The sequence below is a fragment of the Comamonas sp. w2-DMI genome (assembly GCF_040187735.1).
Classification (GTDB): Bacteria; Pseudomonadota; Gammaproteobacteria; order Burkholderiales; family Burkholderiaceae_C; genus Comamonas; species Comamonas terrae.
Window position 1 is genome coordinate 1 of sequence record NZ_JBANEL010000006.1, and the last position, 55,574, is coordinate 55,574.

General features: G+C 64.6%; 53 protein-coding genes and 1 tRNA gene (1 of these 54 running past the window's edge). 24 read left to right on the forward strand and 30 right to left on the reverse strand.

Annotated elements, in window-relative coordinates:
- The first annotated feature begins 68 nt into the window (after positions 1-68).
- Positions 69-659 (forward strand): hypothetical protein, encoded by a 591-nt coding sequence (locus tag V8Z74_RS08065; RefSeq protein WP_349708820.1) that lies wholly within the window; start codon positions 69-71, stop codon positions 657-659.
- A gap of 1,049 nt (positions 660-1,708) precedes the next feature.
- Here the strand turns inward: V8Z74_RS08065 and V8Z74_RS08070 are convergent.
- From V8Z74_RS08070 to V8Z74_RS08095, 6 genes are all read right to left on the reverse strand, one after another.
- A tRNA-Arg gene (locus V8Z74_RS08070) sits at positions 1,709-1,783 on the reverse strand.
- Between the two features lie 101 nt (positions 1,784-1,884).
- The gene (locus V8Z74_RS08075) at positions 1,885-6,243 is read right to left on the reverse strand and encodes a translocation/assembly module TamB domain-containing protein (RefSeq protein WP_349708821.1); all 4,359 of its coding nucleotides are present in this window, start codon (positions 6,241-6,243) and stop codon (positions 1,885-1,887) included.
- A 2-nt stretch (positions 6,244-6,245) separates the two neighbouring features.
- Positions 6,246-8,159 (reverse strand): autotransporter assembly complex protein TamA, encoded by a 1,914-nt coding sequence (locus tag V8Z74_RS08080; protein WP_502879484.1) that lies wholly within the window; start codon positions 8,157-8,159, stop codon positions 6,246-6,248.
- A 4-nt stretch (positions 8,160-8,163) separates the two neighbouring features.
- Entirely contained in the window at positions 8,164-9,348 is a 1,185-nt protein-coding gene (locus tag V8Z74_RS08085) for a vWA domain-containing protein (protein ID WP_349708823.1), read from the reverse strand.
- Between the two features lie 18 nt (positions 9,349-9,366).
- On the reverse strand, positions 9,367-9,969 hold the full coding sequence (locus V8Z74_RS08090) for a GNAT family N-acetyltransferase (protein WP_349708824.1): 603 nt from the start codon (positions 9,967-9,969) through the stop codon (positions 9,367-9,369).
- A gap of 148 nt (positions 9,970-10,117) precedes the next feature.
- On the reverse strand, positions 10,118-10,960 hold the full coding sequence (locus V8Z74_RS08095; RefSeq protein WP_066477657.1) for an AAA family ATPase: 843 nt from the start codon (positions 10,958-10,960) through the stop codon (positions 10,118-10,120).
- Between the two features lie 117 nt (positions 10,961-11,077).
- Here V8Z74_RS08095 and V8Z74_RS08100 point away from each other — a divergent pair, with 117 nt between their 5' ends.
- Positions 11,078-11,746 carry a c-type cytochrome gene (locus V8Z74_RS08100; protein WP_066477659.1) on the forward strand — a complete coding sequence of 223 codons (669 nt, stop codon included), beginning with the start codon at positions 11,078-11,080 and terminating at the stop codon, positions 11,744-11,746.
- A gap of 80 nt (positions 11,747-11,826) precedes the next feature.
- Here the strand turns inward: V8Z74_RS08100 and V8Z74_RS08105 are convergent, their stop codons facing one another.
- Positions 11,827-12,291 carry a DUF1841 family protein gene (locus V8Z74_RS08105; protein WP_349708825.1) on the reverse strand — a complete coding sequence of 155 codons (465 nt, stop codon included), beginning with the start codon at positions 12,289-12,291 and terminating at the stop codon, positions 11,827-11,829.
- A gap of 16 nt (positions 12,292-12,307) precedes the next feature.
- Positions 12,308-14,167, reverse strand: a complete 1,860-nt coding sequence (kefC, locus tag V8Z74_RS08110) for a glutathione-regulated potassium-efflux system protein KefC (protein WP_349708826.1) — start codon at positions 14,165-14,167, stop codon at positions 12,308-12,310.
- A gap of 187 nt (positions 14,168-14,354) precedes the next feature.
- Between kefC and V8Z74_RS08115 the strand changes: the two genes are divergently transcribed.
- Both V8Z74_RS08115 and V8Z74_RS08120 read left to right on the forward strand, forming a co-directional pair.
- Positions 14,355-14,987, forward strand: a complete 633-nt coding sequence (locus tag V8Z74_RS08115; protein WP_066477671.1) for a LysE family transporter — start codon at positions 14,355-14,357, stop codon at positions 14,985-14,987.
- A gap of 191 nt (positions 14,988-15,178) precedes the next feature.
- Complete coding sequence (locus tag V8Z74_RS08120; RefSeq protein ID WP_349708827.1) at positions 15,179-15,643, forward strand: MaoC family dehydratase; 465 nt, start codon at positions 15,179-15,181, stop codon at positions 15,641-15,643.
- An 80-nt stretch (positions 15,644-15,723) separates the two neighbouring features.
- Here the strand turns inward: V8Z74_RS08120 and V8Z74_RS08125 are convergent, their stop codons facing one another.
- The 3 genes from V8Z74_RS08125 to V8Z74_RS08135 form a co-directional block, all read right to left on the reverse strand.
- A complete protein-coding gene (locus tag V8Z74_RS08125) occupies positions 15,724-16,032 on the reverse strand; it encodes a DUF4148 domain-containing protein (protein ID WP_066477679.1) in 309 nt (102 codons plus the stop codon).
- Between the two features lie 164 nt (positions 16,033-16,196).
- The gene (gene trmL, locus V8Z74_RS08130) at positions 16,197-16,691 is read right to left on the reverse strand and encodes a tRNA (uridine(34)/cytosine(34)/5-carboxymethylaminomethyluridine(34)-2'-O)-methyltransferase TrmL (RefSeq protein ID WP_066477682.1); all 495 of its coding nucleotides are present in this window, start codon (positions 16,689-16,691) and stop codon (positions 16,197-16,199) included.
- 83 nt (positions 16,692-16,774) lie between these two features.
- The gene (locus tag V8Z74_RS08135; protein ID WP_349708828.1) at positions 16,775-17,257 is read right to left on the reverse strand and encodes a ComF family protein; all 483 of its coding nucleotides are present in this window, start codon (positions 17,255-17,257) and stop codon (positions 16,775-16,777) included.
- A gap of 343 nt (positions 17,258-17,600) precedes the next feature.
- Here V8Z74_RS08135 and V8Z74_RS08140 point away from each other — a divergent pair, with 343 nt between their 5' ends.
- The 7 genes from V8Z74_RS08140 (at position 17,601) to V8Z74_RS08170 (ending at position 24,107) form a co-directional block, all read left to right on the forward strand.
- A complete protein-coding gene (locus V8Z74_RS08140) occupies positions 17,601-18,509 on the forward strand; it encodes a class I SAM-dependent methyltransferase (protein ID WP_349708972.1) in 909 nt (302 codons plus the stop codon).
- 644 nt (positions 18,510-19,153) lie between these two features.
- Positions 19,154-20,353, forward strand: a complete 1,200-nt coding sequence (coxB, locus tag V8Z74_RS08145; RefSeq protein ID WP_349708829.1) for a cytochrome c oxidase subunit II — start codon at positions 19,154-19,156, stop codon at positions 20,351-20,353.
- A gap of 35 nt (positions 20,354-20,388) precedes the next feature.
- Positions 20,389-22,032, forward strand: a complete 1,644-nt coding sequence (ctaD, locus tag V8Z74_RS08150) for a cytochrome c oxidase subunit I (RefSeq protein WP_066477693.1) — start codon at positions 20,389-20,391, stop codon at positions 22,030-22,032.
- Between the two features lie 21 nt (positions 22,033-22,053).
- Positions 22,054-22,161: a cytochrome oxidase small assembly protein gene (locus tag V8Z74_RS08155; RefSeq protein WP_217997578.1), complete on the forward strand. Its 108-nt coding sequence runs from the start codon at positions 22,054-22,056 to the stop codon at positions 22,159-22,161.
- Positions 22,162-22,265: 104 nt separating this feature from the next.
- The gene (locus V8Z74_RS08160; protein ID WP_349708974.1) at positions 22,266-22,880 is read left to right on the forward strand and encodes a cytochrome c oxidase assembly protein; all 615 of its coding nucleotides are present in this window, start codon (positions 22,266-22,268) and stop codon (positions 22,878-22,880) included.
- Positions 22,877-23,116 (forward strand): DUF2970 domain-containing protein, encoded by a 240-nt coding sequence (locus V8Z74_RS08165; RefSeq protein WP_349708830.1) that lies wholly within the window; start codon positions 22,877-22,879, stop codon positions 23,114-23,116. Before V8Z74_RS08160 ends, V8Z74_RS08165 begins: the two co-directional genes overlap by 4 nt.
- Before the next feature lie 109 nt (positions 23,117-23,225).
- The gene (locus tag V8Z74_RS08170) at positions 23,226-24,107 is read left to right on the forward strand and encodes a cytochrome c oxidase subunit 3 (protein ID WP_066477698.1); all 882 of its coding nucleotides are present in this window, start codon (positions 23,226-23,228) and stop codon (positions 24,105-24,107) included.
- Between the two features lie 148 nt (positions 24,108-24,255).
- Here the strand turns inward: V8Z74_RS08170 and V8Z74_RS08175 are convergent, their stop codons facing one another.
- Positions 24,256-24,486: a twin transmembrane helix small protein gene (locus V8Z74_RS08175; RefSeq protein WP_349708831.1), complete on the reverse strand. Its 231-nt coding sequence runs from the start codon at positions 24,484-24,486 to the stop codon at positions 24,256-24,258.
- A 44-nt stretch (positions 24,487-24,530) separates the two neighbouring features.
- On the opposite strand from V8Z74_RS08175, the gene V8Z74_RS08180 reads away from it, so the two are divergent.
- The 5 genes from V8Z74_RS08180 (at position 24,531) to V8Z74_RS08200 (ending at position 29,648) form a co-directional block, all read left to right on the forward strand.
- Positions 24,531-25,343 carry an SURF1 family protein gene (locus tag V8Z74_RS08180; protein WP_349708976.1) on the forward strand — a complete coding sequence of 271 codons (813 nt, stop codon included), beginning with the start codon at positions 24,531-24,533 and terminating at the stop codon, positions 25,341-25,343.
- Entirely contained in the window at positions 25,282-26,043 is a 762-nt protein-coding gene (locus V8Z74_RS08185; protein ID WP_349708832.1) for an SCO family protein, read from the forward strand. Before V8Z74_RS08180 ends, V8Z74_RS08185 begins: the two co-directional genes overlap by 62 nt.
- 40 nt (positions 26,044-26,083) lie before the next feature.
- Entirely contained in the window at positions 26,084-27,043 is a 960-nt protein-coding gene (cyoE, locus tag V8Z74_RS08190) for a heme o synthase (RefSeq protein WP_502879486.1), read from the forward strand.
- A gap of 6 nt (positions 27,044-27,049) precedes the next feature.
- Positions 27,050-27,655 carry an SCO family protein gene (locus V8Z74_RS08195; protein WP_349708833.1) on the forward strand — a complete coding sequence of 202 codons (606 nt, stop codon included), beginning with the start codon at positions 27,050-27,052 and terminating at the stop codon, positions 27,653-27,655.
- A 340-nt stretch (positions 27,656-27,995) separates the two neighbouring features.
- Positions 27,996-29,648 carry a putative bifunctional diguanylate cyclase/phosphodiesterase gene (locus tag V8Z74_RS08200; RefSeq protein WP_349708834.1) on the forward strand — a complete coding sequence of 551 codons (1,653 nt, stop codon included), beginning with the start codon at positions 27,996-27,998 and terminating at the stop codon, positions 29,646-29,648.
- A gap of 1 nt (position 29,649) precedes the next feature.
- On the opposite strand, the gene V8Z74_RS08205 is transcribed toward V8Z74_RS08200, so the two are convergent.
- The 8 genes from V8Z74_RS08205 to V8Z74_RS08240 form a co-directional block, all read right to left on the reverse strand.
- A complete protein-coding gene (locus tag V8Z74_RS08205) occupies positions 29,650-30,594 on the reverse strand; it encodes a DUF6999 family protein (protein ID WP_066477706.1) in 945 nt (314 codons plus the stop codon).
- 15 nt (positions 30,595-30,609) lie between these two features.
- Entirely contained in the window at positions 30,610-32,550 is a 1,941-nt protein-coding gene (locus tag V8Z74_RS08210; RefSeq protein ID WP_349708835.1) for a beta-ketoacyl-ACP synthase III, read from the reverse strand.
- A gap of 17 nt (positions 32,551-32,567) precedes the next feature.
- The gene (locus V8Z74_RS08215; RefSeq protein ID WP_349708836.1) at positions 32,568-33,512 is read right to left on the reverse strand and encodes a fatty acid desaturase; all 945 of its coding nucleotides are present in this window, start codon (positions 33,510-33,512) and stop codon (positions 32,568-32,570) included.
- The gene (locus tag V8Z74_RS08220; protein WP_349708837.1) at positions 33,513-34,262 is read right to left on the reverse strand and encodes a sterol desaturase family protein; all 750 of its coding nucleotides are present in this window, start codon (positions 34,260-34,262) and stop codon (positions 33,513-33,515) included.
- 129 nt (positions 34,263-34,391) lie between these two features.
- Positions 34,392-35,384: a Bug family tripartite tricarboxylate transporter substrate binding protein gene (locus V8Z74_RS08225; RefSeq protein ID WP_066477720.1), complete on the reverse strand. Its 993-nt coding sequence runs from the start codon at positions 35,382-35,384 to the stop codon at positions 34,392-34,394.
- A gap of 138 nt (positions 35,385-35,522) precedes the next feature.
- Positions 35,523-36,467, reverse strand: coding sequence for an RNA polymerase sigma factor RpoH (gene rpoH, locus V8Z74_RS08230; protein WP_349708838.1), 945 nt, complete (start codon positions 36,465-36,467; stop codon positions 35,523-35,525).
- Between the two features lie 475 nt (positions 36,468-36,942).
- Positions 36,943-38,175 carry an anion transporter gene (locus V8Z74_RS08235; RefSeq protein ID WP_066477723.1) on the reverse strand — a complete coding sequence of 411 codons (1,233 nt, stop codon included), beginning with the start codon at positions 38,173-38,175 and terminating at the stop codon, positions 36,943-36,945.
- 517 nt (positions 38,176-38,692) lie between these two features.
- Positions 38,693-39,307 carry a TetR/AcrR family transcriptional regulator gene (locus V8Z74_RS08240; protein ID WP_066477726.1) on the reverse strand — a complete coding sequence of 205 codons (615 nt, stop codon included), beginning with the start codon at positions 39,305-39,307 and terminating at the stop codon, positions 38,693-38,695.
- A gap of 106 nt (positions 39,308-39,413) precedes the next feature.
- On the opposite strand from V8Z74_RS08240, the gene V8Z74_RS08245 reads away from it, so the two are divergent.
- Together V8Z74_RS08245 and cutA are read left to right on the forward strand one after the other, a co-directional pair.
- Positions 39,414-40,685 (forward strand): beta-ketoacyl-ACP synthase, encoded by a 1,272-nt coding sequence (locus V8Z74_RS08245; RefSeq protein ID WP_349708839.1) that lies wholly within the window; start codon positions 39,414-39,416, stop codon positions 40,683-40,685.
- Between the two features lie 176 nt (positions 40,686-40,861).
- Entirely contained in the window at positions 40,862-41,236 is a 375-nt protein-coding gene (gene cutA / locus V8Z74_RS08250; protein WP_349708840.1) for a divalent-cation tolerance protein CutA, read from the forward strand.
- A gap of 123 nt (positions 41,237-41,359) precedes the next feature.
- Here the strand turns inward: cutA and ftsY are convergent, their stop codons facing one another.
- Positions 41,360-42,514 (reverse strand): signal recognition particle-docking protein FtsY, encoded by a 1,155-nt coding sequence (gene ftsY / locus V8Z74_RS08255; protein WP_066477736.1) that lies wholly within the window; start codon positions 42,512-42,514, stop codon positions 41,360-41,362.
- Between the two features lie 64 nt (positions 42,515-42,578).
- Here ftsY and V8Z74_RS08260 point away from each other — a divergent pair, with 64 nt between their 5' ends.
- The 4 genes from V8Z74_RS08260 (at position 42,579) to coaD (ending at position 46,689) form a co-directional block, all read left to right on the forward strand.
- Positions 42,579-44,015, forward strand: coding sequence for a M16 family metallopeptidase (locus tag V8Z74_RS08260; RefSeq protein ID WP_349708841.1), 1,437 nt, complete (start codon positions 42,579-42,581; stop codon positions 44,013-44,015).
- Positions 44,016-44,033: 18 nt separating this feature from the next.
- The gene (locus tag V8Z74_RS08265) at positions 44,034-45,389 is read left to right on the forward strand and encodes a M16 family metallopeptidase (RefSeq protein ID WP_349708842.1); all 1,356 of its coding nucleotides are present in this window, start codon (positions 44,034-44,036) and stop codon (positions 45,387-45,389) included.
- Positions 45,386-46,105, forward strand: coding sequence for a 16S rRNA (guanine(966)-N(2))-methyltransferase RsmD (gene rsmD / locus V8Z74_RS08270; RefSeq protein ID WP_349708843.1), 720 nt, complete (start codon positions 45,386-45,388; stop codon positions 46,103-46,105). Before V8Z74_RS08265 ends, rsmD begins: the two co-directional genes overlap by 4 nt.
- Positions 46,106-46,179: 74 nt before the next feature.
- Positions 46,180-46,689 (forward strand): pantetheine-phosphate adenylyltransferase, encoded by a 510-nt coding sequence (gene coaD, locus V8Z74_RS08275; RefSeq protein ID WP_066477751.1) that lies wholly within the window; start codon positions 46,180-46,182, stop codon positions 46,687-46,689.
- 101 nt (positions 46,690-46,790) lie between these two features.
- On the opposite strand, the gene V8Z74_RS08280 is transcribed toward coaD, so the two are convergent.
- The 5 genes from V8Z74_RS08280 to V8Z74_RS08300 form a co-directional block, all read right to left on the reverse strand.
- Positions 46,791-47,912, reverse strand: coding sequence for a zinc-binding metallopeptidase family protein (locus V8Z74_RS08280; protein WP_349708844.1), 1,122 nt, complete (start codon positions 47,910-47,912; stop codon positions 46,791-46,793).
- An 85-nt stretch (positions 47,913-47,997) separates the two neighbouring features.
- A complete protein-coding gene (locus V8Z74_RS08285) occupies positions 47,998-48,318 on the reverse strand; it encodes a BON domain-containing protein (protein WP_066478110.1) in 321 nt (106 codons plus the stop codon).
- 71 nt (positions 48,319-48,389) lie between these two features.
- Positions 48,390-48,884: a hypothetical protein gene (locus V8Z74_RS08290; RefSeq protein ID WP_349708845.1), complete on the reverse strand. Its 495-nt coding sequence runs from the start codon at positions 48,882-48,884 to the stop codon at positions 48,390-48,392.
- 153 nt (positions 48,885-49,037) lie between these two features.
- Positions 49,038-49,199, reverse strand: a complete 162-nt coding sequence (locus tag V8Z74_RS08295) for a DUF1328 domain-containing protein (protein WP_083526647.1) — start codon at positions 49,197-49,199, stop codon at positions 49,038-49,040.
- A gap of 185 nt (positions 49,200-49,384) precedes the next feature.
- Positions 49,385-50,737: a CHASE3 domain-containing protein gene (locus tag V8Z74_RS08300; RefSeq protein WP_066477757.1), complete on the reverse strand. Its 1,353-nt coding sequence runs from the start codon at positions 50,735-50,737 to the stop codon at positions 49,385-49,387.
- Positions 50,738-50,873: 136 nt separating this feature from the next.
- Between V8Z74_RS08300 and V8Z74_RS08305 the strand changes: the two genes are divergently transcribed.
- The gene (locus V8Z74_RS08305; protein WP_066478135.1) at positions 50,874-51,506 is read left to right on the forward strand and encodes a response regulator; all 633 of its coding nucleotides are present in this window, start codon (positions 50,874-50,876) and stop codon (positions 51,504-51,506) included.
- 43 nt (positions 51,507-51,549) lie between these two features.
- On the opposite strand, the gene V8Z74_RS08310 is transcribed toward V8Z74_RS08305, so the two are convergent.
- The 4 genes from V8Z74_RS08310 to gpmA all read right to left on the reverse strand — a co-directional run bounded on the left by V8Z74_RS08310 (position 51,550) and on the right by gpmA (position 55,279).
- Positions 51,550-51,930 (reverse strand): response regulator, encoded by a 381-nt coding sequence (locus V8Z74_RS08310; protein ID WP_349708846.1) that lies wholly within the window; start codon positions 51,928-51,930, stop codon positions 51,550-51,552.
- A gap of 122 nt (positions 51,931-52,052) precedes the next feature.
- Positions 52,053-52,805, reverse strand: coding sequence for a HesA/MoeB/ThiF family protein (locus V8Z74_RS08315; RefSeq protein ID WP_349708847.1), 753 nt, complete (start codon positions 52,803-52,805; stop codon positions 52,053-52,055).
- 84 nt (positions 52,806-52,889) lie between these two features.
- A complete protein-coding gene (locus tag V8Z74_RS08320) occupies positions 52,890-54,386 on the reverse strand; it encodes a S41 family peptidase (RefSeq protein ID WP_349708848.1) in 1,497 nt (498 codons plus the stop codon).
- A gap of 149 nt (positions 54,387-54,535) precedes the next feature.
- Complete coding sequence (gene gpmA / locus V8Z74_RS08325; RefSeq protein ID WP_349708849.1) at positions 54,536-55,279, reverse strand: 2,3-diphosphoglycerate-dependent phosphoglycerate mutase; 744 nt, start codon at positions 55,277-55,279, stop codon at positions 54,536-54,538.
- A 274-nt stretch (positions 55,280-55,553) separates the two neighbouring features.
- Here gpmA and V8Z74_RS08330 point away from each other — a divergent pair, with 274 nt between their 5' ends.
- Positions 55,554-55,574, forward strand: the 5' end (the start) of a protein-coding gene (locus tag V8Z74_RS08330; RefSeq protein WP_066477771.1) for a rhodanese-like domain-containing protein. The gene runs 387 nt beyond the window's last position; the window shows 21 of its 408 coding nt (coding positions 1-21); the start codon lies at positions 55,554-55,556; its stop codon lies off the right edge, out of view.

A 55,574-nucleotide genomic window follows, 5' to 3' on the forward strand; every position in this document is an offset into this window, starting at 1 on the left:
AACCCTGAACTCTTCGGGGTAACGTTGACTGCTCATAAGGACTCCTATTGGAACGGAAATAGGAGGCTTTGAACTATCTACAAAACCCTGGTCGATTCACCTGGATGCAGCACGCTGCTCAAAATCGTCGAACCAGGTTGATGGAGCTTGAGAGCAATATCTACCTGTCACAAGCCACAATGTTGCTGCTACGTGATGCTCAGATTCTGAACGAGCGGGCGCGGCAACTAGCGGATTTGCCTAAGCAGGAAATCAACGACCCGGTACTAGTGACTGACCTCCTGGAGCGCTTGCGTACCTTGGATGCGAAGGACAGCAGTATTCCTCGTCAGGCATCGCAATACATTGCCCGAGCAGCTGTGCTTCGGGTCAATCACTACCTGGATTCTGGGCAGGCGCAGTCTAGAGAGTTGAGTCCTCCGGTTCTTAAGCTCTTGGAGGATGATTGCTTGCACATGGAGAACGAGTTCAAAAAGCTGAACTTCTTATTTCAAGATTTTCTGTACCAGCAAACCAAGCTACAGGTCGCAATGTGGAAGCGTCCATTGGTCTGGTACGGATTCAAGACCAAAGCTGGCCTTAAATGGCTTGAAGCCTCCAGTGCACAGCAGCGGCAGAAGCTGAAAGAGCAACAAGGTATTCAGCGGCCTCGCAGCTAATTGCAGTCTGGGGCTATGCCTGAGCAGCCGAGGTGAATCTGTTCCCACGTTCCCACTGCGAATTTGGCTGTTCCCACTGCGAGTGGGAACACTTTTATTCAATGAATTCATAGGCTTGCAAGATTTTTTCCAGTTTGTTCCCGCGTTCCCACAAAAAAAGAGTCATACCCCGAAGGAAGTACGGTTGCATGTGTGCCCTGAGCTGCAATCTGTTCCCACGTTCCCACTACGAATTTGGCCGTTCCCACTGCGAGTGGGAACACTTTTATTGAATAAATTCAAAGGCTTACAAGAGTTTTTCGCGTTTGTTCCCACGTTCCCACTAAAAAAGAGTCATACCCCGAAGAAAGTTGCGTGAGTGCATGCAGTTGCCGCACCTGTTCCACGAGTTTTGGCCGAGCGAATGCCGTTTGAGCGGTGGCCCCGGAGGGGGCTGGGCAAGGCCTTCTGTGCGCCGCAACGGTCGGCGGTGAGGCAGGCATGGCACCAGAGAAGACAGTGTTCGGGCTGCCTTCTGGAGCCGATACAGGCGTGCATGGCTGTGATCACGGCCTTTCAGACCATGCCCGAAAACATTTCTCTATGACGCGGATGCCCCGAGCCGCATGTGCCCGCTGTTCTGCGGCCTTCTATAGGGGGTTGTGTTGTACTACCGGCCACGGGTCCTTCCCACATGGCTCGGATGCGGGTAATTCGAGCCGCGTTGTCGGACTGTTCAGCGGGTTGCCTAAGGGGGTTAACTGAAGATCTGAACTCTACGAATCAGCAGAGTTGTGCGGTCGCAAGCGTAGAGGTGGCAACCGGAGGGGGTTAAGTGAACCTGGCCTGTGGGGAGTATCTGGCCCGGGCCCTTGGGGGTACATCCTGCAGAGCGCCTTGGGGGTACAAATGAAATGTACCCCCAGATTTCGTTGTCGTACCCCCAAATGTACCCCCGCATATGCATGGATGCTATTGGACTCTGATGGACTTCCGTGGAAAGAAAAAGGCCGTTTTCAGAGGGGAAATAAAAAAGTCCGGAAGCCTTTGGAAGCTAACGGACTAGAAGATGGTCCCCTCGACAGGAATCGAACCTGTATCTAGCGCTTAGGAGGCGCTCGTTCTATCCATTGAACTACGAGGAGCAGCCCCCGATTCTAACTGCGTTGGCGGGGCATGAACGGCTCGCGCTGCGCCGGCCCGGCAGCGCCCGGGGGTATCGGGCGGCCGGTGCCGGTGCAAGGCCTCAATCCTTGCGCATGGTGTAGACCAGGTCCAGCGCGCTGGTCACGCCCGTCTGGGCACGCAGCGTGAGCCGGCGCGAGAGGTCGTAGAAGATGTAGATGGTGCCCATGGCGCCCGAAAGGCTTTGCTCGTAGGTCACGTAGAGCTTGTTGGACAGCCGCTTGCCCAGCGTCAGCGCGGCGCCCGAGGCGTCCTCGCCCGCACCCGGGCCCTTGAAGCCGACCTCGTCCAGGCCCAGGCTGCCCGCGATCTTGCCGCTGCCGCTGTGGCCGCCGGCCAGCAGCGCCAGGGCCGCCTGCTGCAGCATGGCGCTTTCGGCGCCGCCGGCTGCCGGATCGCGGCCCATGACCACCCAGGAGAGCTTTTCCGCGTCGGGCAGGTCGGGGTCCGAATACAGCAGCACGCGGGGCGCGCTGGCCGTGCCCAGCACCTGCACGCCCGCGCGCACGGCGATGTTGGGGCGTATGGCCAGGATGTCCAGCGAGGGATTGTCGTAGGGGCCGTTGAAGCGGATCAGGCCCGACTCCACATCCAGCGATTGTCCCCAGGCGCGGTAGCGGCCCTGCTCGGTGCGGATCTCGCCGGTCACGCGCGGCGGTCCGCCGGCATAGCTGGCGCCCTGGACTTCGAGCTGGCCGCGCAGCCGTGTCGTGATGCCGTAGCCCTGCAGCGCGAAGTCGCGGCCCAGGTCGAGCCTGACCTGGATATCGGGCAGCTTGCGCGGCGTGGCGCGGGCCTGGTCCTTGCGGGCCTCGCGCTCCTGCTTCTTGCGCGCGGCCTCCTCGGCCTTGCGCGAGGCGGCCGTGTGCACGACCACGTCCTTGTCCAGCGAAGGGGCGGATTCCTCGGGCAGGATGATGGCGGCCCGGTCCACGCCCAGGTCGCCGCGCAGCACGAACTGGCCCTGCTCCAGCCGCGCCTGCAGGCTGCCCGAGACGCTGACCTGGCGGTCGGCGCGCACCAGCACCTGCAGCTTTTTCGCCTGTGCCTGCAGGTTCATGCTCAGGCCCGATTCGCCGCTCTCGCCGGGCGGCGTCCACTGTGCGTAGCCGGAGCCGGTGAATTCGCCGCCATCCGCGGGCGCATTGGTGAGATTGCCGCTGTAGCCCAGGATGCGTGCGCTGCTGCCCTTGCCGCCCCTGAGGCGCAGCTCGGTGATGTCCAGGCGCGTGCCCTGCAGCCTGGCGCGCAGCATGCCGTCCCGCAGGTCCACACCGTCGAGCACCGAGGTGATGCTCAGGTCGTCGGCCTGCAGATTGCCCTGCCAGTGCGGCGTCTGCCGGTCGCCGCTGATGGTGGCGTCGGCGGCCAGCGTGCCCTTGACGCGCCAGCCCGGCGGTGCGAACAGCGCCCAGAGGCCGATATCGGGCATCCTGGCCGTCACGCGGCCCTGCAGCGGCGCCTTTTCGGGCCAGGCCCAGCTGCCATTCTGCTGCGCCAGGCGCGTGCGCAGCTCGCCGGTCATGGAGCCCGCGCGCTCGCTTTCCCACAGCATGCGGGCGGTGACATCGCTGCCGCTGGCCTGCACGGTCAGGCGCGCCTGCTGGATGCGCGCGCGCATGCCGGTGCCGCTGATGGTGCGGGTGCGCGTACGCCCGGGCTTGTCGGCGGTGGGGCCGGTGGTCTGTACCACCGTCGTGCCGGAGCCGTCGTCCACGGCCAGCCGCAGGTCGCCGGCGGCGCGTTCAACCACGAGCTGGGCCTTGAGCGCCGGGCCCATGGTATCCAGGTCCCACTGGCCGTTGAAGCTCAGATCCCCGCTCAGGCCGGCAGCGGCCAGCGGCGGCTCGTCGTCGCCCAGGCTGAAGGCATCCACCCAGGCCAGTGCAATGCCCTGGGCGCGGCCCGTGCTGCGCAGCGACCACTGGCCGTTGCCGGCCTGGACGGCGCTGCTTTCGTCCCAGGCGATCTGTGCCGGGGCCAGCGGCTCGGCCTGGGGGCGGCGCATGCCCGGATCGGGCGGCGTGATCTGCAGCCGGCCGGCCGAGAGCTGGTAGCGCGTGCTCAGCACGGGCTGGCCCTTGGCATAGGACGTGCGCTGCGCCACCTGTACCGGAGCGCCGGGCTGCAGCTGCACCAGCCAGGGGCCGGGCCTTGCCTGGCCGGACCGGTCCTTGCCAGGCTGGATGCGGGCCTGCAGCCTTTCAAGGCTGGCCTGCCAGTCCAGCGGCGCGCCGGCACGGGCCAGGCCGCCTTGCAGGGCGGTTTCCAGCTGCGCGCTGAAGTCCGCCTGCCGGGCCTGCGCGTTCAGGCTGAGCTTTGCGTTTTCGGGGCTGCCGGCCAGATCGAGCTGCAGGCTGGGAATGACCAGCGCCTGATCGGCGCTCTGGCCTGCACCCTGGTAACGCAGTTTCTGCGCCTGCAGGCCGGCGTTGAGCTGCAGGCCGCTGGCCGGAAGGGGCGTGCCGGGTGGGGCGTCGAGGCGCTGCAGCAGCGCCCCCCAGCCGCCGCGCCAGTCCAGCTGCAGCTGGGCGCTGCCGTCGGCCCGGGCTCCGGCCAGCGGGCGCTCCATGCCGGGCAGCTGGCCCAGCCATTGCACCAGCGACGAAAGCGCCGTGAGATGGACCCTGGCCTGGCCCTGGCCGGACTGGGGACCGATCTGGCCGTCCAGCTGCAGATGGGCGCCCGGCAGTTCGGCCTTGATGTTGGCTCGGGCATGGCGGCTTTCGGTGTCGAACTCGAGCCGGCTGGCGTTCACGCTGACCTGCAGCGCCTGCAGCTGCAGCTGGCTCAGCTGCAGCAGGGGCTGCTGCCACTGGCCCTTGGCGGCCAGGGTCTGGATGCGCAGGCCGGGTTTGGAGCCGCGGTCGCCCGCCATGGCATGCAGGTCGGCGGCAAAGACGACCCTGGGCGATGGTGCAGGGGCATCCTCGGCCTCTTGTGCGGGGTGCTGCGCCTGTTCGGTCCTGGCGCTGATCTCGCCCTGCAGCGGTGCGGCATCCAGCGTGCTGTAGAGGTCGGCGGGGTTGAGCTGCGCGACCTGCGCCCGGCCCTCGAACAGCTGCGAAGCCGGCGTGTAGTCACCCTGCAGGCGGATGCTGCCCTTGCCGATCAGCAGCAGGGCTTCGGGCACTCGCCACTGCCGGCCGTCATAGTGCACCTGGGCGGAAAGCGCCTGCAGCGGCAGGCCCTGCCTGTCCCAGGGCGCGGGGCGGCTGTTGTCGAACCGGGCGGCAAGCTTCCATGCGCCTGGCGCCGCCTGATTCTGCGCTGTCCCGTCGGGGCCGGCCAGCAGTTCGCCGTTCAGCAGCGTGCGCGGCCCCTGGGGCCAGAAGGCGGCCACGTCCAGGTTCTGCAGCACGGCTTTGGCCGAGAGCAGGGGCTGCTCGGCCCAGGGCATCACGCTGGCCTGCACATCGGCCTGCATGGGGGCGAGGTCGGCGGCATCCTGCTTCTTTTTTTCTAGCTGCTTGCGCTTTGTCTGATCGGTTTTTGAATTGATTTTGCTGGAATCTTTAGAGCTGGCAGGCGCTGCCTGCTCCTCTTTTGGATGCGTGGCGGTGGCGCTGGCATGGGCCGCGACCTCGAGCCGCGCGGCTGCGGTGGCCAGCGTGCCCCGGGCCCGGGCGCTGGCCTGCACGGCGATCATGGGCGCGGCAGGCGCACCGCCATCCGCAGCCTCGCCGGCCCTGGCTTCGGGCGTTGGCATGGGGCTGGGCACGCGCAGGTCGCCCTGCACCTGGGCGTCGAGCTGCATGGGCGCGGCGCCCTGCAGCTTGAGCTGGGCCTGATAGCTGCCGTCGGCAAAGCGCAGGCTGGATACCTGCAGCGCGTGCTCGCTGCCGTCGTACCGGTAGTGGCCCTTGAGGTCTTCGGCCACGGCCTCGGGCGAGCCCTGCCAGACGATGCGGTCCACGGCGAACGGCAGGTCGATCTTGACGGGCAGCGTCAGGCCCTGCAGCGGCTCGGCGGGCGTTTTCTCGGGGTCGGGCGTACTGGCGATCCGCACCTCCGCCACATGCACCTCGCCGAGCTGGAGCGCGCGCGACAGCAGCGGGCGCAGCTGCCAGCCGATCTGCGCGTCCCGGACCTCGACCTTGGTGGTCTGGTTCTGCCATTGCAGCCAGCCTATGCGCCCGCCCGTGCGCAGCGAACCCGTCACTTCCCGGGCCACCAGGCTCTGCCCCTCGGGCAGCCAGCGTGCGACACGCTGCAGCGTCTGGTTGAGCGAATCGTCGCGCCCGGACCACCACCACAGGCTGCCCAGCAGCAGCACGAGCAGGGCGACCAGTGCCGTGATCAGCCAGGCAGCGGTGCGCAGCCAGCGGCGCCGGCGCCCGGGCGGTGGCGCCTTGGCACCGCTGGAAGAGGGAGCCGCGTCAGGCAGGGGGGCCGCGCGGCTGGAGTCGGAATCCGCCATGTTCAAAATGTGAAGCCGAGGCGCAGGTGCAAGCGCAGCTGATGCTCTTGCGCACCCCAGGCGATATCTGCCTGTATCGGGCCGACGGGGCTTTTCCAGCGGATGCCGGTACCCACGCCGACGCGCATGTACATATGGTTGATGTCATCACCCACGGTGCCCGCGTCGACGAACACGGCGTGCTCGAAATCCTGCGTGTTGCCCTTGATGGTGATGGGGCGCTGCCACTCGGCACTGCCCGTGGCCAAGTATCGGCCACCGATGACGCGGCCGTTGTCGGTGCGCGCGCCGATCGTCTGGTAACCGTAGCCGCGCACGGTGTTGTCGCCGCCGGTGAGGAACATCAGCGTCATCGGCAGGTCGATGCCGCTCTTGGCCAGGATGGCGCCGCCCGAGGCGCGCAGCGCCAGGCGGCTGCGGCGGCGGGTGATCTCGTCGCGTTCACCCATGGGAATGATGCCCAGCCAGCGCGCCGTCAGCCGCCCGAACGGCGAGCGCTGGGGCGTGAGCGTGGTGCCGGCGCCGGCCTCGAAGGCAAAGCCGAAGCCCGAGGTGGGCGAGAGATTGTTGTCGAAGTAGCGGGCCGTCCAGCCATAGTTGGCCAGCAGCGAGGAGGCGCCGGGCGGGGCGCCGTCGCCCTGGGTCTTGGCGTAGTCGTACTGCAGGTAGTAGTTGCGCTCGATGCGGTCCTCGGCCTTGGCGCGGCCGGCGCGCATCTGCACGCTGTTGGTGTAGAAGTCACCCGTGGGCGCGCGCTCGATCTTGGCGCCGGCAAACCAGCGCCACAGGTCCTCGCCGGGCAGGCCCGTGAGCTGGGTGGACAGCAGCGGGTTCTTGCGGTCCAGCTGCAGCTTGCTGACCGCGCGCCAGCCCAGGCCCGGCACCTTGTTGTAGACATGGTCCACCGACAGGCGCGGACCGGTGTCGGTGCTGGCGCCGATGCCGAACACCCATTTCTGCAGCTTGGCTTCGCGCACCTTGGCGATCACGGGCGAGGTGACGGCCGTGCCCTGGGCATCGCGCCGGGCCTCGTTGCCGGCTTCGCTTTCGGCCTGCTGCGGCGCATCGGCCAGCGTCAGGAACACCGAGTCGTAATAGCCGCTGCTGACCAGCCGCTGCTGGGCATCCAGCATGGCCTGCAAGTCGTATTCCCGGCCCTCGGGCAGCCGCGCGATGCGCGCCGTGCCCACGGGGTCATAGCGCTCGGCGCCCTCGATCTTCAGCGGGCCGAAGGTATAGGCGGGGCCGGGTTCGTAGCTCACGCTGACCCGGGCCTGGTGGGTATCCGCGTCCACATCGGCCAGGCTGGTGTCTATGCGCGCCAGCGGATAGCGCCGCTTTTGCAGCACCTTGAGGCCGCCGCTCTTGGCGCCGCTCCAGGCGGCCTGCGAGAACTTCTCGCCGGGCTTGAGCGGCCAGTTGTCCTGTATCTGCAGGCGCTGCGAAGTGCCCAGCTCGTCCTCGGCATTGGTGCCGGCAAAGCGCACTTCGGACTGGGCGATGACCGTGGCCGGGCCGGGGTCCACCTTGACCACCACCTTGCGCGGCGCATCTTCGTCGGGCGTCTCGCTCAGCTCCACGGTCACGGTGGGGCTGAAGTAGCCCAGCGTGCCGATGAGGTCGCGCACATTGGCATCGGTGGCGCCGAGCAGGCGCGTGAGCTCGCGGCGCTGCAGATCGGGCTGGTAGCGGTAGCGGCGCAGTTCCAGATGCTTTTCCAGCAGTTCGCGCACTTCCTTGGGGGCATCGACTTCCAGCGAAAACGCCGGATCGCCGCCGGCGGCGGCAATTGACGGATCGCCCCCTTTGTCCTTGGAAGGAAGAAGGCTGCAGCCGCTCAGCAACAGGGCTACTCCTAGCGGAAAGAGAAACGCCGACCGCAAGGTCGGCGTCTTCGTAGGCAAAGTCTTGTGCATGCCCCTATTTTGACAGCATGCGCATGGCGTCCTCCAGGCCTTTGAGTGACAGCGGGTACATGCGCCCGCCCATGAGCTGGTCGATGATGCTGATGCTCTGGCGGTACTGCCACACGCCCTGGGGTTCGGGGTTGATCCAGGCGAACTTGGGAAAGGCGTGCGTGAGGCGCTGCAGCCATTCCGCACCCGGCTCCTCGTTCATGTATTCGACGCTGCCGCCGGGCTGCAGGATCTCGTAGGGGCTCATGGTCGCGTCGCCCACGAAGATCAGCTTGTAGTCCTTGTTGTACTTGCGGATGATGTCCCAGGTCGGAAACTTCTCGGCAAAGCGGCGGCGGTTGTTCTTCCACATGAAGTCATAGACGCAGTTGTGGAAGTAGTAGAACTCCAGGTGCTTGAACTCGCTCTTGACGGCCGAGAACAGTTCCTCCACGCGCTGCACGTGCTCGTCCATGGTGCCGCCCACGTCCATGAGCAGCAGCACCTTCACGTTGTTGTGGCGCTCCGGAATCATCTTGATGTCCAGATAGCCGGCATTGGCGGCCGTGGAGCGGATGGTGTCGGGCAGGTCCAGCTCCAGCTCGCCGCCCTGGCGCGCGAACTTGCGCAGGCGCCGCAGCGCCACCTTGATGTTGCGCGTGCCCAGTTCCTGCGAGTCGTCGTAGTCGCGGTAGGCGCGCTGTTCCCAGACCTTGACGGCGCTCTTGTTGCGGCCCGGCCCGCCGATGCGTATGCCTGCCGGGTTGTAGCCGCCGTGGCCGAACGGGCTGGTACCGCCCGTGCCTATCCACTTGCTGCCGCCTTCGTGGCGCTCCTTCTGCTCTTCCAGGCGCTTCTTGAGCGTCTCCATGAGTTCGTCCCAGCCCATGGCCTCGATGGCCGCCTTCTCCTCGGGGCTGAGTTCGCGCTCGAGCAGCTTGCGCAGCCAGTCCTGGGGGATTTCCTTGGTCAGGTCGGTCAGCATCTCCACGCCCTTGAAATAGGCGGCGAAGGCGCGGTCGTACTTGTCGTAGTGCTTCTCGTCCTTGACCAGGACGGTGCGGCCCAGGTGATAGAAATCGTCCAGGCTCAGGTTGTCGCCCTTGGGGCCGACCACGCCGGCCTGCAGCGCCTCGAGCAGGGTCAGGAATTCCTTGACCGAAACCGGCAGCTTGGCCGCGCGCAAGGTGTAGAAGAAGTCGATCAGCATCGGATATGCCTCCAGCGCTTATGTGGCGGGCGCATGCTGCTCCAGAAGATAGAGCAGCTGGGCGCGTGCCTCGGGCCACTCGCCGCTGCGCATGCTGTACATCACGGTATCGCGGATCGTGCCGTCGCGGCGCAGCGCGTGGCCGCGGATCACGCCATCCTTTTTCGCGCCCAGGCGCTCGATGGCGCGCTGGCTCGCGAAGTTGAAGTTGTCCGTGCGCCAGCCCACCACATGGCAGCCCAGCGTGCCGAAGGCATGGGCCAGCAGCAGCAGCTTGGCCGAGGTGTTCACATGCGTGCGCTGCACGCTCCTGGCGTACCAGGTGTAGCCGATCTCCACGCGGCGCACGGCGGGCAGGATATCGTGGTAGCTGGTGGTGCCCAGCACCTTGCCGCTCTCGTCGTCGAGCACGGCAAAGGCGAAGCGGTGGCCCTGCTCGCGGCCCAGCAGGGCCGCCTCGATATAGGAGCGCGTCTCGTGCGGCTCGGGCACCGAGGTGACGCGGATCTTCCACAGCTCGCCGTCGGCCGCGGCGGCGGCCAGGCCGGCTTCATGCTCCAGCGCCAGGGGCTCCAGGCGCACGCCCCGGTCGCGCAGCGTGACAGGTTCAACAAAGCTCATATCAGTTATCCATGGCGCATAAAACAAGCATGGCTCGGGTCAGCAGACGCCGCGCAAGAGCCGCCTCGCCGCGCCGGCGTCGTTCCCCTTCCCACGCAGCGCAGCGAAGTGAGAGAAGGGGGAAGGAGCGGAGCGATACAGGGGGATGTCACCTATTCCTCTGGTTCATGAAGACCAGCTTCTCGAACAGGCTCATGTCCTGCTCGTTCTTGAGCAGCGCGCCCACCAGCGGCGGAACGGCGACCTTGCCGTCCTCGGTCTGCAGCGACGCGGCCGGCACGTCCTCGGCCATCAGGAGCTTGAGCCAGTCGAGCAGTTCGCTGGTCGAGGGCTTCTTCTTCAGGCCCGGCAGGTTGCGCACGTCGTAGAACACCTTCATGGCCGCCGACAGCAGCTCGCCCTGCAGCCTGGGGAAGTGCACGTTCACGATCTGGCGCATGGTGTCCGCATCGGGGAACTTGATGTAGTGGAAAAAGCAGCGGCGCAGAAAGGCGTCGGGCAGTTCCTTCTCGTTGTTCGAGGTGATGAACACCAGCGGCCGGTGCTTGGCGCGCACCATCTCGCGCGTCTCGTAGCAGTAGAACTCCATGCGGTCGATCTCGCGCAGCAGATCGTTGGGAAATTCGATGTCGGCCTTGTCGATCTCGTCGATCAGCAGCGCCACGGGCCGGTCCGCCGTGAAGGCCTGCCACAGCACGCCCTTGACGATGTAGTTGTGGATGTCCTTCACGCGCTCGTCGCCGAGCTGCGAATCGCGCAGCCTGCTCACGGCGTCGTACTCGTACAGGCCCTGCTGGGCCTTGGTGGTGGACTTGATGTGCCACTGCAGCAGCGGCATGTCCAGCGCCGCGGCCACTTCCTCGGCCAGCATGGTCTTGCCGGTGCCGGGCTCGCCCTTGACGAGCAGGGGGCGCTGCAGGGTTGCTGCGGCATTGACGGCCAGCATCAGATCCTGCGTGGCCACGTAATTGTCGGAACCTTGAAACTTCATGGGCGGTATCAGCGTAAGTATTGATAAGCGTGCCGGGCACGGGCTGCCATAATCCGTTTGCACTGCAGCAAGGCATTTGAGCACCCGTCTGAACTCTTGAAGGATTGTGCGCGCAAAATGATAAAAACTTGGACCACGGTATTGGCAGTAGCTGTCGCGTCAGTGACCGGTATGGCACATGCCCAGCAAGCGGCTGGCGACGCGAAGGCAGGTGAGGGAAAAATCGCCATGTGCATTGGCTGCCATGGCATCCAGGGTTATCAGGCCAGTTTCCCCGAGGTATACAAAGTTCCCAAGATAGGCGGCCAGAGCGCGGCCTATATCGTCTCGGCCCTGCAGGCCTACAAGAAGGGCGAGCGCAAGCACCCCACCATGCGCGGCATTGCCGACTCGCTGAGCGACCAGGACATGGCCGACGTCGCTGCGTATTACGCGGGACACGGCATTGGCGATGCCAGGCAGGTCAAGGCCGTGCAGGCCAATGCCAGCGTGGCTCCGTTGCTGCAAAAGGGTGCCTGCTTCTCCTGCCACGGCGAAGGCTTTGCCAAGCCCATCGACCCCAGCTACCCCAAGGTCGCCGGCCAGTATGCGGACTATGTCTATGCGGCCCTGCAGTCCTACAAGACCCAGAACAATCCCCTGATCGGACGCAGCAACGGCATCATGGGCGGCATCGCCAAGCAGTTCAGCAACGACGAGCTGCGCCAGCTGTCGCGCTACATCGGCAGCCTGGATGGCGACATGCAGACCGTGGTGCAGCCGCATTTCAAATTCGGCCAGAAATGAGCCATCGTCGCCGCCCATGAAAAAAGCCTGCATCAATGCAGGCTTTGTTTTTTGCTGGCGCCGGCCTGGGCGACCTGCGTTCAGGCGGCCGGATTGCGGCGCACATGGCTGCCATCGCTGGTGGCGCGGCGCTGCACGCTGGCCACATAGGTATCGCCGTCGGGCGGACGGCCCGAGCGCTGGCTGTCCCACAGCATCTGGCCCAGGCTTTCCATGGCGGCATGGTGGGCATCGTGCAGCGAGTCCAGGCGCTTGCTCAGCAATTCCACGGCCTGGCGTATGCCGCGCGGCTGGTCGATGCTGCACTGCTCGCTGATCGACAGGTGCATGGACAGGTGCAGGAACGGGTTGGTGCGGCCGGGCTCGGCATCGTAGTTGCGCACCAGGGCTGCGTCCACGTCGGACAGGTCGTCAAAGTATTCGGGATGCTCGGCAATCCACAGGCTGGCCAGCGTTTCTATGGCCTCCATCGGCGCGTTGCTGAGCATCTTGGCGCGTACGCTGCAAAAAAATCGCCGGACATCGGCTTGGCTGGGGTTGAACATGATGGGCGGCAGCGTATCACGGCTGCCCGGCCTGCGAGGGACTGTGGTCTTGCCGCCGTTCGGCCAGTGCTTGGGCGCGCTCGTTGGCCATCTGCTCCACCAGCTGCTGGCGGCCCTGCTTGGCCACGGCGATGAGCTGGGTCTGGTCCTTGTAGTGCGGGTACATGCGCTCGGCCAGCTCATGGTTGTGCTGCCTGAAGCGTGCCGTGATGCGCTGCGCCTCTTCGGGGCTTTCGCCGACCAGCTCCAGCACGGATTGCGCGGAAACCAGGCTGGATTCGAAGACCTCGCGCTCGGCGTGCTGGACCTTCAGGTCGCGCAGCCGGAACCAGTGGTTGAGGTCCCGTGCGCGCGCCACGATCTGGAGGTCGGGAAAATGCTTGCGCGCCTGGGTCGCGATCTTCATGGACTGCTCGGGCGAGTCTACGGCGATCACCAGCACCCGGGCCTGCGCGGCGCCGGCGATGCGCAGCAGGTCCATGCGCGTGGCATCGCCGTAGAACACGCGGTAGCCGAAGGTGCGGGCCACCTCCAGCATTTCCACGCTGTGGTCGAGGATGGTGGGTGTCATGCCCTGGGAAAGCAGCACGCGGGCCACGATCTGCCCGTAGCGGCCGAAGCCGGCAATGATGATGGGGGATTCCTGCGGCTCCGAGATTTCCTCGGCCCGGGGCAGGTCGTCGCAATCCTTGATGGCCGCGAAGCGGCGCAGCAGCAGCCTGTCCAGCGCCACCAGCAGCAGCGGGCCCAGCAGCATGGACAGGGCCACGGCGGCCACCAGCATGGACGATACGTTGTGGCGGAAGACCTTGTATTGCGCAGCCGTCTGGAACACGACAAAGGCGAATTCGCCGCCCTGGGCCAGCATGAGCGTGAAGACCGGCCGCTCGCGCCAGGGCAGCTTCATGACCCTGGCCAGCCCGTAGATCATGACGGCCTTGAGCGCCACGAAGCCCAGCACCATGGCTGCCATGACCCAGGGGCTTTGCAGGATGACGCCGAAATCGATGCTCATGCCCACGGCCATGAAGAACAGGCCCAGCAACAGCCCCTTGAACGGCTCGATATTGGTTTCCAGCTCGCTGCGGTACTCGCTGTCGGCCAGCAGCACGCCGGCCAGAAAAGCACCCAGGGCCATGGACAGGCCGACCTGTGTCATCAGCATCGCGATGCCGACCACCAGCAGCAGCGAAGTGGCGGTGAAGATCTCCGGCGTCCTGCTGCGCGCGATCCAGCGCAGCAGCGGCTGCAGCAGCAGGCGGCCGCCGATGATGACGGCCGCGATCGTGCCCACGGTCTTGGCCACCTGCAGCCAGATATGGCTGTCGGCATGAGCGGCGTGGGCGGCCTTGTAGGCACCCAGGATGGGAATCAGCGCCAGGATGGGAATGGCCGCCACGTCCTGGAACAGCAAAATGGAGAAGGCCGCCTGGCCGCTGGGCGTGCGCAGCAGGTTGCGCTCGGACATGATCTGCAGGCAGACGGCCGTCGAGGACAGGGCCAGCCCCAGGCCGGCAATCAGGCTGACGCGCCAGGAAAAACCGAAGCCCCAGGCAGCGGCGAACAGAATGCCGGTGCAGGCCAGCATCTGGGCCATGCCCCAGCCGAAGATGGGCCGGCGCAGCTCCCACAGGCGCTTGGGCTGCAGCTCCAGCCCGATCACGAACAGCATGAGCACCACGCCGAATTCGGCGAAGTGCAGAATGTCCTCCACATTGCTCACCATCCGCAGGCCCCACGGTCCCATGGCAATACCGGCCCCCAGGTAGCCGATGATGGCGCCCAGGCCAAGTGCGCGGGCCAGGGGCACGGCCAGTACGGCGGCGGTGAGATAGATGAAGCCGTATGTGAGCCAGATGGGCGCGCTGTGTTCCATGGAATTCGGTGTTAACCCTGAGTTGCCGACAATTGTGGCACCCTGCAATGGCCGCCGGCCTTGCGGAATATGAAAAAGCGGCCGTTCAAAGCCTGCTGCCGATGGGTCTGTCGCTCGGGCGCATGCAGCAATGCCGGACAACTTCTAAGATGTCGTCCTCGGCTTTGCAGGCATTTTGGGGCTTTTCATGGATTGGCATACGTGGCTCGCGTTTTTTGTGGCTTCCTGGATCATTGCGGTGTCCCCGGGTTCGGGGGCCGTGCTCTCCATGAGCCATGGGCTGTCCTATGGCGTGCGCAAGACCAGCGCCACGATCTTGGGGTTGCAGCTGGGACTGCTGCTGATCCTGCTGATTGCCGGCGCGGGCGTAGGCTCGCTGCTCATGGCTTCGGAATGGGCCTTCAATGCCGTCAAGATCGCGGGCGCCTGCTACCTCATCTATCTGGGCATCAGCCAGTGGCGGGCCGGCGGCTCGTCCCTGATCGCCCAGGAAGTGGTTCCCGAGATCAGCTTCAGGCGGCGCGTGCTCACGGGTTTCCTGACCAATGCCACCAATCCCAAGGGCATCATCTTCATGGTGGCCGTGCTGCCGCAGTTCATGACCAGCAGCCGCCCGCTGGCGCCCCAGTTGGCCATTCTGGCCGTCACCATGCTGGCCGTGGACACGACCGTCATGCACGGCTATGCGGCGGGCGCCAGCGCCTTGCGCGGCCTCATGCGCAGCGCACGCGCCATGCGCAACCAGAACCGCGTCTTCGGCAGCCTGCTGATGGCCGTCGGCTCCGGCCTGTTCTTCGTGCAGCGCGCCGCGTCGTCTTGATTTCCCCTGAGCGGCGCCGCCGCTTTCCCATGAGGGAGGCGACATCTTCGCTGCGGGGCGGCCCTTGCTCGATGTCCTTGAGTTGAGTCGTGCCTTCATGGCCCGCAAGCGATGCGCGGGTTGTGGGTATAGGGATCGTGTTGTCGCATGGCAGACAAAGCCGGCGCGCAGGCGCCCCTACATTGGGGGGCATGAAAACCTTCCATTCCTACTCAGAAGTGCTGTCCTGCATCGGGCAGGAAGTCGCGGTCAGCGACTGGATCACCATCACGCAGGCGCAGGTCCAGCTGTTTGCAGATGCCACCGGCGATCAGCAATGGATTCACACCGATCCCGAGCGCGCAGCCAAGGGGCCGTTCGGCGCACCCATCGCTCACGGCTTTCTCACGCTTTCGCTGCTGCCGCAGTTATTTGCCCGCAGCTTTGCGATCGAGGGCTCGCGCATGGGCGTGAACTATGGCCTCAATCGCGTGCGCTTTACCTCGCCGGTGCCCGTCGGCAGCCGCTTGCGCGCCCGCATGACGCTGCAGGCCGCCGAGCGCGTGGAACCCGACGGCCTGCAGATGACCTGGCTGGTGACAGTGGAGCGCGAGGGCAGCGACAAGCCCGTATGTGTGGCCGAATCCCTGGCCCGCAACTACGGCGCTGCCGCCTGAGCCGCCTGGCGAACGAATCCATTCAAAAAGCCCCGAGTCTTGCAACCTAGGGCTTTCCTGCCTGATGAAGGCGGACGGGCTTAGCCGCCGAAGTTGTCCAGTTGGCCGGCCTGGTTGGCTGCAACCGCTTCCTGGCGCACCTGCTCGCGGGAAACGGTGGACCGGGTGCCGGGCGCCTGGGAGAAGTGATAGCCTTCCTCGATGGCGCGGAATTCGCCGCTGGCCTGGGCGGCCTTGAGTTCGGCCAGCACCTGGGCGCGTGTCAGCGTGGAGTGGCTTTGCTCCTGGGGAGGGTAGTGGCCATCGGCGAAATCGAGGCCTGCGGCCTGGGCGGCAACGGCGGACATTGCAATAGCAGCAACAATGGCAAAACGGCTGGCGTTTTTCATGGTTCTTCCTTTTATCGCAGGGCTCGTTGTTCCTTGCGGATATCGCTGGATGGCGCGAGCCCATGACCGGTAATTTAGGACGAAGCGATATGGGGAAAAACCCCTGAAACAGCAACTTATCGTTCCAGAAACGGCAACAATCGGCCTGCGGGCCGGCCACAAGCCTAAGGCGCAGGAGTCGGCTCTGCAAGCGCTGCGCCGGGAAAGCCGAGCTGGCGCCAGGCCTCGAAGACCGTCACGGCCACGGCGTTGGAAAGATTGAGGCTGCGTTGCGAGGCCCGCATGGGCAGCCGCAGGCGCTGCGCATCCGGAAACTGGGCCCGGATTTCCTGCGGCAGTCCCTTGCTTTCGGAACCGAACACCAGCCAGTCGCCGTCCTGGAATGCGATGGCATGTGCGGGGCTGCTGCTGTGGGTCGTCATGGCGAACATGCGCTCGCGCCGGGGCTGGCAGCTGGCCAGGAATGCCTCCCAGCTGGCATGGCGAGCCACGGCGGCATATTCGTGATAGTCCAGGCCCGCGCGGCGCATATGCCGGTCTTCCATGGAAAAGCCCAGGGGCTCAATCAAATGCAGGCTGCAGCCCGTGTTGGCCGCCAGGCGGATGACATTGCCCGTATTCGGCGGAATCTCGGGAGCGACAAGAACGATATGGAACATGGCCGGTATTGTGCAGTTGCGGGAGCCATGGCGTGGCTCGGCCGGGAAGTTCCAGACTGGCGCGGCGTGATGCCATCTCCTTTTCAGGGCGTGCGGCAGAGCACCAGCGCCGAGACGCCGGCGGCGCCCGACTGCAGTAGGCAGCCTGCGAGCGCATCGAGCGTGGCGCCCGTGGTCATGACGTCGTCCAGCAAGGCAATGTGCCGGCCTCGGATGCGGCTGCTGAAATCCGGAGCAACGGCAAAGGCCTTCTGCAGATGGCGCAGGCGCTGGGCGCGGCCCAGCTCATGCTGGGACTGCAGTGTGTGCCGGCGTTCCACCGCCCGGTGCCAGACGGGAATGGGTGGATGCAGGGCGCGGGCCAGCAGCAGCGTATGGTTAAAGCCGCGCTCGCGCAGGCGCTGGTCCGACGTGGGTACAGGCAGCAGCAGATCGCTGCCGTCCAACACCTGTTCCACCTGGGGGTGGCTGGACATGAGCCGGCCCAGACCATGCGCCAGGCCGGTGTCGCCGTGGAATTTGTAGCGCGCAATCACGTTCTGCCACGGATAGGCATAGTCCAGCACTGCAATGCAGTGCTTCAGCCGGGGTGGCTGCTTCAGGCAGGCGCCGCAGACCGCCGCACCTCCTTCCAGATGGCGTGCGCAAAGACTGCACCGCGGGACGGGCTGACTCCACTTGGCAAGGCAATCGGCGCAGAAGCGGGCCGCGGGCCAGCGCCTGCAGATGGCACACTGGCTGGGCAGGGCATCGAGCACTGCATTCCAGGTCCGGCTCCGCCGTGAAAGCCATGTCGCATGAAGGTCGGGCATGGAATCAATATACTCGCGCCGCATCGCCTTCCTCTTTGGTGTGCCAGCTGCCGGCCGCGTCTGTGGCCGTTGGTGCACGCCCCTGTTTCCCTTCGCCATGCCCCATCAACTGCCTCCCACGATCGACCCTGTTGCCGCCCAGCGCTGGCATGCTGCCGCGCCCGCGGAGTCGCCGTGGCTGCATGAAGAGGTGGCCAGGCGCATGCAGGAGCGGCTCGATTGGATCGTCAAGCCGCCGCAGCACTGGTGCCATTGGGAGCCGGTGCGCGGTGGCATGCAGGCCCATGCCCTGCTGCGCGAACGCTATCCGCAGGCCTCCTGTACGGTCTACGAAACCGTGGCTTCGCACCGGGATGTTGCCGAGGAAAGACTGGGCCACCGCTGGTGGCAGCCGGCGCGCTGGAAAAGCGCGGGCGTGCAGATCGCCGAACCCGGGCAGGCGAGTGCGGACATGCTGTGGGCCAACATGCAGCTGCACATGGCAGCCGACCCGCAGGCCCTGATCGAGCGCTGGCACGGCACGCTCAAGGTGGACGGCTATGTCATGTTCTCCTGCCTGGGGCCTGACACCGTGCGCCAGCTGCACCGCCTGTATGCCGAACTGGGCTGGGCGCCGGCCGGCCATGCCTTTACCGACATGCACGACTGGGGCGACATGCTGGTGCATGCGGGCTTTGCCGAGCCGGTGATGGACATGGAGCACATCACGCTGACCTTTGCCACGCCCGAGCGCCTGCTCAAAGAGCTGCGCGAGCTGGGCCGCAATCTGCACCCGGACCGCTTTGCCGGCCTGAGGGGGCGAGGCTGGAAACAGAGTCTGGAGCAGGCCATTGCCGAGCGCTGGAGCGACAGGCAGGCCGACGGGCAGTTCGCGCTGACCTTCGAGATCGTCTATGGCCATGCCTACAAGCCGCAGCCCAAGGTGCGACTGGAATCCAGCAGCTCGGTGTCGCTGCAGGACATGCGGGCCATGTTGCGCCAGCCGCGCAACACGGGTTTGCGATAGCCCAAACGTCGTTTTCCTGTCATTGATTCAACACAAAGCTGCCTACAATTTCCGTTCGGTTCCTAGATAACAGCGTTTCTTGTGGGCCTGTCTCTCCTGCCCGCAAAGACAGCGCCAGCCGGCAGGCTGCAAGGAGAGAAGTCGGGTGTTTCGCTTTGCCATGGAGACTGGCCAGCGGGTGCAGATGCCGCCGGGCCATGTGTTGGGTCATTACCGAAAGTCAGAGAAGCCTTCCGTGCGGCGAGGCGCTGCTTGGCGCGCTTCCAGTTTCTGTTGGCAGGATGGCGGCCGCCGCTTTGGCGCCACTTTCCCGTCGCTGCAGTTGAAGCTGTTTTTCCCCTCCCATTTTTTCCGTGAGTCGCATGCGCCTGCTGCCTGCAGGGGCGGTGCTGCCGGGCCTTGCGCTGCAAGCGAAGTTGGCACTTGCAAAGGCCGGCTCAGGCCGGTTGCCGCTACCGCTCCTGGTGCCCGGCTGCCGGTGTTGCGACCGCAGGTATTAGTGAATGCGCGCAGACAGTGCTATCAAACTTTAAGGCATGCTGCACGCTAGCCTGCAGCTGCGGCAGTCGGCCGCCTGTGTTCGGCGAGGGCGCAGAAGGCTGTGAATGAGTGGACAACCTGAGGCTTAGAGGTAAGTGAAAACGATGAAAAACATTTCCACCAAGCTGATTCCCTGGGGTTTGACATTGGCGATGACGGGATCCTTGGCTCATGCCGTTCAGGATCTGCCTGGCGGGCCGGCGGTCAATCAGCTCAACCTGGCGCCCCCCGTGACGCGCATTGCCGTGGAGCAGCATTTCCTGCACTGGATGATGCTGATCATCTGCACGGTGATTTTTGTGGGCGTCTTTGGCGTGATGTTCTATGCCATCTGGAAGCACCGTAAATCCAAGGGCGCCCAGGCAGCCAATTTCCACGAATCCGTCACGGTGGAGATCGCCTGGACCGTGGTGCCGTTCATCATCGTGGTGCTGATGGCGCTGCCGGCCACCAAGGTGCTGGTGGCGCAGAAGGACACGACCAATGCCGACCTCACGATCAAGGTTACGGGATACCAGTGGAAATGGGGCTATGACTATCTCAACGGAGAGGGCGAGGGCCTGAGCTACGTCTCCACGCTGGACAGCAGCCACCGCGTCCTGTCCGACAGCGGCAACGTGGCAAATGCTCCCGTCGACTACCTGCTCAAGGTGGACAACCCGCTGGTGGTGCCGATGAACAAGAAGGTGCGCGTGATCACCACGGCCAACGACGTGATCCACTCGTTCATGGTGCCGGCCTTCGGCATCAAGCAGGACGCCATTCCGGGCTTTGTGCGCGATACCTGGTTCAAGGCGGAGAAGGCCGGCGACTACTACGGCCAGTGCGCCGAGCTGTGCGGCAAGGAGCATGCCTACATGCCCATCCATGTGAAGGTGCTGTCCGCAGCCGATTACACGGCCTGGGTCGACGGTGAAAAGAAGAAGGCTGCGGCCAAGCAGGACGACCCCAACAAGGTCTGGTCGCTGCAGGACCTCGTGGCCCGCGGCGAGAAGGTCTATGCGGCCAACTGTGCGGCCTGCCACCAGGCCAACGGCAAGGGCGCCGGCCCGATCAAGCCGCTGGACGGCAGTGCTGTCGTGCAGGGCGCGCCTGCCGAGATGATGCATGCCGTACTCGAGGGCCGGGCCAATGGCGCCATGCCTTCGTGGAAGCAGCTGAGCGACACCGACCTGGCGGCCGTGGTGACCTTTGCCAAGAATCACTGGAGCAACAAGACAGGGCAGGTCGTCCAGCCCGCGCAGTTCGTTGCCGCGCGCGGCGGCAAGTTCCCCGAAGGGGGCGGCGCTGCCGCTTCGCAATAAGTGCCTGGAACCGATGATCGACTGGAGTTAAGAATATGAGCGCCGTACATCCTCCCATCCAGACGCCTGCGGATCATGGGCATGCGCACGGGCATGACGACCATCACCATGCGGCGCCCTCGGGCTGGCGTCGCTGGCTGTTCGCGACCAATCACAAGGACATCGGCACGATGTACCTGCTGTTCTCCTTCACCATGCTGATGGTGGGAGGCATACTGGCCATGCTGATCCGCGCCGAGCTGTTCCAGCCCGGCCTGCAGATCGTCAACCCCGAGCTGTTCAACCAGCTGACCACCATGCACGGGCTGATCATGGTGTTCGGCGCCATCATGCCGGCCTTCGTGGGCTTTGCAAACTGGATGCTGCCGCTGCAGATCGGCGCCTCCGACATGGCGTTCGCGCGCATGAACAACTTCAGCTTCTGGCTGCTGATTCCCGCGGGCATCATGCTGGTGGGCTCGTTCTTCATGCCCGGCGGCGCCCCTGCGGCCGGCTGGACGCTGTATGCGCCGCTGACGCTGCAGATGGGCCCCTCGATGGATACCAGCATCTTCGCGATGCACATCATGGGCGCGAGTTCCATCATGGGCGCGATCAACATCATCGTGACCATTCTGAACATGCGTGCTCCCGGCATGACGCTGATGAAGATGCCGCTGTTCGCCTGGACCTGGCTGATCACGGCCTATCTGCTGATCGCGGTGATGCCCGTATTGGCCGGCGCCATCACGATGACGCTGACCGACCGCCACTTCGGCACCAGCTTCTTCAACCCCGCAGGCGGCGGCGATCCGGTGATGTACCAGCACATCTTCTGGTTCTTCGGCCACCCCGAGGTCTACATCATGATCCTGCCGGCCTTCGGCATCGTGAGCCAGATCGTGCCGGCCTTCAGCCGCAAGAAGCTGTTCGGCTACACCTCCATGGTGTACGCGGTGGCGGCGATTGCCATTCTGTCGTTCATCGTGTGGGCGCACCACATGTTCACCACCGGCATGCCGGTCACGGGCCAGCTGTTCTTCATGTACGCGACCATGCTAATCTCGGTGCCGACGGCCGTGAAGGTGTTCAACTGGACGGCCACCATGTGGCGCGGCTCCATGACCTTCGAGACACCCATGCTGTTCGCCGTGGGATTCATCTTCGTGTTCACCATGGGCGGCTTCACGGGCCTGATCCTGTCGATGGCGCCCATCGACATCCAGTTGCAGGACACCTACTACGTGGTGGCGCACTTCCACTACGTGCTGGTGGCCGGCTCGCTGTTTTCCATGTTCGCGGGCTACTACTACTGGTCGCCCAAGTGGATGGGCGTGATGTATTCCGAGACGCGCGGCCGCATCCACTTCTGGGGCTCGCTGATCACCTTCAACATCACCTTCTTCCCGATGCACTTCCTGGGGCTGGCCGGCATGCCGCGCCGCTATGCGGACTACCCCATGCAGTTTGCCGATTTCAACATGATTGCCTCGATCGGAGCCTTCGGCTTCGGCCTGATGCAGGTGTACTTCTTCCTGTTCGTGGTGTGGCCCGCGATGCGCGGCCATGGCGAGAAGGCGCCGCAGAAACCCTGGGAAGCCGCCGAGGGCCTGGAGTGGGAAGTGCCTTCGCCCGCGCCGTTCCATACCTATGTCACGCCGCCCAAGCTCGACGAGAGCGCCACGCGCGTGATCGGCTGAGCAGGATCGGGAGAAGCGCACATGCAGACACCCGAGCAGCGCAAGGCCAATCTGCGGCTGGCACTGATCCTGGCATCCACGGCCGTGGCCTTCATGGTGGGCTTCATGGTCAAGATGGCCTGGATGTAGCAGGGCATGCGCAAAAGGCGCTGCGGTCCCGGATGCCGGGCCTGCAGCTTGGAATTCGGCAGCCGGACCGTGTGTCCGGCGGCCCATGCAGTCAGGAGATGGCGGTGAACGTGCACAAGGAAAACGCGAAAATGGTCGGCAAGCTGCTGTCGGTGGCGCTGGGCATGTTTGCGTTTGGCTATGTGCTGATACCGATCTACAAGCACATCTGCGAGGTAACGGGCATCAACATCCTGTCGCTGTCGGAGCGCGAGGTGCCGGGCGCCGGCGCGGCTGGGCGCAACGTGAAGCTGCCCAGCAACTCGCAGGTCGACACCAGCCGCACCATCACCGTGGAGTTCGACGCCAATGCGCGCGGCCCCTGGCAGTTCAAGCCGGCTGTGCATTCGCTCCAGGTGCATCCGGGCGAAATGGCCACGGTGATGTACGAGTTCCAGAACGTGCAGGATCGCACCATGTCGGCGCAGGCCATTCCCAGCTATGCACCGCGCCAGGCGACGGCCTTCTTCAACAAGATCGAGTGCTTCTGCTTTTCTCAGTACACGCTCCAGCCCGGCGAAAAGCGCGAGTGGCCTGTGGTCTTCGTGATCGATCCGCGGCTGTCCAAGGATGTCAGGACCATCACCCTGTCGTACACGTTTTTCGAAGTCGGCGGCAAGACGCCTGCCGTGCCGCAGGGCACGGCCCAGGTGCGCAATGCTGAAGCGGAGGCATCATGAACGGCCAGGTGCCCGGACCCGAGGACGATGCAGGCAGGCAGCCGGCCAGGCCGCCCGGCCAGAGCCTGCTGCGCACCCTGCTGGCCGTGGCCTGGGCCATCCTGGGCGTGCGCAAGGGCTCGGAATATGCAAAGGATTTTGCGCACATCACGCCGCTGCACGTGATCATCGTGGGGCTGGTGGCGATCGTGGGCTTGGTATTGGCGTTGATATTGCTGGTGCAACTGGTGGTTTAGCCTGCGGGCATGCGGCAAGAGAATCGGTTTGGGCAGTTGAATGTGAAGGGTGCGGTTCTTTAACAGGCCGCGGTGAATAACAACGATCTACAGTCTCAGGAGCTGAGCGATGAGTGCATCCCCCCAGGGCGCAACCCCTTATTACTATGTACCCGCTGAATCCAGTCACCCCGTCATGGCGGCGATTGGCCTGTTCTTTGTCATCCTGGGTGCCGGCACTTGGATCAATGGCTACGAGTGGGGCATGTATTCCCTGTTCGCAGGCCTGGTCTGGTGGCTGGCGGTCCTCTTCGTCTGGTTCCGGGATGCGGCGCGCGAGAGCGAGGCCGGGCTCAACAGCCACAAGATCGACCTGTCCTACCGCTGGAGCATGAGCTGGTTCATCTTCTCGGAGGTCATGTTCTTCGGCGCCTTCTTCACGGCCCTGTGGTGGGCGCGCGCGCACTCCGTGCCTGCGCTGGGCAGTCTGGCCAACGAGGTGCTGTGGCCCAATTTCCAGGCTGTCTGGCCCAGCGTGAGCGCGGGTGCCACGGCATCGCCGGCCGATATCGTGGAGCCGTTCAAGACGGTGGGCCCGTTCTGGCTGCCCACGATCAACACGGCCTTGCTGCTGTCCTCCGGCGTGACGCTGACCATTGCCCACCATGCGCTGCAGGCCAACCACCGTGCGCGCTGCATTGCCTTCATGTGGGTGACGGTGGTGCTGGGCTTTGTCTTCCTGTGCGTGCAGGGCTATGAGTACCACCACCTCTATACCGAATACAACCTCAAGCTGTCCTCGGGCGTCTACGGTTCGACCTTCTTCATGCTCACGGGCTTTCACGGCTTCCACGTGCTGGTGGGCATGCTGATGCTGTTTTTCATCACCCTGCGCCTGATGCGCGGCGACTTCACGGACAAGCACCATTTCGGTTTCGAAGGCGCGGCCTGGTACTGGCACTTCGTGGACGTGGTCTGGCTGTTCCTGTACGTGCTGGTCTATTGGATGTGAGTTGCTCGCGGCGGCCCGGTTGCTGCAAAAATGGAAGTGCCTTGCGCTTGCTGGTCAATGCTTTCAGTGCTTCATCGGCCTGAAGACATTGACTGGATGGCGCAAGGTGCTTTGTTTTTGGTAGCAGGAGATAGCGTTGCCGGCAGGCCTATTGCTGCGGGCTCCAGCCTGTGGGATGCAGATAGCCGAGCTTGGCGGCCACCAGGATGCAGAGGAACAGCACGATGGAAATCCCCACGCGCAGGGCCAGCGAGCGGAGCATGGCCCGGCTGCGCTGCTGGTCGTCACGCTGATCGCCGCCCTTGCGCATCATGAAGAACAGCGCGCTGCCCAGGCTTGCAAGAATGGCCAGCAAGGCGAGGATGATCAGGAATTTCATGGACGGATTATCTGGTGCAAACATCACGAACGCGAGCATCGCGCATCCCGCGGGCATGGCGATGGGCCCTGATCACCCTGGCGGCTGTGGCAGTGGCCGCGGTCACGGCTTCGCTGGGCTTCTGGCAGCTGGACCGTGCTGCGCAGAAACAGCGGCTGTTCGATGCCATTGCCAAGCAGCAGGCGCTGGCGCCCTGGCACAACGCCGATGTGGCTGCGCAGGTGCCGGCGGCAGGGCAAGCGCTTTCCGACCCGGCCAGCCAGGCACTGCTGCACCGGCCGGTGCAGCTGCAGGGCCGGTGGCTGGCCGATGAAACCCTGTACCTGGACAACCGGCAGATGCAGGGCAGGGTGGGCTTTTATGTGCTCACGCCGCTGCAGCTGGCGCCGCCGCACGAGGGAAAAGTGATCGTCGTGCAGCGCGGCTGGGCACCACGCAACTTCCTGGACCGCACGGCCTTGCCGCCGGTGCAGACGCCCGAAGGCCTGGTGAGCCTGCAGGGGCGGCTGGAAGCGCCGCCCTCGAGGCTCATGGAGCTGGAGCCCGGCGCAGCGGCCAGTGCAGACCCTGATGGGCAACAGTCGCGTATCCGACAAAATGCCGATATCGCGGCCTGGGCCCGGCAGAGCCGGCTGCCGCTGCTGAGCCTGACGGTGCTGCAGACCGGTGCAGCCGGCGAAGGCGCGGCCGGCGAAGGCTTGCAGCGCGACTGGCCCGCGATCAATGCCGGGGTGGAAAAACACTACGGCTATGCGTTTCAATGGTTCGGGCTTTGTGTCCTGGTGGTATTGCTGTATGTCTGGTTCCAACTCGTCCGACCTCGTCTCCCCGTCCGCCGCCGCAGCGCCGCGCAGTGAACGGCATCCGGCGCCGCCGGCCGATGAAATGCTGGGGTTGACCGTGCACAGCCTGCCCAGCCCAGAGCAGGGCCTTGCCCGGCACCAGCGCCGCGGGCGCTGGAAGATGCTGGCGGTGCTGGCCGTCTGCGCGGCTCCCGTGGTGGCTTCCTATTTCACCTATTACGTGATCCGGCCCACGCAGCAGCGCAGCTTCGGCGAGCTGATGGCCGAGCAGGCCGCGCTGCCCGCTGTGCAGGCCACGACCCTGGACGGAAGAACGGTCGCGCTGGACACGCTCAAAGGCCAGTGGCTGCTGGTCAGTGCAGGCAGCGGCCGTTGCGCGCAGCAGTGTGAAAACAATCTCTATCTGCAGCGGCAGCTGCGCGAATCGCTGGGCAAGGACAAGGAGCGGCTGGACTGGGTCTGGCTCATTGAGGACGAGCAGCCTGTGGATGCCAGATTGCTGCCTGCACTGGCCCAGGCCACGGTGCTGAGAATGCCGCCTGGGGTCGTCGCGCAATGGCTCAAGCCCGCGGCCGGCCATGCGCTGCAGGAGCATCTGTATGTGGTGGATCCACTGGGCCACTGGATGATGCGCTTTCCCGCCGATCTGGACAAAGCCAGCGCAGGCAAGGCCAGGCGCGATCTGGAGCGGCTGCTGCGCGCCTCGTCTTCCTGGGACGAGGCAGGCAGAGGCAGCCCGTCCGCCGGACGCTGAACAGCCACCGTGGCGAGGCCATGCGACAAGGAGGATCTCTATGAATGCCCGGGTCACTGCGCAGGCCGAAGCTTCGGCCCAGCCCTTGCGGTCCGCCGATGCGGCAGCGCCTGAAGGCGCGGCAACCCTGTCCTCGCGCTGGGCGCAATACCATGCGCTGACCAAGCCGCGCGTGGTGCAGCTCATCGTCTTCTGCGCCTTGATCGGCATGGTGCTGGCCACGCCGGGCGTGCCCACGCTGGCGCAGCTGGGGCACATGGCGGTGGCTTGCGCCGGCATCTGGCTGGTGGCCGCAGCGGCTGCGGCCTTCAACTGCCTGGTGGAGAGAAGCATCGACGCGCGCATGAAGCGCACGGCCTGGCGCCCCACGGCCCGCGGCGAGCTCACGCACCGCCAGGCGCTGCTGTTTTCCGCGCTGCTGTGCGCGGCCGGGGCGTCCATTTTGCTGCTGGCCGTCAATGCCCTGACGCTGTGGCTGACGCTGGGTACCTTCATCGGCTATGCCGTCGTCTATACGCTGGTGCTCAAGCCGCTGACGCCGCAGAACATCGTGATCGGCGGCGCCTCGGGCGCCATGCCGCCGGTGCTGGGCTGGGCCGCGATGACCGGGCAGGTCGGCCACGAGGCCCTGCTGCTATTCCTCATCATCTTCCTGTGGACGCCGCCGCATTTCTGGGCGCTGGCCCTGTACCGCGTGGAGGACTACCGACGCGCCGGCCTGCCGATGCTGCCCGTCACGCACGGCAATGCCTTCACGCGGCTGCAGGTATTCCTCTACACGGTGGTGCTGCTTGCCGCCACGCTGCTGCCCTATGTGGTGGGCATGTGCGGCCTGTTCTATCTCTTGGCCGCAGTGGTCCTGGGGTTGGGCTTTTGCGGTTATGGTTGGGCCTTGTTGCGCAGCTATTCGGATGCGCTGGCGCGAAAGACATTTCGCTTTTCCCTGATCCACCTGAGCCTGCTGTTCGCAGCCTTGCTGGTGGACCACTACCTAGCCTGAGAGACCATGGACAAACGAGGCGTGCTGCGCGCACTGGGCGCGGCAACACTGGCCGGCACGGCCGCGCTGGCATTGACTGCCTGCAACAAGAACGACAAGCCCCGATTCCAGGGCGTGGATGTGACGGGCGCCGAATACGCCAGGGACATTCCGCTGGCCGACGTGAACGGCCAGCGCCGCAGCCTCAAGGATTTCTCGGGCAAGGTGGTGGCCGTGTTCTTCGGCTATACGCAGTGTCCCGATGTCTGCCCCACCACGCTGCAGGAGCTGGTGGAGGTCAAGCAGCAGCTGGGTCCGCAGGGCGACAGGCTGCAGGCCGTCTTTGTCTCGCTGGACCCCGAGCGCGACACGCCAGCGGTGCTCAAGGCCTATCTGGCCAATTTCGACGACAGCTTCGTGGGTCTGCATGGCACGCCCGAGGAGATTGCCGCCGTGGCCAAGGATTTCAAGATCTTCTTCAAGAAGGTGCCTGGCAAGACCGAAGGTACCTATACGCTGGACCATTCGGCCGGGACCTATCTGTACGATCCCCAGGGCCGCCTGCGCGTGTACGAGCGCTATGGCGCTGGGCCGCAGGTGCTGGCCCAGGATGTGAAGGCGCTGCTCGGCTGAGCGGGCTCCGCCCCATCGCTGCGGATGGTGGAAACCCCCGGTTACATATTGTCCTTTGACATAGCGCAACCGGGTTGCCCCGCGCGCTGCGCATAGTGGGCGGCTTAACTCACTCGGCACGAGGGCTGCCCGCTTCCTGGAGCCGCCGCAGCAAGACCTTGATGCGGCAGAGGAGCCGCAAGCAGGAATGCCGGTGGGGATGCTGGGAGCACGCATGGCAGACTGCCCTTTTTCCTCAATCACGCCGCCTGCAGCGACGGCGCAGTCCGAAGAACGTACGCGGCAGGCGCAAGCCTGTGCTGCCGGGCCTCGCGCTCCGGCCGGCGTTGGCCTTTGGCGGTTGAACCCACGCGAGCGGGACGCCCTGGATGCCGCGCCGGACGGCATTTTGCTGGTCGGGCACGATGGCTGCATCGTCGCCGTCAACGCTGCCATGCTGGCGATTTCCGGCTATCAGCGCAGCGAGCTGGAGGGGCGGGGGCTGGAAATCTTGCTGCCGCCGGATACGCGCGCCGCGCATGGCCACTATCTGCGCAGCTATTTCGCCCAGCCGTCACGCCGTCCCATGGGCCTGGGCGGAGTGCTATGGCTGCAGCGCAAGCAAGGCGGCGCGATTCCGGTGGACATTGCCCTGGGGCATTTCGGCGCCGAGCACGAGGGCGTGGCAGTGGCCTTTGTGCGTGACGTGACCGAACTGCACCAGATGCAGCAGCGGCTCAAGTACCAGGCCACGCGCGACACGCTCACGGGCTTGAACAACCGCTGGCAGTTCGGCCAGGAGCTGCTGGAGCAGATCAAGATCGCCCAGGCCAATGGCGACATGCTGGCCCTGCTGCAACTGGATCTGGACAATTTCAAGGCCATCAACGACGGCTACGGTCATGAGGCGGGCGACCAGCTGCTGCGGGAGGTGGCACGGCGCCTGAAGGCGCAGCTGCGCAGCGAAGGAATTCTGGCGCGCCTGGGGGGCGATGAATTCGTGGTGCTGCTCATGGGCGAAGGTGCGGCCCGCGCCAGGTTCTGGAGCGAACAGATCCTCGCGGCGCTGGCCATGCCTTTCAAGCATGACGGCCTGGCGCTGGACTTCGGTGCCAGCATCGGTATTGCGCTATACCCCGACAACGCGCAGGCCGGCGACGACCTGATGCGCTTTGCCGATATGGCCATGTACAGCGCCAAGGCGCAGGGCCGTGGCAATGCCGTGTTCTTCGAGTCCTCCATGGGCCAGGAGATGGCCGAACGGGTTCTGCTGGCCGAGCGCTTGCGCATGGCGCTCGGCTATGGCGGTCTGCAGCTGCACTATCAGCCCCAGGTGGACGTGAAAACGGCCAGGGTCGTGGGCGTTGAGGCCCTGCTGCGCTGGAGCGACCCGGTACTGGGCAATGTGAGCCCGGGGCGCTTCATCGCCGTGGCCGAGGCTTCGGGCCAGATTGTCGCCCTGGGCAACTATGTGCTCGATGCCGCCTGCAGGCAGATTGCCGCATGGTTCCAGGCCGGTACGCCGCTGCGCGTGGCGGTGAATCTTTCCGCCCATCAGCTGCGCCAGGTGAATCTGGTCGAGCAGGTCAGGAGCTGCCTGCAGCAGCACGAGGTGCCGCCGCAGTGGCTGGAGCTGGAAGTGACGGAGTCCCAGGCCATGATCGACCCGGACCAGGGCCGGCAGGTGCTGGCCGATCTGGCCGCACTGGGGGTGACGATTGCCCTGGACGATTTCGGCACCGGCCATTCGTCACTGGCCTATCTGCAATACCTGCCGCTGCAGCGCGTCAAGCTGGGGCGCGAGTTCCTGCTGCCCTCGCCGAGCCGCGACCGGCTGGTGGAGGGCATCGTGCACATGGTCCATGCGCTGGACCTGGACGTGGTCGCCGAGGGCGTGGAGCAGCCCGATCAGCTGCAGCTGCTGCGTGACGTCGATTGCGAATGCTTCCAGGGCTGGCTGCACTCGCGGGCCATGTCCGCCGACCAGATACAGGCCTGGCTGGTGGCGGCTTGAATCAGGCCCCGGCCGTGGGCGCGCAAGCGCTGTCGGCCATCTCGGCTGCCTGGCGCATTCTGGCCAGTTCGCGCGCGGGCAGCGGAATCTGGCCGCTGCCCATGCGCATCAGCAGGCAGTGCAGCATTTCGGTGGACAGGCCGTGCAGCACCAGGCGATGGCCGGCCCGCAGCGTGGACAGCGGCACCAGCGGATGCTTGTTGTTGAGCATCACCAGATGCTCGGGCGAGGCCAGGATCTTGGCGCAGTAGATGGCCACGGTTTCGTCGAGCTGCAGCGAGTTGCTGGCGCGCCAGAAATCGTTGTCCGTCAGCAGCAGCTGGTAGACCGGGGTGTAGATCTCGATGGCGCTTTGCAGGTCCAGCCGGTTGAGCCTGCCGCGCGGCATGTCCTCTAGCTTCAGCTCCGGTTCGCGCACCATGGAAAAGTCGGGCTCGGGCACGGGCCGCAGTTCCTCGCCTGCGGCGCGCAGGGCCTTGTTGAGGCGGATCACGAAATTGAAGAGATTGAGGTCGTGCTTGAGGAACAGCTCGTCCTTGATGTCGTCCACGCTGGTCGGCTCGAGCGGCGTGGTCTGGACCGGAGTGGGCGCGTTGGCCGCCACGAAGGAGAGCACCTGCGAGCCCAGGTGGAAATGCCGCATGATGAGCCAGTTGGCCTCGGGCGAGACAAAGGTATTCATGCTGAAGGCCAGCAGCCGGTGCAGCAGCCTGGAATGGGCCCAGCGGCGTGGCAGAAAGACCTTGAGCACCTGGATGAGGATGATGCTGGTGCGCGCCAGCGGCCGCAGGAACGGCAGCAGGTACTGGCGCGAGCCGCTGCTGCAGTCGCGCAGCCAGGCGGCCTTCACCGCGTCGGGCAGCGGCGTGCTCTGGTCCAGGTACAGGGCCAGCCAGGGACTGGGGTCGCGCTCGTCCCAGGGCTGCGCGGAGAAATCCTCTTTCATGTCTGCTCCCATGGCTTAGTGCATCGCATCCGGCAGCACATGCTGGAACTGCATCAGGTACAGGGCCGCCGTATTGCGTGCCGTCTGCAGGATGGCCTGCTGGGCCGTGCCTTCGCTGTCCAGTTCCAGGGCCATCTGTACGGCCAGCAGCCAGCGCTCCAGATGGTTTTCGTCGTTGGCGCCGTGGTATTCGAGGAAGCGGAAGGCGTCGGGCGGCAGGGGCAGGGCGGCGCGCAGCAGCGGCAGCAGGCTGGGCACGATGCGCTGACCCGTGCCTTCGATGATGTAGATGGCGCCCAGCAGGCCTATGGGGTTGGGTGAGGCAGCCAGGCCGTGCAGATAGGCATTGAGGGCTTCGCCGCCCGGATTGCGGCGCAGCCTGGAAATGTCGGTCTCGGTACCGCCGGCCTTGAGGTAGTCGCTGTGCAGGATCTTGAAGTCGTTCTGCTCGTCGCTGGCATGCAGGTCGATCAGCGCGGCCAGCGCTGCATGGTCGCCGGTCAGCGAGGCCGCGCCTTCGCGCATCCACAGGCTGCCTTCGCGTACCTGGGGAATCCAGTGGCTCATCCAGCGCACGTAGTCGGCGGTCTGCAGCTGGCGCGTGCGGATGCGCTGCAGCAGCGGCGTGCGCCAGACGCGCGAGCGATAGTCCTGCCAGATGCTGGCCAGCTCGGTCAGCAGCGGTGCCAGTGCACTGGGTGCCGTGGCCGGATCGTGCGGCGGGGCGATGGTCGAGACATCGGGCAGAGCGTCGCCAGCGATGGTTCCGGTGGCTTCGGTCTTGTGAGGGAAAACGGCCTGTCTCTCCGGTGCATCGGGCGTGTCAAGCTCCACTTCCCATAGCATGTAGCCGGCCGTGAAGCGGCCCGACTCGGGAATGAAGCACAGCACCGTGTCGCCGGCCTTGAGCCGCGTGCCTTCCTTTTCCAGGAATTCGGACAGCATGATGAAGATGGATGCCGCCCCGGTGTTGCCGCGCCAGGCCAGGTTGCTCCACCAGCGCTCACGCGGGATGGCCAGCTGTGCCTTGTTGAGAAGGTCGTCCACCACGGGGATGAAGCGCTCCGAAGAGTAGTGGCACAGGAAATGGTCGATGCCGCGCCCGGGCACCCAGCCCTTGTGGGCCAGATCCGCATATTCGTGGATGCAGACGTCGAACAGGTGGGGCAGCAGGCGGATGTCCTGGCGCAGCGCCAGCGCGCCGGCGGCTTCGGCATCGCTCCAGGCCGGAAAGTCCAGATGGCTCTTGGAGCGGTCGGGCGTCATGCCCAGCTGCATGCACACGGGGTAGTCGCCCGCAAAGCTGCGCATGTGTGTCCAGCGCAGTTTCAGGCGCAGGCCGCCGGTCTGGGGCAGGGCCCTGGGGCCGCCCAGCAGCAGGGCGCCCGCACCGTCGGAAAGCATCCAGCGCAGGAAATGGGCGTCGAAATCGGTGTCGTAGCCTTGTGCCGCGAAGCGCGAGCGCTTGAACAGCCGCGAAGGCATCTCGCTGGCCACCGACAGTGCCAGGCGGTGGGCGCCGCTTTCCACGGCCATGGCGGCGGCCTGCATGGCGCCCACGCTGGCGGCGCAGACGCCGTGCACGGACAGGGTTTCCATGGGCGGAGCCGCCATCTCGCCCTGGATCATGCTGGCAAAGCCCGGCATGAGAGCATCGCCGCCCGAGGAGCCGCTGGAGAGAAAGCCGATGTCGGCCAGGGTCTTGCCTGCGCCGTCCAGCGCGGCCTGGATGGCGCTGGCGGCCATCTGCGCATTGCTGAACACGGTGTGGCCCTCGCCGTCGATGGCGTAGTGCCGGGTCTGTATGCCGTTTTCCGCAAGAATGCGGCGTTTGATGCGCTCGGAGATGCGGTTGAGCGGCGCGACGAACGCATCCATGCCGGCGTTGTCCACCGGAGCACCGGGCAGGAACATCCCGGCAGATTGCAGATACACGTTCGAATAGGCGACAGGCATAGGCTTTCAGTTGGTTGTCATCGGACAGCGTCCGGAGGCATCTGCGGCCGGGTTCTGGCCGCAGGCGATATCAGACCCCATACAAACACGCGTCCCATGTAGGGCAGCAGACCTTTTTCGTTCAGGGCCGGATCCACCCGCTGGCGATACTGCTCGGCATGCAGCCGGGTCAGCTCCGACCAGTGGGCATGCGGGCATTCATGGTGCGCGGTATGCAGGCCAATATTAAAGAGCAGGGGATTGACCCAGCCTTCGAAATTGCGCGCGTAGTTCAACGCGGTACCGGGGGTATTGCGCTGTGCCCTGGTCAGCGGGCGGCCGTCGGCATGGGCGTGCTGCAGGTAATTGGTGGCCAGCAGCCAATGCAGGCCGTGCAGCTGGGGCAGGATCACGAACAGCAGGGCCTTGCGCCAGTCCAGCGCCAGAAGGACGCCCCAGCTGCCCAGCCACAGCAGGTATTGCCCCATGCAATAGCGGAAGGCTCCGGGCCAGTGGATGCGCAGGTTGTTCAGCCAGCGCACGAACAGCGGGTACAGCACGCAGGCTGCCTGAAACGGATGGACCAGGTAGCCCCATAGGTGGTTGGTGTCGCCGCCGAACTCCGGCCGGTAGGTGCGCGCAATGTCCCGTGGGCCATGGCGGTAGCGGTGGTGATTGGCCACATGGGCGGGCCAGAACACGAAAGTCGGGTGGCCTTGCAGCAGGGTGAGCCAGTAGTCGGTGAAACGGTTGGTCCAGCGTCCCTGCCACATGCGCACATGGGTATGGTTGTGGTGGATGACGCCCACGCCCAGCGTCAGAAACAGCTCCATGCCGTACAGCAGCCAGTTGAAGCCATGCTTCCATTGCCACCACACGATGGACGGCAGCACGGCCATGTAGGCCAGGGATTGCCAGTCGCGCCAGTGGCGCAGTCGGGGCAGCAGGCGGCGGGCGGGCAAGTGGTTCGGGCGGATGGCCATTCAGCGTGCGGAGCGGGCTGCCGGCACGGTGTCGGTCGTCACCTGGGTGCGCATGATCCGGTCCATGAAGGCCAGCGCAAAGCCGTAATTGCCTGCGGGGCGGGCGTGGTGCAGGTGGTGCCGGCGGCTGGCCGCGAGCGCATGGGTGTTCGAGACGTGCGGGAAGAAGTCGTAGTTGGAATGGCCGATGACGTTGAGCAGCAGGCTCAGCACGGGAACGGCAGCCAGCGACCAGAAACAGAAGTCATGCACGACCATGGGCAGCAGGATGACGTTGCCCAGCATCAGCGCCTCGATGGGGTGGAAGCTGTAGGTGGACCAGGGCGTGGTCACCACGGAGCGGTGGTGGTCGCCGTGAAAGCGCACCAGGCTGCGCGTATGCAGCAGGCGGTGGTTGATCCAGAAATGCACGTCGTTCCAGATCATCAGCGCCACGATCTCCAGGGCGATGCGGCCGGCGCTGGCCGTGGGCGCCAGATGGGCCCAGCCCAGCTGCAGAAAGCCCCAGGGCACGATCATGCCGGTGCCGAAGATGAGCACGGAATGCAGGGATTGGCGCCATTCGCGCCGCAACTGGTCCGGCTTCAGCGGCCGCGTGTCCAGTGGCCGGCCCATGCCGCGGCGGCTCAGTGCGCGCGTCAACCACGTCATTCCCAGTCCGCCGAGCAGATACAGCGCCCCGAAGAAGGCCAGGCCCAGGGCCATGACCTGCCAGGCGTTGAGTTGGACGAACCAGGTTCCGGCGTTCATAAAAGCTCCGCGAATAGAGGCGGCGCCGGAAGGAAGGCGGCGCGCCCGATGTCATTGCCGTGATGCAGCAGCACCGGGCGCATGATAGCGGAGCGGCCGGGGAGGACCCCCATCGGCCGCGCAGGCCGCTTACTGGGCCGTGATGTGCTGCTCGCGGATGATGGTGCCCAGGGCCTTCACGTCCTGCTGGATGCGATTTTCCAGGCCTTCGGGCGAGCTGCCCACGGCCTGCCAGCCCTGGATGGCCAGCTTCTGGCGCATTTCGGGCGTGCGCACGATCTCGCTGACGGCGGCCGAGAGCTTTTCCACATGGGCCTTGGGCATGGCCTTGGGCGCGGCTACCGCATTCCAGATTTCGAGGTCGAAATTGGCGATGCCCAGGTCCTTGAGGCTGGGCAGGCCGGGCGCCAGCGGGCTGCGTGCGGCAGAGGTCACTCCGATGCCATGCAGCTTGCCGGCCTGGATCTGGGCCATGGCCAGGGCCGGGGGCAGCATGGACAGTTGCAGATCGCCGCCCTGGATGCCGTTGAACACCTGCGGATAGCCGGCGTAGGGAACGTGCACGGCCTTGATGGCCGAGCGGCTCTTGAGCAGTTCCATGCCCAGGTGGCCGACGGTGCCCACGCCGGGGGAGCCATAGCTCCACTTGCTGCCAGCCTGGGCTGCGGCCTCCAGGAAAGCCTTGCCCTGCGGGGCGGAGGACGGTGCGACAAGGACCAGCGGTGCCACGCCGATCAGGCTCACGGGCTGCAAGTCCTTGACAGGGTCGTAGCGCACCGTGGGATTGAGCAGCTTGGCAATGGTCATGTTGCCGTTGATCATCACGCTGAAGGTGTAGCCGTCGGTGGCCTTGGCCACATAGTCGCCCGCGATGTTGCCGCCCGCGCCCACGCGGTTTTCCACGATGATGGTCTGGCCAAGCTTCTTTTCCAGGGGCTCGGCCAGGGCCCGGGCCGTGAGGTCGGGGGAGGAGCCGGCGGGAAAGCCGACGATCAGGTGCAGGGGCTTGTCGGGCCAGTTGTCTGCTGCCATGGCTGCAGGTGCAAGTGCACCGGTGGCCAGGGCCACGCCTGCTGCAATCAGGCCGCGGCGGAACAGGAACTGGGAGGCGGAAGAAGACATGGCGACTCTATCGGGATGCACAGAACGCCGGCCATGGATGGCGCAGCGGTCCGCAGGGGACAATAAAAAACCCGGAGATTATCCGGGTTTGGGTTTCAGCATTTCAGCCTTTTTGATCGCATATGCGCAAGATGCGGTTTACGCGAACTCGGCCAACGCTTTTTTCATCTTTTTCATGGCCGCGACTTCGATCTGGCGGATGCGCTCGGCGCTGACGCCGTATTCTGCGGCCAGCTCATGCAGCGTCATGCCGCCCGAGCCGTCGTCGTTGACCTTGAGCCAGCGCTCTTCCACGATGCGGCGGCTGCGCTCGTCCAGGCCTTCCAGGGCCATGGCGATGCCGTCGGTCGCCAGATGGTCGCGCTGGCGCGATTCGATCATGGCCGTGGGCTCATGGCTGGCATCGGCCAGGTAGGCGATCGGGCCGTAGGCCTGCTCGCCGTCGTCGCTGGGAGAAGGGTCGAGCAGGATATCGCCGCCTGCCAGGCGGGTTTCCATCTCGATCACTTCCTCGGGCTTGACGTTGAGCTTGGCCGCCACCGTGTCGATTTCGTGGGCGGTCAGCGTTTCGCGGGCAGCCAAGTCGCCTTCGGCCAGGGCGGCGTCGGATTTGAGGTCGTGCTTCATCGAACGCAGATTGAAGAACAGCTTGCGCTGGGCCTTGGTCGTGGCGACCTTGACCATGCGCCAGTTCTTCAGAATGTATTCGTGGATCTCGGCCTTGATCCAGTGCATGGCATAGCTCACCAGGCGCACGCCCTGGTCGGGGTCGAAGCGCTTGACGGCCTTCATCAGCCCTACATTGCCTTCCTGGATCAGGTCGCCGTGCGGCAGGCCGTAGCCCAGGTACTGGCGGGAAATCGACACCACTAGGCGCAGATGGGACATCACCAGACGCCCGGCGGCATCCAGATCGTTGTGTTCTTTGAGTTTGCGTGCGTAGTCCTGCTCTTCTTCCTGAGTGAGCATGGGCAGGCGGTTCACGGCCGAAATATAGGCATCCAGGTTGCCCAGCGGCGGCACCAGAGCCCAGGGGTTCGTGGGTGCCAGGGCGGTAGCAATGGAGCCGGAGGCAGTTTTCATTGCGGGTATCCTTTCTTCCATGGTCTTCATATTAGCACTCCGTTAGAGGGAGTGCTAAAGCCAAAGTTCCCCGGGGTTTTGTCATCTGTGCCTGCGGCTTGCTGTAGGTGGAAACCCGCGCGGCGGACGAGAGCCGTTCCCTCTTGGATTTTGTACTTTCTCTCCAAGCGCTTTACTGGGCTCGGACCATTTTTGTATTGACGATCCCGAACCTGAGAGGCCGCAAGCTCAAAACGCTGCATGCATTTAACGGCGCTTGGCCTTTAGGAGCCAGCCGTTCGGTAGCTGGTTCGCCGCATAGCGAAGTGGACGACTGCCATTGTTCTCGGCAGAGTCATTTCACTCTGTCAGCCTGACGGCGGGTGTCAGTTGAAAGGTGGATAGAGGCGAGCTGCAGCACCTAGCCCCTACGAATTCCATGAACTCGCTCGATGGACAGGTGCTGCCTGGGTTCATCGGTACCCCAATGCGTGGATCAGCCGTGCATCCGCCACCACAAATACAGCACGGTGACGCCCATGGTGGCGAGCGTTACGGGCACGCCGATTCGAGCGTGCTGTCTCCAGTCGATTGCAACCCCGCGGCGCGCGGCTGCGTCGATGACGATGATGTTGGCTATGCTGCCCACGATTAGCAGATTGCCGGCAAAGGTACTTGCCAGAGCCAGCAAGGTGCCCGCCATCGGATGGTGCGCAACGGGCAGGAGCAGCATCACTGCGGGGACATTGGAGACCAGGTTGGACAGCACGAAGGCTGCTCCGAACAGGGGGGCAGGGTGATCCAGGTGTAGGCCCAGCGCTGCTGCATCCGACACAAGCTGTGCCGGCATGCCTGTGCGTTGCAACGCATCGTTGACCACAAAGAGGCCCATGAAGAGAACGAGCAGTTCCCAATCGACCAGGCCCAGCATCCGGCTCGAGCTCAGCCGGCGGCTCATCAGCAGCACACCTGCAGCAGTCAGTGCGACAACCTCCCTCGGCCACGGTGCAAACAGAAAAGACAGGAGGATCACGAGCGCGATCACCAGCCCTTTCCCGGTCTGCCAACGATTCAAAGCCCGCATCTCCATTTCCGGCCGGGCTCCGGATGCTTTTTCGCCCGGCAGCTGCCACTGCCTCCGGACGGACTTCACGATCACCATCCATGTCAGCACCAATCCGGCAAGCACTGGTGCGGCTGCCTCGACGGCATAGGCTCCAAAGGACAAATGCAGTGTCTGCCCGATGAGCATGTTCTGCGGATTGCCGATCAGGGTCGCCGCCGACCCGATATTGGCGGCACAGGCAAGACCGAGCAAGAACGGAATCGGATCGAGGTTGCGACGCATGCAGGCGTCCACCAGCACGGGCGCAATGGCCAAGCAGACAATATCGTTGCTGAATACGGCGGACAGCAACGCGACGACGGCGATCAACACAGCCAGCAAGGCTGCAGGAGTGACCGGCAATGCCGATAGGCGGACCGTGATCCAGTCATAGAAGCCGCCAAGGCGCATCTGTGCCGACACGACCATGAAGGCAAACAGCAGCAGTACCGTCGGCAGATCAATGGAACGTGCTGCCTGCTCGACCGTGACAGCTTCGGTTGCCATCATGGCGATTGCTCCGAGAAGTGCCACACCCGTGCGGTCGAGCTGCAAAAAAGGCAGTCCGCCGAGGATCATGCCGAGATACACCAAGCCAAAAATCACCAGGACGGTTGCGGTCATGGGCGCATTATCGGCGAGGCCTTGGCGATGAAAGCTCGCCACCATGGAGCTTTGGTGCGTTCGCCCGTCCCCCGAAGCGGTGGGTGTTCCGCAACCGGGATGCATGGGGGCCAGAACGTGGCGGTGGAGATCCTGGACGGCAGGGGCGCTCGCTGCAGCGTGCCGGAACGGAATTTTTAGACTGGGTTGCCTGGTCAGCGCCGGATCTGCAACTGCAGGCTGCCAGTCGTTTCATGAGACATCGGTGTCCGAATATTGCGCAGGCTTTGCGGTCTAAAGGGAACCGTGCGGCCTGACAGGCAAGTGTCGCAAGGGCGCTTTTGCAGTGTGTTCGAGTTCACTGGCCCGCCGGGAAGGCATAGCGCTTCATTCAGGGCGATACAGCGCTGGTCGGGACGCACGCCCGTGGCACTGCCGGCCCAATACCGGGATCCTGCCGGATAGCGCTGCTTCCAATGCCTCGAGAGTCCCGAGTGACGGAATAGGCGGGAATGATTCCGTGCAAGACGCAGGCGGCCTACTGTTCATCCGGTTGTTGTGCAGCATCCGGGGCCAGATGCGCCCGCAAGGTCTCCAGTATTTCTTCCGAAAGTGCCGGGTTGCCTGCGGCGGTGGCGCGGGCCAGTACCAAGGCACCCACCATGCTGCTGAGGGTCACGATGGTCCGGGTACGCCTGGCAGCCTCTTCGCCTTCAAGCACATGCATGAAGCGCTGAATGTTGCGTTCCACGCCCTGGGCAAAAACTTCCGACATTTCCGGTCCGGCCCGTGCGGCATCTGCGGCCAATGCCGCGGCAGGGCAGCCTTCTCCGGGATGATCGCGGTGGTTCGCGGAAAGATAGGCATGCACCAGCGCGCGAAGTCTTTGAGTACCTGGCGCAGAGGTTTCGGCCTGTGAAGATTCCAGCCTGTCCAGCGGCGTGATCGTCCAGTCGAATGCGCGCAGGCAGGCCTCGCGTGCCAGGGCATCCTTGGACTCGAAATGCCGGTACAGCCCTCCATGCGTCAGGCCCGCATCGCGTGTGATCTCTGCCACCCCCACGCCGTCCAGCCCCTTTTCCCGATAAAGGCGCGCAGCGGCCTCCACGATGCCTTCGCGATTTTCGGCAGCCTGTACTTTGCTCACTTTCATTTTTTAGATGATACCCATCATCAAAACTCATTTATGATGATGGCCATCATCAATAATGCCGGGACCGCTTTCAACAAGGCTGGGACTGGCAAGCGAAAGGTGCAGCATGGGTCGTCGGGTCGTCATCACCGGCTTGGGTTTGGTATCCCCTCTCGGATGCAATGTGGAACTGGCTTGGCAACGCCTGCTGGCTGGCCAGTCAGGAGTGCGCGCCCTGGATGCCTCGGTGTCCGAAGGCACGGGCGTGGGCATCGCCGGGCGGGTGCCGGACCTGCAAGAGGACCCGCAAGCCGGCTGGAGCGCCGAGGACGCCATTGCAGCAAAGGAGCTGCGCCGCATGGACCGCTTCATCGCGTTCGCCCTGGGGGCGGCCGATGCGGCCCTGGCGCATGCGCGATGGGCCCATGCCAGCGTTGAGCAGCAAGAGCGTGCGGCAACCGTCATCGGCTCCGGCGTGGGCGGCTTCGGCACCATTGCGCAAGCCGTGCGCACGACGGACGGGAAAGGGCCGCAGCGCCTGTCGCCGTTCACCGTCCCGGCTTTCCTGGCCAATCTGGCCGCAGGGCAGGTGTCGATCCGGCACCAGCTCAAGGGCCCTATCGGGGCTCCAGTCACCGCCTGCGCTGCCAGCATCCAGGCCATCGGCGATGCGGCACGCCTGATCTGCAACGACGAGGCGGATATGGCCCTCTGCGGGGGCAGCGAAGCCACTATTGACCGGGTGGCCCTGGGCAGCTTTGCGGCGGCCAAGGCCGTGGCAACCCACTGCGACGGCGATCCCGCCCGGGTTTCCCGGCCCTTCGATAGTGCGCGCAATGGCTTTGTCATGGCCGAAGGGGCCGGCCTGCTGGTGCTGGAGTCCCTGGACCATGCCTTGGCGCGTGGGGCCAGGCCGTTGGCCGAGGTGGTGGGCTACGGTACCTCTGCCGATGCCTACCATGTCACTTCAGGCCCGGAGGATGGAGCCGGCGCCGTGCGCTCCATGCGCATGGCATTGCGCCATGCCCGTTTGCAACCCGGCGCTATCCAGCACCTGAATGCCCACGCCACTTCCACCCCGGTGGGCGATAGCGGCGAGCTGGCAGCCATTCGCCAGGTATTCGGAACCGGCTCCGGCCCTTCGATTACCGCCACGAAATCCGCTCTGGGCCACATGCTGGGCGCTGCCGGCGGGGCTGCCGCCATCTTCACCGTATTGGCCCTGCGCGACCAGATCGCACCGCCCATACTCAATCTGGAAACCCCGGACCCGCTGGCAGACGGCCTGGACCTGATCGCAGGAAATGCGCGTGCGCATGCCATGGAGCACGCCATGCTCAATGGGTTCGGCTTCGGCGGCGTGAATGCGTCCTTGGTCCTGAAGAGATTCACAGGCTGAGCTCCACCTTCAGCGGAAGCCGAGACGAGCCAGAGGCCCTCGCAGCTGCCCCGGTGGCTGCTCGGTCCGGGGCAGGAAGCGATCACGTCCGGTTCTTTGGCGGTTGTGCCCCTTGGCGCCCCAGCCGGACAAAAAGCGTTGTCCGCCACAGGCCAGTGGCTCTAGACTGCGGGTCCATGAGCTCTTTCACCTCTTCCGGCCCGCAGCCTGCGGGCGCCGATTCCGCCCATCTCCGATGGGCGACCCTGTGCGTGGTGGCGACGACGGTGGCCAGCGCCGAGGAAGCCGAGGACATGGCGCGCGCCCTGGTGGCCGCCAAGGCGGCGGCCTGTGTGCAATGCGAGCGCATTGTTTCCTATTACGAATGGGATGGCGTGCTGCAGTCCACGCCCGAATGGCGGCTGATCTGCAAGACACTGCCCGAGGTGCTGAACCGGCTGACGGCGCTGATAAGCGAGCACCACAGCTACGAGGTACCGCAGATCACCATGCGCACGGAGCGCTGCCTGCCCGACTACGCGCAGTGGCTGCATACCCAGGTCAGGGCCTGAAAGCGCTTGCACTATGAAAAAAGGAGTGCATTGCGCACTCCCTTCAAGGTTTTCATGGCTTCATAAGCCTGAAATGCAGACATGCCAAGCGCTGGCAGCTATCGATTTGGTTTGCACGCGGGATCAGGCCAGCAGAGCCTGGGCGAACTCCCTGGCGTTGAAGGTTTCCAGGTCCTCGATCTTCTCGCCCACGCCGATGAAGTAGACGGGCACGGGGCGCTCCTGGGCGATGGCGGCCAGCACGCCGCCCTTGGCCGTGCCGTCGAGCTTGGTGACGACGAGGCCGGTGAGCTGCAGCGCATCGTCGAAGGCGCGCACCTGGGCCAGGGCGTTCTGGCCGGTGTTGCCGTCGATGACCAGCAGCACCTCGTGCGGCGCCGAGCCGTCGGCCTTGGTCACCACGCGCTTGATCTTCCTGAGCTCTTCCATCAGGTGCAGCTGCGTGGGCAGGCGCCCGGCGGTGTCGACCAGCACCACGTCCTTCTTGCGGGCCTTGCCGGCCGAGACGGCGTCGAAGCTCACTGCCGCCGGGTCGCCGCCTTCCTGGCTGACGATTTCCACGGTGTTGCGGTTGGCCCAGACGCCCAGTTGCTCGCGCGCGGCCGCGCGGAAGGTGTCGGCGGCGGCCAGCAGCACGGTCTGGCCTTCGTCGGCCAGGTGGCGGGTCAGCTTGCCGATGGAGGTGGTCTTGCCCGCCCCGTTGACGCCCGCGACCATGATGACGGTGGGCTGGTGCTCGCCGATGACCAGCGGTTTTTCCAGAGGCCTCAGCAGGTCGGCCAGCGCATCGGCCAGCAGGGCCTTGACGGCTGCGGGCTCGGTGGTCCTGGTTTCCTTGACGCGGCGCTTGAGGTCGTCGAGCAGGTGCTGGGTGGCCTTGACGCCGGTGTCGGCCATCAGCAGAGCGTCCTCGAGTTCCTCATAGAGTGCGTCGTTGATCTGCGTGCCGGTGAAGACGGTGGCAATGCTGGTGCCGGTCTTGCGCAGGCCGGCCTTGAGCCGCTCCATCCAGCTCTGGCGTGCATTTTCGGCTTGCGGCTTTGCGGTAGGCTCGGGGGGAGCTATGAAATCCTGAGTCGCCGGCGGCACCTCAGGCGCGGGCCCGGCTTCCTTGGCAAAAGGCTTGCGCCACCAGGAGGTCGCGGCGGGCGTCGCCGGCGTATCCTGTACGGCCGGCTCGGCGGGGACGACGGGCGCGGGTGCCTGGGCCGGCTCGGCGGCCGGCGCGTGGTCCGCTGTCTGGGGCGGAGTGGGCTTTTTCTTGAAAAAACTGAACATTGGCGGGTTCTTAGAATCGCATCATTCTATGAAACATGTACGTGCACTCCCTGTACTGGGCTTAATGGCCTGTTTGAGCGCTGGGGCAGCCTTGGCTGCGCCGGGCGCATCGTCCCCAACCACGCCCGCCGCGGTAGCTGCGGCGGCTGCGCCCGCCGTGCAGCAATTCACGCTGAAGAACGGCATGCAGCTCATCGTGCAGCCCGACCGGCGCGCGCCCACGGCCGTGCACATGGTGTGGGTGCGCGTGGGCTCCATGGACGAGGTGGACGGCACCTCGGGCGTGGCCCATGCGCTGGAGCACATGATGTTCAAGGGCTCCAGGAAGCTGGCTCCCGGCGAGTTCTCGCGCCGCGTCGCAGCCCTGGGCGGACAGGAGAACGCCTTCACCACGCGCGACTACACGGGCTATTACCAGCAGATTCCGGCCAACCGGCTGGAGGAGGTCATGCGACTCGAATCCGACCGCTTTGCCAACAACCAGTGGCCCGACGAGGAGTTCAAGAAGGAGATCGAAGTCGTCAAGGAAGAGCGCCGCATGCGCACCGAGGACCAGCCGCGCTCCGTGCTCATGGAGCAGCTGATGGCCTCGACCTTCATGGTCTCGCCCTACCATCGCCCCGTGGTGGGCTGGATGACGGATCTGGACGCCATGACCCCGGGCGATGTGCGCGAGTTCCACAAGCGCTGGTATGTGCCGGCCAATGCCGCCGTCGTGGTGGCGGGCGATGTGGACGTGGCCCAGGTGCGCGCCTGGGCCGAAAAATACTACGGCAGCATTCCGGCCCGCGCCCTGCCCGAGCGCAAGCCGCGCACCGAGCCGGCGCAGGTCGGCGTGCGCCGCATCGAGGTCAAGCAGCCCGCGCAGCAGGCTTTCATCGCCATGGCTTACCGCGTGCCCACGCTCAAGGCCGTGGAGAACCTGCAGCCGACCGACAAGGACGCACTGGCGCTGCTGGTGCTCTCGGCCGTGCTCGACGGCTATGACGGCGCCCGCCTGGAGCGCGCCCTGGTTCAAGGAGAGGGAAGCCCGAATGGCCGCGTGGCCGACAGCGCGGGCAGTTCGGCCTCTGTCATGGGCCGCGGCCCCAGCCTGTTCATACTGAGCGGCGTGCCCGCGGCCGGCAAGGCGCCGGCCGATGTCGAGGCCGGCCTGCGTGCGCAGATCCGCAAGATCGCCGCCGAAGGCGTGCAGGCCGACGAGCTGGCGCGCGTGAAGACGCAGTGGATGGCCTCCAACGTCTACGAGCGCGATTCCGTCATGGGCCAGGCCCAGAACCTCGGCAGCTACTGGATCCAGGGCATGCCGCTGGATGCGGAAGACAGGCTGCTGGCCGAACTCCGCAAGATCACCTCGGACGACATCAAGGCCGTGGCCGCCAAATACTTTGGCGACGACCAGCTGACCGTGGGCACGCTGGTGCCCCAGCCGCTGCCTGCGGGCGGCAAGCCGCAGCAGCCCATGTCCGGCAAGACCGATACCGGCGGTGCTGTGCACTGAAAGCCGACGGAGAAACCGATGAAGAGTATGAAAAAGTTAGCCGCCGGCGCGGCATTCTTGGCCGCCAGCATGGGATTCATGACCCAGTCCGCCTGGGCCCTGCTGCCGATCGAGCACTGGAAGCAGTCCAGCGGCGCAGAAGTCTGGCTGGTGCAAAGCCCGGGCATCCCCATGGTGGACATACAGCTGGCCTTCGACGCCGGCAGCCGCCGCGACCCGCAGGCGCAGGCAGGCCTGGCCACGGCCGTGGCCATGATGGCATCCAAGGGCGTGCGCGCTGCCGGAGATGCCCCCGCGCTCGACGAAAACGGCCTGGGCCAGGCCTGGGCCGACCTGGGGGCCAGCTTTGGCGCCAGCGCCGCGCGCGACAGCTTCACCTATGGCCTGCGCTCGCTGACCGAACCCGACCTGCTGCAGCGCTCCATTGCACTGGCCGCGCGCCAGGTGGCCACGCCCAGCTGGCCCGAGGCCGTGTGGCAGCGCGACCGCGAGCGCTGGGCCGCCGCCCTCAAGGAGGCCGATACGCGTCCGGGCACGGTGGTGTCCAAGGCCTTCCGCAAAGACGTGTACGGCAGCCATCCCTACGGCTACCAGGCCACGGGCGAGACGCTGGCGCAGATCGACATCCCGGCCATGAAGACCTTCCATCGTGACCTGATCGCGGCCTGCCGCGCCAAGGTCAGCGTGGTCGGGGCCGTGAGCCGCGAGCAGGCCGATGCCCTGGTCAAACAGCTGCTGGCACCGCTGCAGACCGTCAACGGCGACAACGCGTGCGATCCGCTGCCGCCGGTGCCCGAAGTGGCGACGCTGGACAAGCCTGTCACGCAGAACATTCCGTTCCAGTCGGCCCAGGCCCATGTGCTCATCGGCCAGCCCGGCATTGCGCGCAACAATCCCGATTTCCTGGCCGTGCTGGTGGGCAACCACATCCTGGGCGGCGGCGGCTTCACTTCGCGCCTGACCGAACAGGTGCGCGAAAGGCGCGGCCTGAGCTATAGCGTGTACAGCGATTTCTCGCCGGGTCTGGACCGCGGCGCCTTCATCGTGGCGTTGCAGACGCGGCCCGACCAGGCCGCCGAGGCCGTCAAGGTCTCGCAGGAGGTCATCCGCCGGTTCGTGGCCGAAGGGCCGACCGAGAAGGAACTGCAGGCCGCCAAGGACAACCTCATCGGCGGCTTTGCGCTACGCATCGACAGCAACAGCAAGCTGCTGGCCAATGTGGCCAATATCGCCTGGAACGGCCTGCCGCTCGACTATCTCGAGCATTGGACGGACAGGGTGCGGGCGCTGACCGTGAAGGATGTGAAGGCCGCCATGCAGCGCATGCTGCAGCCCGAGCGCATGGTGACGGTGACCGTGGGAGCCCAGCCATGAGCCGCAGCGCCCTGAAATTGCACACCCCGGCCGGCCGCAAGGCGCTGGACAAGCTGATGCATGAAGCCCAGCGCAAGGCCGAGGCCCTTGCGGAAACCAAGACCGCCAAGCCGGGCAAGAGCCCTGCGGCAAGGCCGGCCGCAGCCAAGAAGGCCGCTGCGGGCAGCGGGGAAATCCGCATCATCGGCGGCCAGTGGCGCCGCAAGCGCCTGCCCGTGGCCCAGCGCCCCGGCCTGCGGCCCACGCCGGACCGGGTGCGCGAAACCCTGTTCAACTGGCTGGGTCAGGACCTGGCCGGCTGGAAATGCGTGGATGCATTTGCCGGCACCGGTGCCCTGGGCTTCGAGGCTGCTTCGCGCGGCGCGGCCAGTGTGCTCATGAACGAGCTGGATGCCGGACTGCAGCAGCAGCTGCAGCGCCTGCAGCAGCAACTGCAGGCCGGCATGGTCAAGCTGCAGCGCGGCGATGCGCTCAGCTGCCTGAAGTCATGCAGCGGGCAGGATTTGGTGCTGCTGGATCCGCCGTTCGGCCAGGCCGAGCTGTTCGAGCCGGCGCTGAAGGCGGCCGCCGAGGCCATCAACGAGGACGGCTATATCTATCTGGAAGCGCCCGAGGCCTGGGACGACGGACGCCTGCAGGCCTTCGGTCTTTCGGTATACCGCTATCTCAAGGCTGGCGCCGTGCATGCGCATCTGCTGCGCCGCCAAAAGAACTGATGCTCTGAATTGAATAGCTTCCGGCGCTTGATGGATCAGCGTTGCAGGCTTTTTTACAGATAAAAGGAATTCCAATGCAGCAAGCAGCGCAGACGGTCCAGGTGCGGGCCGTATATCCGGGCACCTTCGATCCCATCACCCTGGGGCATGAGGACATGGTGCGCCGTGCCAGCCGCATGTTCAGCCATGTCGTCGTGGCCGTGGCGGCGGGCCATCACAAGAAGACCATGTTCACGCTGGAGGAGCGCCTGGCCATCGTGCGCGGGGCGCTGGCGGATCTGCCCAATGTCTCGGTGGTCAGTTTCGAAGGCCTGGTGATCGAATGCGTGGCGGCACAGAATGCCCAGGTCATGGTGCGCGGGCTGCGCTCCGGCACGGATTTCGATTACGAATTCCAGCTGGCCGGCATGAACCGCCATCTCCAGCCCGAAGTGGAGACCTTGTTTCTCACGCCCAATCCGCAGCTGCAATTCATCAGCAGCACGCTGGTGCGCGAGATCGCCACGCTGGGCGGTGAAGTGGGCCAGTTTGTCTCGGCCAGCGTGCACGAGCGTTTGCGCGAGAAACTCGGGGCGAAAGCCTGATTCTTGATTACCTGCCGCCGTGCCGCTCCAGGCAACCGAGTTTCCCCCTCGAAGGCCGCGGCTATACCAAGTGAGCAGCGCGAAGGCATTTTTAACCGGCCTTACAAGGCCATGCTGCCCGCGCGTTCCCGGACCACATCGTGAACGAAGCGCAGCTTGCGCCGCGCGCCGGGCGAGATGGTGAACGGGTAGGCGTCCACATGACCCAGGCTGCGCGTCATGCTGTTGAGCAGCAGCGTCAGCGGCACCCACTGGGCCAGCATGGTGTCGAAATCGGGCCCCGGCCTGGCAAACGGATCGCGCATGCCCACGGGCTGTGACATGCCGTCGGGCAGGCGGATGTGCGTGTCGTAGCTGGCTGCGGTTTCCAGCAGGTCCACCATGTGCAGGTAGTGGGCCCAGGTTTCGGCCCAGTCTTCCCAGGGATGGGCCGTGGCATAGGCGCTGATGTAATCCTCCTGCCAGTGCAAGGTCAGCGGATCCTTGCCGTAATGCACCTTCAGTGCCTGGGCGTAGTCCTGGCGTTCGTCGCCGAACAGCGCACGAAACGGCTCCAGCCAGTGCGAGCCGGCGATCAGCCGGTCCCAGTAGAAATGGCCCGATTCATGGCGCAGATGGCCGATCAGGGTGCGGTAGGGCTCGTGCAGCGCGAGCCTGCGCCGCACGCGTTCCTCGTCGTCGGCCTCCACCACATTGAGCGTGATCATTCCGTGGGCATGACCCGTCAGTACGGGGGCCGCGTCCGGCATGTCGGCCAGCAGCGAAAAGCGCGGATGCTGTTCCGGGTCCGCCTTGCCGTCGGTGCGCATCAGGCCGAGCTTGGCCGAGGTGTAGAACAGCAGGCGCTTGGCCGCTTCGATCTTGGCCCAGCGCATTTGATTGGCCGGATTGCTGGCGTCGGGCAGCCACAGCGTTTGCCGGCACGACAGGCACAGATCCTGGTTGTCGTCCTCGGCAATCGCGAAATTGCACAGGCTGATGTCCTGCCGATGGGCGCACAGGCGGTAGCGCAGCGGCTGGCTGCTGTCGGCGCCGGTGCCTTGCGGAGCAGGCCTGGCGCTGTGCCACCCATGTGGCGGTGAGGGTTCGGGAGCGGATTCAGGTCTCACGCTGGCCATGCGCAGGCTGTCGGGCAAAAAAGCCAGGGCAGCCCCGCAGTGCACGCATTGCAGGCTTTCGAAAAAAACCAGGTGCCCGCAGGCATCGCAGTTGAAAACTCGCATGGCTCGACTGTAAGGCAGCCTGTGCATCCCCTGAAACAGCAAAACCGGCAGGAGCGCCGGTTCTGCTGCATGTGCGTGGGGACGCTCAGGGGCGCACGACAATGCTGTTGCGCACTTCCCGCACGTTCTTGGTGGTGCGCGCAATTTCGGCGGCGCGTGCCTTCTCGGCTTCCGATTTGGCGAAACCGGACAGCTGCACCGTACCGTTGAGCGTCTCCACGCTGATGGCCGTGGCCGACACGCTCTTGTCCTCGGCCATCTTGGCCTTGACGGCCGCGGTGATGCTGGCGTCGTCCACATAGGAGCCTACGGTCTGCTGTTCGCGGACCACGGAGCAGGCCGTGGTGCCGAAGACCACGGCGCCGGCCATGGCGGCGATGGCCAGAGCATGCATTGCTTTTTTCATCACTTTCCTTTCTTCGAGGGTGGGTGGAGGTATTGCGGACAGAGCGACGGGCTGCCGCGAGCGCTTGTTGCTTATTTCCTGCGGGATCTGGAGCCCAGGAAGAACGCGGTTGCAAGCGCGGCGCCGGTCGCTGCGGCGATCAGTACGGAGCGGCCGGGCTGCTCCGTGACATAGCGGGTTGTGGCGTCTGCGGCAGTCTGGAACTGGCGGCGTGCGCGATGCGAGCTGTCGGCCCAGAAGTTGATGCTGCGCTCGGCCAGGTCCTGGGCGCGGCGCGCCAGATCGTCGATCAGCTGGCGGTTGTATTCGTTCTCGGCATCGCGCAGGTGGCGGCCGGTCTCGTCGATGGCTTCGGATGCGGTGCGGCGCACACGCTGGTAGGTATCCGAAACGGTGTCCTGGATCTCCTCACCCGCATCCTTGGCGGCATGTGCCGCTTTCTTGGCTGCATGCTTGGCGGTGTCGAGCACGTCCTCGGCTGCTTCCTGCGCATGATCTGCAACATCTTTTGCAGAGTTCTTGATGTTTTCCACCACTTCCTTGGCCTCTTTCTCGTGCTGACTCATAAGTTTTAGCTCCCTGATAAGCGAGTGTTTCGGGGAAGGTCCAGTAAACACGACCTCATTTCCAAAGCAGAAAGCCCATCATGGCGAATGAATGCGCTTTGCGCAATGCAAGCGCCGCTCAACTGCATGGCGAGGTCGAGATATGGATTTGCCCTATCTCTTTATCAGGCTCACGGCAAACGAAATCACCGCCATGATGATGAAGACAAAGAACAGAATCTTGGCAATGCCGACGGCGCCTGCCGCAATGCCGCCAAAGCCGAATACGGCGGCCACCAGGGCAATCACCAGAAATACCAGGGCGTAATGCAACATCTTGATCTCCTTGATAGAGCCGGGGCGAACGGATGATCGCCTCGCTTGCTACCAGACTGTAGAGTGCAATCTGCGGGTGCTCTGACGGAGCCCGGCGTGCCGCGGCGTCGGGGTTGCGGCCCACGGCAATGTAGGAGCGGCTCGAGTTGTAACCTTGCGCAAGCCCCGTTTTTGGGCCGTGACCTTCAGGCCGCAGCCGTCGTATTCAAGGGGATGACGGCGGAGATGGTGGTGCCTTTGCCCACCTGCGAAGCCACCGTCAGGCGGCCGCCCGCTGCTTCGACGCGATGGCGCATGCCTGCCAGTCCATGGGAGTTGGGGCGCGTGGATGTGACCTCGAAACCCCGTCCGTCGTCCTGGATCTGTACCGCCACATAGGTAGGGTAGTTGTGCACGGTCACGATGACATGGCTGGCCTGGGCATACTTGCCGATATTGGTCAGCGACTCCTGCACGATGCGGTACACGGTCAGCTGGGTGGACTCCGGCAGGTCCACCTGCTCGAGATTGGATTCCACCTCGAGGCCGCTGCGCTCGGCGAATTCGCGTGTCAGGATTTCCAGCGCCGTGGTGAGGCCCAGGTTGGACAGGGAGGAGGGGCGCAGGTCCTCGATGATGCGCCGCTTGAGCGCGATACCGCTGTTGAGCGTCTCGACCAGGTGGGCGATGCGTTCGGAGACCTCGGGTGAGGACACGTCGATCTTGGACTTGAGGCGCGCCACATCGAGCTTGGCGGCGGTGAGCAAAGAGCCGAGCTCGTCGTGCAGTTCGCGCGCCAGATGGCCGCGCTCGTCTTCGCGCACCTGCTGCAGGTGGGTCGCCAGTTCGGTCAGCGAGGTGGTGCGCTCGCGCACCAGCTCTTCCAGCCGGTTGCGTTCGTCGCGCTGTATTTCCTGCTCGCGCTGGCTGGCCTGCTGCAGCGCATAAGCCTGGCGCAGATACATGAAGAAGCCCAGGATGCCCAGCACCGTCACCGTGGCAATGCCGATGCGCGACAGGGACAGCGTGTGCTCGATATCGCGCATGTTCTGGCCGGCCTGCTTGTTCACGCTTTCAAGCAGCGTCCTGCCATAGCCGCGGATGGCATCCATGTTCTCCATGCCCAGGTCGGTGAACATGACGAAGCGCCACGCCTCGTTGTTTCCCTGCTGGTACAGGCGCAGGCTCAGCTCCATCTCGTTCATCTTGCGCTCGACCTGGCGCGCCAGCGGCGTGAAGGTGGCCAGCTCGTCCGGATTGAGCAGGAAGATCTTGCGCAGCTCATCCATGGTGCTATTGATGGAGGACATCGCGCTGGTGTAAGGAGCAAGATAGCGCTCCTCTCCCGTGAGCAGGTAGCCGCGCAGCCCGGTCTCGGCATCCAGCATTTGCTGTATCAGCTGGTTGATACGGGCGCGCGTGTTCTGGGTTTTGGCCAGCGTCTCCAGCGCATTCATGGAGCGCACATATCCGGCTTCGTTAATGCTCGCCATCAGTACCGCCGCAATAATTGCGACCGTCAGGCTGATCGCAATTTTGCGAAATTGTGTCCAGCGCATCTGCGTTCCTTCACCTACAAGCTGTTTCCCTGATATTCTGCGTGATCGTATCGCCAGTGGCTGACGCATCGATGTCGGCCGTATCCTGTTGTTGGATCGAGAGGAGCTGGCAGGGCTTCGTCAAAAAGAGGTGTTCATGATTAAAGTCGGCATTGTGGATGATCATGCAATTGTTCGTTCGGGCTTGCGTCAGTTCTTATCCGAGCATGTGGATCTGCGCGTGGTGGGCGAGGCAGCCAACGGCCGGGAGGCCATCGATCTGGTCCGGGAGCATGAAATCGACGTGTTGCTGATGGATCTTTCCATGCCGGGCCAAAGCGGCATCGATGCCCTGGCCATGCTCAGGGCCAAGGCTCCGGACATGGGCATCCTGATTCTCAGCGGCTATCCTGAAGAGCATTACGCGATCAACCTGATCCGCCAGGGAGCCAGCGGCTATCTGAACAAGGAGTGCGATCCCCAGGAAATTGCGGAAGCCATCCGCACCGTGGCGCTGGGGCGCCGCTATCTCACGCCTGCAGTGGCCGATCTGCTGGCCCAGCAACTCAACCGCAAGGACGATGCGCCGGCCCATGAGCAACTGTCCGAGCGCGAGTTCCAGGTGTTCCTGAAACTGGCGCGCGGCGAAACGGCGGGTGATATCGCGAAATCTTTGTCGCTGAGTGTAAAAACGGTGAGTACCTACAGGACGCGCCTGATGGAAAAAATGGGGCTTTCGTCCAACAGCGATTTGACCTATTACGCACTCAAAAACCGACTGATCGACTGAAAAAAAAGGCCCGGAAACCGGGCCTTTTTATTTCGCCGAAAAATCAAGCATTCGCTGCGTTGAGCCCGATGCAATAATCGACAAGGGAATCGATTTCATTCGATTTGTCGAAAATCGCGTCGGCATTGAGCTGTTCGCAGCGCTTGCGAACGTCATTGGTGGCATAATTGCTGAGCACGATCAGTTTTTGCTGCTCCGCGCGCTTTTGGAATGCGCCCACTATTCCAAGGCCGCTGCCTTGGCGCAGAAACAGGTCGACAATGACGAGATCCCAGGAATCCTCGTTTTGAGACAGCCAGCGAGTTGCGTCGGCTTCTGTCTCGGCAATGCCAACGGGTTCGATATTGGCCAATTCCTGAAGGGTCTCGATCAAATTTTCCCGAATGGTTGGATTATCTTCAACAAAATAGGTACGCAGCTTCACAATAATATCCGGCGATGTCACGATGCAAGATTGCAGCAATGGCGATCTTCTCTGATGCAATTGTCATGGTGACAGGTGCGAGCTCCTGCCAGTGCGCAAACAGCGGTGATGTAGGTTCTTTCCTATGGTTGGTGGCCGCAGACCGGGCAGCCCGGGTTGCGCGAGGTGCTCATGCTACTCCACTCCATGGCCCGGCTGTCCAGCATTTGCAGCCGGCCTGTAGAGGGTTTCCCTAGGCCCACGATGAGCTTCAGGGCTTCGGCTGCCTGCATGGTGCCGATGAGGCCGACGGCGGGCGCAAAGACACCCATGGTCGAGCACTGCACCTCTTCGAATTCTGCTTCGGGCGGGAAAATACAGGCATAGCATGGGCTTTGGGCATCGCGCGGGTCGATAACCATCAGCTGCCCGTCAAGGCGTATGGCGGCGCCCTCGATCAGCGGCACCCGGTGGCGTACGCAGGCTGCATTGATGCGGTGCCGGGTCTTGTAGTTGTCCGTGCAGTCGAGCACCACGGTGGCTTGCGGCACGAATTCATCCAGCAGCTGGTCCGTGGCGCGCTGCTGAACGGCATGGACCAGCACCTGCGGATTGATGGCGAGCACGGCCTCGCGGATGGATTCGACCTTGGGCTGGCCGACGCGGCCGGTGGTGTGGGCGATCTGGCGCTGCAGATTGGTCATGTCCACCGTGTCATCGTCCACCAGCGTCATCTGCCCCACGCCGGCCGAACCCAGGTACAGCGCGGCTGGCGAGCCCAGCCCTCCGGCGCCGATGATAAGTACATGCGCGGCGAGAATGCGCTCCTGCCCTTCGATGCCGATTTCATCGAGCAGGATGTGGCGCGAATAGCGCAGGAGTTGGTCGTCATTCATTGATCGGTTCCCATTCGTGGCCAAGCCATGAAAAAGCCGGGCGCAAAGCCCGGCTTGGTCGGTAGGTGCGTGCCGATTTTAGGATCAGTTGCCTTTTTTCTCCGGCTCGGCCTTGTTTGCCGGCTTTTTGTCGGCAGCCTTGCTGTCTTCGGGCTTCTTCTCGAGATCGCGGGCGGTCAGTGTCTTGCTGACCTTCACGGGCTTGCCCTTGAGCTGGTTCAGTGCCTGCTGCAGCTGGAAGTCCTTGTCCGAGCCGAACTCGGGCAGGCGGCGCTCCGACAGCGGCTTCTTGGATTCTTCCTCGAGGCGCTTGCGCGCTTCCTCGCGGGCCTTCTCCAGCGCCTCGTTCTTCACCTCGGCGCCCTGGCCGCTCGACAGGTGCTTTTCCAGGTCTGCTTCGCGCATGCTCAGGGCTGCAAACAGGTCGCCTTCCGGCGTCTCGTCCACCATCACGTCGGGAACAATGCCCTTGGCCTGGATGGATTTTCCGCTGGGGGTGTAGTAGCGGGCCGTGGTGAGCTTGAGTGCGGTGTCCGGACCCAGGGGGCGCACGGTCTGCACCGAACCCTTGCCGAAAGTCTGGCTGCCCATGATGGTGGCGCGCTTGTGGTCCTGCAGGGCGCCGGCCACGATCTCGCTGGCCGAAGCCGACCCTTCATTGACCAGCACCACCAGCGGCAGCTTCTTGAGTCCTGCGGGCAGGCGCTGCAGCGGATCGCCGAAGCCGCGCTGGGCGTAGAACTCGGGCGACGCCTTGTAGACGGCCTTGCTTTCCTCCAGCTGGCCGTTGGTTGAGACCACGGTGGTGTTGGCGGGCAGGAAGGCCGCGGAGATGGCGACGGCGGCATCGAGCAGGCCGCCCGGATCGTTGCGCAGATCCAGCACCAGGCCCTTGAGATTGGGGTCCTGCTTGTAGAGCTCCTCCACCTTGCGCACGAAGTCGTCGACCGTGCGCTCCTGGAACTGGCTCAGGCGGATCCAGGCATAGCCGGGTTCGATAAGCTTGCCCTTGACCGACTGGGTCTTGATCTCTTCGCGAGTGATGGTGACGGGGAAGCTGCGGCTTTCGTCCTTGCGCAGAATGGTCAGGCGCACCTTGGTATTGGGCTCGCCGCGCATGCGTTTGACCGCGTCGTTGAGCGACAGTCCCTTGACGGCGGTGTCGTCGATCTTGGTGATCAGGTCGCCGGTCTTGAGGCCGGCACGGAAGGCCGGGGAGCCCTCGATGGGCGAGACGATCTTGATCAGGCCATCTTCCATGGTGATCTCGATGCCCACGCCCACGAACCTGCCCATCGTGCCTTCGCGGAATTCCTTGTACGACTTCTTGTCGAAATACTGGGAGTGCGGGTCCAGGCTGGACACCATGCCCGAGATGGCATCGGTGATCAGCTTCTTGTCGCTGACGGGCTCGACATAGTCGGTCTTGATGAGGCCGAATACGGCCGACAGCTGTTGAATTTCTTCCAGCGGCAGGGGCGCCATGCCCCCTCGGGCCAGAGTCTGCAGCGATACCGTGGTCAGAGCGCCAGCCACCACGCCTACAGAGATCCAGCCTGCAATTTTGATTTTTTGACCCATAGCACCCCTTTAACCTTTGCAATATACACCTAGAGCGGTGCTTGACCCACGAGGTTCCCCAGGGTTGCGGGCTTGCGGGTGCCGGGCATAAAGCGATGGCCAGCGCGTCTGCGGAGCCGGCAGCGGCTCCGCAGACGGTTTCACGCTTTTCAGGCCTTGCCCTGGGAGGCCACGGCTGCCGCGGCGCTGGCTGCAGCTGCGGCATCGCCCAGATAGTAGTGGCGAATGGGCTGGAGGTCGGCGTCCAGTTCGTAGACCAGAGGAATGCCGTTGGGAATGTTCAGGCCCACGATGTCCTGGTCGGAGATATGGTCCAGATACTTGACCAGTGCCCGGATGGAATTGCCATGGGCCGTGACGACCAGGCGCTTGCCGGCCTTGATGGCGGGGGCCATGGACTCTTCCCAGAACGGAATCACGCGGGCCACGGTGTCCTTGAGGCATTCGGTCAGCGGGATCTGCTCGGGTTGCAGCTTGGCGTAGCGGACATCGCTGCGCTCGCTGCGCGGGTCGCTGGCTTCCAGGGCCGGCGGCGGCACGTCATAGCTGCGGCGCCACTGCAGCACCTGGGCTTCGCCGTACTGCTTGGCCATGTCGGCCTTGTTGAGGCCTTGCAGGCCGCCGTAATGGCGCTCGTTCAGACGCCAGCTGTGCACCACGGGCAGCCAGGTGCGGTCCATCTCGTCGAGCACATGCCACAGCGTACGCGTGGCGCGCTTGAGCATGCTGGTGTAGGCCACATCGAAATCGTAGCCTTCGGCCTTGAGCAGACGGCCGGCCTGCTTGGCCTGCTCTACGCCGGTGGCGGTCAGATCCACATCGGTCCAGCCGGTAAAGCGGTTTTCAAGGTTCCAAGTGGATTCGCCGTGGCGGATCAGAACGAGCTTGTACATGGATTCTCTCAAAGTAGCAAAGCAGTAATGACGCTAAGTCAAAACTGGCATTTTAGAGCTTTGGCCTTTCCTGGGCCCCGCACAGGGGTGCAGGGCTGTCGCGCGTAGCGGCCGCATCGGCGGGCCGGAGGACGGAAATCGCAGTACCCGCTTGCGCTGCAGGGCAGTGGCAGAGCGGCTATCTTCTTGACCTTGGGTCGGGCCGGGAATGCCGCCGTGCCCCGGGTTCGGGCCTGCCCCTAAAATCGGCCGGTTTGCCATCCCGAGGAATGACGTGAAATTCATTATTGATAAC

Bases quoted from the DNA above. Each gene is read 5' to 3' on its own strand.
- V8Z74_RS08115 (WP_066477671.1), top strand. From the start codon at position 14,355: ATGGATTGGCATACGTGGCTCGCGTTTTTTGTGGCTTCCTGGATCATT.
- V8Z74_RS08165 (WP_349708830.1), top strand. From the start codon at position 22,877: ATGAACGGCCAGGTGCCCGGACCCGAGGACGATGCAGGCAGGCAGCCG.
- V8Z74_RS08300 (WP_066477757.1), bottom strand. From the start codon at position 50,737: ATGCGCTGGACACAATTTCGCAAAATTGCGATCAGCCTGACGGTCGCA.
- V8Z74_RS08260 (WP_349708841.1), top strand. From the start codon at position 42,579: ATGGCCTGTTTGAGCGCTGGGGCAGCCTTGGCTGCGCCGGGCGCATCG.
- V8Z74_RS08240 (WP_066477726.1), bottom strand. From the start codon at position 39,307: ATGAAAGTGAGCAAAGTACAGGCTGCCGAAAATCGCGAAGGCATCGTG.
- V8Z74_RS08080 (WP_502879484.1), bottom strand. From the start codon at position 8,159: ATGCACAAGACTTTGCCTACGAAGACGCCGACCTTGCGGTCGGCGTTT.
- V8Z74_RS08315 (WP_349708847.1), bottom strand. From the start codon at position 52,805: ATGAATGACGACCAACTCCTGCGCTATTCGCGCCACATCCTGCTCGAT.
- kefC (WP_349708826.1), bottom strand. From the start codon at position 14,167: ATGGAACACAGCGCGCCCATCTGGCTCACATACGGCTTCATCTATCTC.
- coxB (WP_349708829.1), top strand. From the start codon at position 19,154: ATGAAAAACATTTCCACCAAGCTGATTCCCTGGGGTTTGACATTGGCG.
- V8Z74_RS08095 (WP_066477657.1), bottom strand. From the start codon at position 10,960: ATGAAGTTTCAAGGTTCCGACAATTACGTGGCCACGCAGGATCTGATG.
- cyoE (WP_502879486.1), top strand. From the start codon at position 26,084: ATGAATGCCCGGGTCACTGCGCAGGCCGAAGCTTCGGCCCAGCCCTTG.
- V8Z74_RS08125 (WP_066477679.1), bottom strand. From the start codon at position 16,032: ATGAAAAACGCCAGCCGTTTTGCCATTGTTGCTGCTATTGCAATGTCC.
- V8Z74_RS08085 (WP_349708823.1), bottom strand. From the start codon at position 9,348: ATGCTGATCGACTTCTTCTACACCTTGCGCGCGGCCAAGCTGCCGGTT.
- rpoH (WP_349708838.1), bottom strand. From the start codon at position 36,467: ATGAAAACTGCCTCCGGCTCCATTGCTACCGCCCTGGCACCCACGAAC.
- V8Z74_RS08185 (WP_349708832.1), top strand. From the start codon at position 25,282: ATGTCTGGTTCCAACTCGTCCGACCTCGTCTCCCCGTCCGCCGCCGCA.
- V8Z74_RS08175 (WP_349708831.1), bottom strand. From the start codon at position 24,486: ATGAAATTCCTGATCATCCTCGCCTTGCTGGCCATTCTTGCAAGCCTG.
- V8Z74_RS08265 (WP_349708842.1), top strand. From the start codon at position 44,034: ATGAAGAGTATGAAAAAGTTAGCCGCCGGCGCGGCATTCTTGGCCGCC.
- V8Z74_RS08290 (WP_349708845.1), bottom strand. From the start codon at position 48,884: ATGAGTCAGCACGAGAAAGAGGCCAAGGAAGTGGTGGAAAACATCAAG.
- gpmA (WP_349708849.1), bottom strand. From the start codon at position 55,279: ATGTACAAGCTCGTTCTGATCCGCCACGGCGAATCCACTTGGAACCTT.
- ctaD (WP_066477693.1), top strand. From the start codon at position 20,389: ATGAGCGCCGTACATCCTCCCATCCAGACGCCTGCGGATCATGGGCAT.
- coaD (WP_066477751.1), top strand. From the start codon at position 46,180: ATGCAGCAAGCAGCGCAGACGGTCCAGGTGCGGGCCGTATATCCGGGC.
- V8Z74_RS08100 (WP_066477659.1), top strand. From the start codon at position 11,078: ATGATAAAAACTTGGACCACGGTATTGGCAGTAGCTGTCGCGTCAGTG.
- V8Z74_RS08320 (WP_349708848.1), bottom strand. From the start codon at position 54,386: ATGGGTCAAAAAATCAAAATTGCAGGCTGGATCTCTGTAGGCGTGGTG.
- V8Z74_RS08280 (WP_349708844.1), bottom strand. From the start codon at position 47,912: ATGCGAGTTTTCAACTGCGATGCCTGCGGGCACCTGGTTTTTTTCGAA.
- V8Z74_RS08105 (WP_349708825.1), bottom strand. From the start codon at position 12,291: ATGTTCAACCCCAGCCAAGCCGATGTCCGGCGATTTTTTTGCAGCGTA.
- V8Z74_RS08090 (WP_349708824.1), bottom strand. From the start codon at position 9,969: ATGAGCTTTGTTGAACCTGTCACGCTGCGCGACCGGGGCGTGCGCCTG.
- V8Z74_RS08305 (WP_066478135.1), top strand. From the start codon at position 50,874: ATGATTAAAGTCGGCATTGTGGATGATCATGCAATTGTTCGTTCGGGC.
- V8Z74_RS08155 (WP_217997578.1), top strand. From the start codon at position 22,054: ATGCAGACACCCGAGCAGCGCAAGGCCAATCTGCGGCTGGCACTGATC.
- V8Z74_RS08170 (WP_066477698.1), top strand. From the start codon at position 23,226: ATGAGTGCATCCCCCCAGGGCGCAACCCCTTATTACTATGTACCCGCT.
- V8Z74_RS08225 (WP_066477720.1), bottom strand. From the start codon at position 35,384: ATGTCTTCTTCCGCCTCCCAGTTCCTGTTCCGCCGCGGCCTGATTGCA.
- V8Z74_RS08210 (WP_349708835.1), bottom strand. From the start codon at position 32,550: ATGCCTGTCGCCTATTCGAACGTGTATCTGCAATCTGCCGGGATGTTC.
- V8Z74_RS08235 (WP_066477723.1), bottom strand. From the start codon at position 38,175: ATGACCGCAACCGTCCTGGTGATTTTTGGCTTGGTGTATCTCGGCATG.
- ftsY (WP_066477736.1), bottom strand. From the start codon at position 42,514: ATGTTCAGTTTTTTCAAGAAAAAGCCCACTCCGCCCCAGACAGCGGAC.
- V8Z74_RS08285 (WP_066478110.1), bottom strand. From the start codon at position 48,318: ATGAAAAAAGCAATGCATGCTCTGGCCATCGCCGCCATGGCCGGCGCC.
- V8Z74_RS08120 (WP_349708827.1), top strand. From the start codon at position 15,179: ATGAAAACCTTCCATTCCTACTCAGAAGTGCTGTCCTGCATCGGGCAG.
- cutA (WP_349708840.1), top strand. From the start codon at position 40,862: ATGAGCTCTTTCACCTCTTCCGGCCCGCAGCCTGCGGGCGCCGATTCC.
- V8Z74_RS08075 (WP_349708821.1), bottom strand. From the start codon at position 6,243: ATGGCGGATTCCGACTCCAGCCGCGCGGCCCCCCTGCCTGACGCGGCT.
- V8Z74_RS08295 (WP_083526647.1), bottom strand. From the start codon at position 49,199: ATGTTGCATTACGCCCTGGTATTTCTGGTGATTGCCCTGGTGGCCGCC.
- trmL (WP_066477682.1), bottom strand. From the start codon at position 16,691: ATGTTCCATATCGTTCTTGTCGCTCCCGAGATTCCGCCGAATACGGGC.
- V8Z74_RS08215 (WP_349708836.1), bottom strand. From the start codon at position 33,512: ATGGCCATCCGCCCGAACCACTTGCCCGCCCGCCGCCTGCTGCCCCGA.
- V8Z74_RS08245 (WP_349708839.1), top strand. From the start codon at position 39,414: ATGGGTCGTCGGGTCGTCATCACCGGCTTGGGTTTGGTATCCCCTCTC.
- V8Z74_RS08140 (WP_349708972.1), top strand. From the start codon at position 17,601: ATGCCCCATCAACTGCCTCCCACGATCGACCCTGTTGCCGCCCAGCGC.
- V8Z74_RS08205 (WP_066477706.1), bottom strand. From the start codon at position 30,594: ATGAAAGAGGATTTCTCCGCGCAGCCCTGGGACGAGCGCGACCCCAGT.
- rsmD (WP_349708843.1), top strand. From the start codon at position 45,386: ATGAGCCGCAGCGCCCTGAAATTGCACACCCCGGCCGGCCGCAAGGCG.
- V8Z74_RS08220 (WP_349708837.1), bottom strand. From the start codon at position 34,262: ATGAACGCCGGAACCTGGTTCGTCCAACTCAACGCCTGGCAGGTCATG.
- V8Z74_RS08195 (WP_349708833.1), top strand. From the start codon at position 27,050: ATGGACAAACGAGGCGTGCTGCGCGCACTGGGCGCGGCAACACTGGCC.